The organism is Stenotrophomonas sp. GSD10 (genome assembly GCF_056172695.1).
Map to the genome: position 1 here is coordinate 2,970,568 of NZ_JAOCMC010000002.1, position 57,671 is coordinate 3,028,238.

44 protein-coding genes, 7 pseudogenes and 1 riboswitch (1 of these 52 running past the window's edge) are annotated in these 57,671 nt (G+C 67.2%); of the genes and pseudogenes, 19 read left to right on the forward strand and 32 right to left on the reverse strand.

Translation table 11 applies throughout. The annotated features are described in order from the left end of the window. From N4G47_RS14085 to rlmD, 5 genes are all read right to left on the reverse strand, one after another. On the reverse strand, positions 1–227 hold the start of the coding sequence (locus tag N4G47_RS14085) for a hypoxanthine-guanine phosphoribosyltransferase (protein WP_005410592.1). Its footprint begins 328 nt before the window's first position; only the first 227 of its 555 coding nucleotides appear in the window; the start codon lies at positions 225–227; the stop codon falls past the left edge of the window. Beyond that, complete coding sequence (gene nagZ / locus N4G47_RS14090) at positions 227–1,234, reverse strand: beta-N-acetylhexosaminidase (protein ID WP_475287898.1); 1,008 nt, start codon at positions 1,232–1,234, stop codon at positions 227–229. The genes N4G47_RS14085 and nagZ overlap by 1 nt, the downstream gene beginning before the upstream one ends. A gap of 161 nt (positions 1,235–1,395) precedes the next feature. Beyond that, entirely contained in the window at positions 1,396–2,091 is a 696-nt protein-coding gene (locus tag N4G47_RS14095) for a DsbA family oxidoreductase (RefSeq protein WP_475287900.1), read from the reverse strand. Between the two features lie 111 nt (positions 2,092–2,202). Next, a complete protein-coding gene (locus tag N4G47_RS14100) occupies positions 2,203–2,688 on the reverse strand; it encodes a CYTH domain-containing protein (protein ID WP_475289948.1) in 486 nt (161 codons plus the stop codon). Between the two features lie 33 nt (positions 2,689–2,721). Then, positions 2,722–4,056 (reverse strand): 23S rRNA (uracil(1939)-C(5))-methyltransferase RlmD, encoded by a 1,335-nt coding sequence (gene rlmD, locus N4G47_RS14105; protein WP_475287902.1) that lies wholly within the window; start codon positions 4,054–4,056, stop codon positions 2,722–2,724. Positions 4,057–4,183: 127 nt separating this feature from the next. On the opposite strand from rlmD, the gene N4G47_RS14110 reads away from it, so the two are divergent. Beyond that, positions 4,184–4,912 carry a response regulator gene (locus N4G47_RS14110; RefSeq protein WP_249843237.1) on the forward strand — a complete coding sequence of 243 codons (729 nt, stop codon included), beginning with the start codon at positions 4,184–4,186 and terminating at the stop codon, positions 4,910–4,912. Positions 4,913–5,371: 459 nt separating this feature from the next. Here the strand turns inward: N4G47_RS14110 and recO are convergent, their stop codons facing one another. From recO to rpoE, 9 genes are all read right to left on the reverse strand, one after another. Then, a complete protein-coding gene (gene recO, locus N4G47_RS14115; RefSeq protein ID WP_475287905.1) occupies positions 5,372–6,091 on the reverse strand; it encodes a DNA repair protein RecO in 720 nt (239 codons plus the stop codon). Between the two features lie 18 nt (positions 6,092–6,109). Continuing rightward, positions 6,110–7,006, reverse strand: a complete 897-nt coding sequence (gene era / locus N4G47_RS14120; protein WP_005410599.1) for a GTPase Era — start codon at positions 7,004–7,006, stop codon at positions 6,110–6,112. Beyond that, positions 7,003–7,683, reverse strand: coding sequence for a ribonuclease III (gene rnc / locus N4G47_RS14125; RefSeq protein ID WP_475287907.1), 681 nt, complete (start codon positions 7,681–7,683; stop codon positions 7,003–7,005). The genes era and rnc overlap by 4 nt, the downstream gene beginning before the upstream one ends. Next, positions 7,673–8,056 carry a DUF4845 domain-containing protein gene (locus tag N4G47_RS14130; RefSeq protein ID WP_107231174.1) on the reverse strand — a complete coding sequence of 128 codons (384 nt, stop codon included), beginning with the start codon at positions 8,054–8,056 and terminating at the stop codon, positions 7,673–7,675. Before N4G47_RS14130 ends, rnc begins: the two co-directional genes overlap by 11 nt. 52 nt (positions 8,057–8,108) lie before the next feature. Next, positions 8,109–8,903: a signal peptidase I gene (lepB, locus tag N4G47_RS14135; protein WP_057498572.1), complete on the reverse strand. Its 795-nt coding sequence runs from the start codon at positions 8,901–8,903 to the stop codon at positions 8,109–8,111. A 54-nt stretch (positions 8,904–8,957) separates the two neighbouring features. Further along, the gene (gene lepA / locus N4G47_RS14140) at positions 8,958–10,751 is read right to left on the reverse strand and encodes a translation elongation factor 4 (RefSeq protein ID WP_074899507.1); all 1,794 of its coding nucleotides are present in this window, start codon (positions 10,749–10,751) and stop codon (positions 8,958–8,960) included. A 179-nt stretch (positions 10,752–10,930) separates the two neighbouring features. Then, positions 10,931–12,463, reverse strand: coding sequence for a DegQ family serine endoprotease (locus N4G47_RS14145; protein WP_475287910.1), 1,533 nt, complete (start codon positions 12,461–12,463; stop codon positions 10,931–10,933). Positions 12,464–12,537: 74 nt separating this feature from the next. After that, complete coding sequence (locus N4G47_RS14150; protein ID WP_475287913.1) at positions 12,538–13,419, reverse strand: sigma-E factor negative regulatory protein; 882 nt, start codon at positions 13,417–13,419, stop codon at positions 12,538–12,540. After that, on the reverse strand, positions 13,416–14,036 hold the full coding sequence (gene rpoE, locus N4G47_RS14155; protein WP_005418256.1) for an RNA polymerase sigma factor RpoE: 621 nt from the start codon (positions 14,034–14,036) through the stop codon (positions 13,416–13,418). The genes N4G47_RS14150 and rpoE overlap by 4 nt, the downstream gene beginning before the upstream one ends. Positions 14,037–14,271: 235 nt before the next feature. On the opposite strand from rpoE, the gene N4G47_RS14160 reads away from it, so the two are divergent. From N4G47_RS14160 to N4G47_RS14175, 4 genes and pseudogenes are all read left to right on the forward strand, one after another. Continuing rightward, a complete protein-coding gene (locus tag N4G47_RS14160; RefSeq protein ID WP_475287918.1) occupies positions 14,272–16,335 on the forward strand; it encodes a 3-hydroxyacyl-CoA dehydrogenase NAD-binding domain-containing protein in 2,064 nt (687 codons plus the stop codon). Positions 16,336–16,811: 476 nt separating this feature from the next. Further along, the gene (locus N4G47_RS14165) at positions 16,812–17,675 is read left to right on the forward strand and encodes a pirin family protein (protein ID WP_249843231.1); all 864 of its coding nucleotides are present in this window, start codon (positions 16,812–16,814) and stop codon (positions 17,673–17,675) included. A 120-nt stretch (positions 17,676–17,795) separates the two neighbouring features. Then, positions 17,796–18,513, forward strand: a pseudogene (gene aqpZ, locus N4G47_RS14170) (aquaporin Z). Between the two features lie 198 nt (positions 18,514–18,711). Continuing rightward, entirely contained in the window at positions 18,712–19,170 is a 459-nt protein-coding gene (locus tag N4G47_RS14175) for a hypothetical protein (protein ID WP_309333333.1), read from the forward strand. Positions 19,171–19,289: 119 nt separating this feature from the next. Here the strand turns inward: N4G47_RS14175 and N4G47_RS14180 are convergent, their stop codons facing one another. Continuing rightward, positions 19,290–20,141, reverse strand: coding sequence for a pirin family protein (locus N4G47_RS14180; RefSeq protein WP_475287921.1), 852 nt, complete (start codon positions 20,139–20,141; stop codon positions 19,290–19,292). Between the two features lie 260 nt (positions 20,142–20,401). Between N4G47_RS14180 and N4G47_RS14185 the strand changes: the two genes are divergently transcribed. Both N4G47_RS14185 and N4G47_RS14190 read left to right on the forward strand, forming a co-directional pair. Beyond that, positions 20,402–22,483, forward strand: a complete 2,082-nt coding sequence (locus N4G47_RS14185) for a carbon starvation CstA family protein (RefSeq protein WP_107231184.1) — start codon at positions 20,402–20,404, stop codon at positions 22,481–22,483. Continuing rightward, positions 22,483–22,707, forward strand: coding sequence for a YbdD/YjiX family protein (locus N4G47_RS14190; RefSeq protein WP_049467479.1), 225 nt, complete (start codon positions 22,483–22,485; stop codon positions 22,705–22,707). The genes N4G47_RS14185 and N4G47_RS14190 overlap by 1 nt, the downstream gene beginning before the upstream one ends. A gap of 227 nt (positions 22,708–22,934) precedes the next feature. Here the strand turns inward: N4G47_RS14190 and N4G47_RS14195 are convergent. Together N4G47_RS14195 and N4G47_RS14200 are read right to left on the reverse strand one after the other, a co-directional pair. Continuing rightward, positions 22,935–24,079, reverse strand: a pseudogene (locus N4G47_RS14195) (DUF3103 family protein). A gap of 169 nt (positions 24,080–24,248) precedes the next feature. Then, positions 24,249–25,498 (reverse strand): annotated as a pseudogene (locus N4G47_RS14200) (DUF819 family protein). Between the two features lie 124 nt (positions 25,499–25,622). Between N4G47_RS14200 and N4G47_RS14205 the strand changes: the two are divergent. After that, positions 25,623–26,012, forward strand: coding sequence for a VOC family protein (locus tag N4G47_RS14205; protein WP_475287925.1), 390 nt, complete (start codon positions 25,623–25,625; stop codon positions 26,010–26,012). Between the two features lie 90 nt (positions 26,013–26,102). Here N4G47_RS14205 and N4G47_RS14210 read toward each other — a convergent pair whose 3' ends face one another. Both N4G47_RS14210 and N4G47_RS14215 read right to left on the reverse strand, forming a co-directional pair. Further along, positions 26,103–27,389 (reverse strand): sensor histidine kinase, encoded by a 1,287-nt coding sequence (locus N4G47_RS14210; protein WP_475289949.1) that lies wholly within the window; start codon positions 27,387–27,389, stop codon positions 26,103–26,105. 18 nt (positions 27,390–27,407) lie between these two features. Next, positions 27,408–28,088, reverse strand: a pseudogene (locus N4G47_RS14215) (response regulator transcription factor); the annotation flags it as partial. 131 nt (positions 28,089–28,219) lie between these two features. Here N4G47_RS14215 and N4G47_RS14220 point away from each other — a divergent pair. The 4 genes from N4G47_RS14220 (at position 28,220) to N4G47_RS14235 (ending at position 35,013) form a co-directional block, all read left to right on the forward strand. After that, positions 28,220–29,923 carry an ArnT family glycosyltransferase gene (locus N4G47_RS14220; protein ID WP_475287927.1) on the forward strand — a complete coding sequence of 568 codons (1,704 nt, stop codon included), beginning with the start codon at positions 28,220–28,222 and terminating at the stop codon, positions 29,921–29,923. A gap of 111 nt (positions 29,924–30,034) precedes the next feature. Further along, positions 30,035–30,802, forward strand: coding sequence for a phosphatase PAP2 family protein (locus tag N4G47_RS14225; protein WP_475287930.1), 768 nt, complete (start codon positions 30,035–30,037; stop codon positions 30,800–30,802). Continuing rightward, positions 30,799–32,448, forward strand: coding sequence for a phosphoethanolamine transferase (locus N4G47_RS14230; RefSeq protein WP_475287932.1), 1,650 nt, complete (start codon positions 30,799–30,801; stop codon positions 32,446–32,448). The genes N4G47_RS14225 and N4G47_RS14230 overlap by 4 nt, the downstream gene beginning before the upstream one ends. A gap of 600 nt (positions 32,449–33,048) precedes the next feature. Further along, entirely contained in the window at positions 33,049–35,013 is a 1,965-nt protein-coding gene (locus N4G47_RS14235) for a M2 family metallopeptidase (RefSeq protein ID WP_475287934.1), read from the forward strand. Between the two features lie 114 nt (positions 35,014–35,127). On the opposite strand, the gene N4G47_RS14240 is transcribed toward N4G47_RS14235, so the two are convergent. The 3 genes from N4G47_RS14240 to N4G47_RS14250 all read right to left on the reverse strand — a co-directional run bounded on the left by N4G47_RS14240 (position 35,128) and on the right by N4G47_RS14250 (position 37,853). Then, positions 35,128–35,520 carry a hypothetical protein gene (locus tag N4G47_RS14240; RefSeq protein ID WP_008265644.1) on the reverse strand — a complete coding sequence of 131 codons (393 nt, stop codon included), beginning with the start codon at positions 35,518–35,520 and terminating at the stop codon, positions 35,128–35,130. A gap of 68 nt (positions 35,521–35,588) precedes the next feature. Further along, the gene (locus N4G47_RS14245) at positions 35,589–36,485 is read right to left on the reverse strand and encodes a siderophore-interacting protein (RefSeq protein ID WP_475287936.1); all 897 of its coding nucleotides are present in this window, start codon (positions 36,483–36,485) and stop codon (positions 35,589–35,591) included. Positions 36,486–36,626: 141 nt separating this feature from the next. Then, positions 36,627–37,853: a multidrug effflux MFS transporter gene (locus N4G47_RS14250; protein WP_475287938.1), complete on the reverse strand. Its 1,227-nt coding sequence runs from the start codon at positions 37,851–37,853 to the stop codon at positions 36,627–36,629. A 300-nt stretch (positions 37,854–38,153) separates the two neighbouring features. After that, a riboswitch (glycine riboswitch) is annotated at positions 38,154–38,256 on the forward strand. A gap of 62 nt (positions 38,257–38,318) precedes the next feature. Here N4G47_RS14250 and gcvP point away from each other — a divergent pair. Then, positions 38,319–41,186, forward strand: a complete 2,868-nt coding sequence (gene gcvP, locus N4G47_RS14255; protein ID WP_475287941.1) for an aminomethyl-transferring glycine dehydrogenase — start codon at positions 38,319–38,321, stop codon at positions 41,184–41,186. Between the two features lie 92 nt (positions 41,187–41,278). Here gcvP and N4G47_RS14260 read toward each other — a convergent pair whose 3' ends face one another. The 3 genes from N4G47_RS14260 to N4G47_RS14270 form a co-directional block, all read right to left on the reverse strand. After that, on the reverse strand, positions 41,279–41,689 hold the full coding sequence (locus N4G47_RS14260) for a VOC family protein (RefSeq protein WP_107231196.1): 411 nt from the start codon (positions 41,687–41,689) through the stop codon (positions 41,279–41,281). 102 nt (positions 41,690–41,791) lie between these two features. After that, on the reverse strand, positions 41,792–43,159 hold the full coding sequence (locus N4G47_RS14265) for an amino acid permease (protein ID WP_475287945.1): 1,368 nt from the start codon (positions 43,157–43,159) through the stop codon (positions 41,792–41,794). An 81-nt stretch (positions 43,160–43,240) separates the two neighbouring features. Then, complete coding sequence (locus N4G47_RS14270) at positions 43,241–43,963, reverse strand: AraC family transcriptional regulator (protein WP_107231198.1); 723 nt, start codon at positions 43,961–43,963, stop codon at positions 43,241–43,243. Between the two features lie 115 nt (positions 43,964–44,078). Between N4G47_RS14270 and N4G47_RS14275 the strand changes: the two are divergent. Continuing rightward, positions 44,079–46,168: pseudogene (locus N4G47_RS14275) on the forward strand (catalase). A 23-nt stretch (positions 46,169–46,191) separates the two neighbouring features. Further along, a pseudogene (locus tag N4G47_RS14280) lies at positions 46,192–46,407 on the forward strand (hypothetical protein); the annotation flags it as partial. A gap of 58 nt (positions 46,408–46,465) precedes the next feature. Here the strand turns inward: N4G47_RS14280 and N4G47_RS14285 are convergent. After that, the gene (locus N4G47_RS14285) at positions 46,466–47,254 is read right to left on the reverse strand and encodes a hypothetical protein (RefSeq protein ID WP_475287947.1); all 789 of its coding nucleotides are present in this window, start codon (positions 47,252–47,254) and stop codon (positions 46,466–46,468) included. A gap of 124 nt (positions 47,255–47,378) precedes the next feature. Further along, entirely contained in the window at positions 47,379–49,505 is a 2,127-nt protein-coding gene (locus N4G47_RS14290; RefSeq protein ID WP_475287949.1) for a methyl-accepting chemotaxis protein, read from the reverse strand. A gap of 234 nt (positions 49,506–49,739) precedes the next feature. Here N4G47_RS14290 and N4G47_RS14295 point away from each other — a divergent pair, with 234 nt between their 5' ends. Then, entirely contained in the window at positions 49,740–50,699 is a 960-nt protein-coding gene (locus tag N4G47_RS14295) for a L,D-transpeptidase family protein (protein WP_475287951.1), read from the forward strand. Between the two features lie 4 nt (positions 50,700–50,703). Continuing rightward, positions 50,704–51,360, forward strand: coding sequence for a M23 family metallopeptidase (locus N4G47_RS14300; RefSeq protein WP_475287953.1), 657 nt, complete (start codon positions 50,704–50,706; stop codon positions 51,358–51,360). Here N4G47_RS14300 and N4G47_RS14305 read toward each other — a convergent pair. From N4G47_RS14305 to hflK, 5 genes are all read right to left on the reverse strand, one after another. Further along, the gene (locus N4G47_RS14305) at positions 51,296–51,958 is read right to left on the reverse strand and encodes a hypothetical protein (protein WP_475287956.1); all 663 of its coding nucleotides are present in this window, start codon (positions 51,956–51,958) and stop codon (positions 51,296–51,298) included. The genes N4G47_RS14300 and N4G47_RS14305 overlap by 65 nt on opposite strands. Positions 51,959–52,085: 127 nt before the next feature. Beyond that, positions 52,086–53,378: an adenylosuccinate synthase gene (locus N4G47_RS14310; protein ID WP_049421231.1), complete on the reverse strand. Its 1,293-nt coding sequence runs from the start codon at positions 53,376–53,378 to the stop codon at positions 52,086–52,088. A gap of 327 nt (positions 53,379–53,705) precedes the next feature. Further along, complete coding sequence (locus tag N4G47_RS14315) at positions 53,706–53,891, reverse strand: DUF2065 domain-containing protein (RefSeq protein WP_106468837.1); 186 nt, start codon at positions 53,889–53,891, stop codon at positions 53,706–53,708. 66 nt (positions 53,892–53,957) lie between these two features. Continuing rightward, a complete protein-coding gene (gene hflC, locus N4G47_RS14320; RefSeq protein WP_010482785.1) occupies positions 53,958–54,821 on the reverse strand; it encodes a protease modulator HflC in 864 nt (287 codons plus the stop codon). A 100-nt stretch (positions 54,822–54,921) separates the two neighbouring features. Further along, positions 54,922–55,950: an FtsH protease activity modulator HflK gene (gene hflK, locus N4G47_RS14325; protein WP_475287958.1), complete on the reverse strand. Its 1,029-nt coding sequence runs from the start codon at positions 55,948–55,950 to the stop codon at positions 54,922–54,924. Positions 55,951–56,103: 153 nt separating this feature from the next. Between hflK and N4G47_RS14330 the strand changes: the two are divergent. Next, positions 56,104–57,098: pseudogene (locus N4G47_RS14330) on the forward strand (YhdH/YhfP family quinone oxidoreductase). Positions 57,099–57,186: 88 nt separating this feature from the next. After that, positions 57,187–57,558 carry a twitching motility response regulator PilH gene (gene pilH / locus N4G47_RS14335; RefSeq protein WP_005410644.1) on the forward strand — a complete coding sequence of 124 codons (372 nt, stop codon included), beginning with the start codon at positions 57,187–57,189 and terminating at the stop codon, positions 57,556–57,558. Positions 57,559–57,671 lie beyond the last annotated feature (113 nt).

The following is a 57,671-nucleotide window of genomic DNA, read 5'->3' on the forward strand; positions in this document are numbered from 1 at the left end:
GCGTGCAGGTAATCGAACTGCACGTCCTGGCCGCGCGCGCCCAGTTCCAGCGCCAGCTGGCCGGCGAACGGCAGTGCGCCGTGCATGATCGACAGGAACAGCGGCACCTCGCCCTTGTAATCGCGCGCGATGGCGTCGGCGATACCGGCGATGGCCTTGTCGATGGTGGGGCGGTCGACCAGCAGGTCAGCCTGGGCCAGGGCCTGGGAAATGGTGAGGTTGGGCATCAGACGGTTCTTCCAAGGGTTTCAAGCAGACGGGATTGGGTGTCGCCATGGCGGGCATCGGCCAACAGGCCATCCCAGCCAAGCGCGCCGCGACCGATCAGGCCCAGCAGCGCAGCGGTATTGAGGGAGCGCCCCTGCACCGCGTGCAGGGCTTCATCGACCAGCTCGGGGTGGCAGACCAGCACCACGTCGCAACCGGCGTCCAGGTGCGCGTGCACGCGCGCGGGCACACCGCCGGCGCTGTGCGAGGCGGCCATGCCGATGTCGTCGGAGAACACCACGCCACGGAAGCCGAGCTCGCCACGCAGAATGTCCTGGATCCAGCGCGGCGAATAGCCGGCCGGCTCCGGCGCCACCTGCGGATAGATCACGTGCGCCATCATCACCGCGTCGGCACCGGCGGCGATGCCGGCCTGGAACGGCACCAGGTCCTGCGCACGCAGTTCGTCCAGCGCGCGCGGATCGATCGCGGTATCGACATGGGTATCTTCCAGCACGGTGCCGTGGCCGGGGAAATGCTTGAGCGTGGCGGCCATGCCGACCGCGTGCATGCCACGCACGTAGGCGGCGGTGAAGGCGGCCACCACCTGCGGGTCTTCACTGAAGGCACGGTTGCCGATGGCGCGATTGCCGCGGCCCAGATCGACCACCGGCGCGAAGCTGAGGTCCACGCCGCTGGCTCGCACCTCGCTGGCCATCAGCCAGGCGTGCTGCTCGGCCATGGCCAGCGCCTGCTGCGGATCGGTGGCGTACATCGCGCCGATCTCCTGCAGCGGCGGCAGCGCGCTGTAGCCCTCGCGGAAGCGCTGCACGCGGCCGCCTTCCTGGTCCACGCAGATCAGCTGCGGGCGCGGCGCAGCGGCGCGGATGGCCGCGCTCAGATCGGTCACCTGCTGGCGCGAAGCAAAGTTGCGCTTGAACAGCACCACCCCGGCCACGGCATCGTGCTGCAGCCAGTCGCGTTCCTGGGCGGTCAGTTCGGTGCCGGCAACGCCGATCAGCAGCATGGTCGATCTCCACAACGCGCGCCCTCATGGCGCAGTGCCGCATTGTCGCAGAACCGGCCGGCAGGCGCAGTGGTCAAGGTAAAGGGAAGCGTGGGGTCAGAGCCGCAGTGCGGATCTGACCCCGGGGTCGGATCCCCGCAGGGGCTCTGACCCCGATCTGCTCAGACCTTGCAGCCGTCCGCGCCGCAGGCCTCGTCGCCGTCAGCCGAAGCGGCCGGGGCGCCCTGCTCGGCGGCGATCTGGCGCAGAGCGTTGGCGAACGCCTCCGGCGGCTGCGCTCCGGAAATGGCCCATTTCCCATCGATGACGAAGGTCGGTACCGAGGAAATGCCCAGCGCATGGGCCTGCGCCAGCCTGGCCTCCACTTCGGCCAGTCCGCGGTCGGAGGCCAGCATCTGCGCGATCTCGCCCGCGTCCAGACCGCCGGCCACGCCAGCCTTGATCAGCACCGCCGGGTCAGCCAGGTTCTGGCCCTGCTCGAAGTGGGCGCGGAACAGCGCCTCGCCGACCACCTCCTGCACCCCATGCTCCCCGGCCAGCCACAGCACCCGGTGGGCCGGCAGCGTGGTCACCCGCACCTGGCCCTGGCTGAAGTCCATCGGCAGGCCTTCGGCACGCGCGGTGGTCTGGGTCTGGCTGAGGATCTGCTCGGTACGCTCTGCGCCACCGAACTTGCGCACATAGGCCTCACGCAGCGGAACCGGAGTGGCGTCCGCATCGGGATCCAGCTGGAACGGCTGCCAGTGGATGTCCAGATCAGGCGCGTCGGCGCCCAGCAACTGCACGCCCTGCTGGAAACGATGCTTGCCGATCCAGCACCAGGGGCAGACCACGTCGGAATAGATGTCGATTCTCATTCCCCCGACATGGGGCCCGCCTCCCTCGAAAAAGGGGACGGAGGGGATTAAGTCGCTTTTCGCACAGGTGGGGTAAAGACGACTTAATCCCCTCCGTCCCCCTTTTGGGGTTCACCACTGTGAATAGGGGTGACTGGCCAGCGCGACGTTGTAGTAGCGCGCATCGTCGGTCACTTCGGCGCCCACCCAGTCCGGCAGCTCGATGGCCTGGTCGGCGCTGTCCAGTTCAACCTCGGCCACCACCAGGCCGGCGTTGTCGCCCAGGAACTCGTCCACTTCCCAGGTCAGCCCGGCGTGCTCGACCAGATGCCGGCGCTTGTCGATCAGGCCGCCCACGCACAGCGCCAGCAGCGCGCGCGCGTCCTCGACCGGGATCGGGTAATCGAACTCCTGGCGGGTATGGCCGATGGTGCGCGACTTCAGGTTCAGCGCGGCGTGGTCACCCTCGATGCGCACCCGCACCGAGGCGTTCTGGGTGCCGCGATCCAGCGCGCCCATGTCGTTGATGTAGCCCTGCGCCATCGGGATCACCCGGTGCGCGGCGGCACGCCAGTCGTCACTGCTGACGAGGAATTTGCGTTCGATTTCGATGCCCATCGCGCCATTATGCGCGATGGGCATGACAGGCGATCAGCGCTTCTCGAACACCGCGATGCTTTCCACATGCGCGGTGTGCGGGAACATGTCCATCGCACCGGCACTGACCAGAGTGAAGCCCTGCTCGTTGACCAGATAACCGGCATCGCGTGCCAGCGAGCCCGGGTGGCAGCTGACGTAGACGATGCGCTTGAACTGCTTCAGCGGCAGCTGCTGCAGCACTTCGATCGCGCCCGAGCGCGGCGGGTCCAGCAGCAGCTTGTCAAAGCCCTGGCGCATCCACGCGGTGCTGCGCTGGTCCTGGGTCAGGTCGGCGCTGAAGAACTGCGCGTTTGCCAGGCCGTTGCGCTCGGCATTCTCTCTCGCGCGCGCCACCAGGCCGGCATCGCCTTCCACACCCACCACCTCACGCACGCGGCGGGCCAGCGGCAGGGTGAAGTTGCCCAGGCCGCAGAACAGGTCCAGCACGCGCTCGTCCTCACCCGGCTCCAGCAGCTCCAGGGCGTGGGCGATCATCTTCTCGTTGAGCTTGGCGTTGACCTGGATGAAGTCCAGCGGGCGGAACGCCAGTTCGACATCCCACGGCGCCAGCCGGAACGACAGCGGCACGCCCTGCCCGTCCAGCGGCTGCACGGTGTCCACGCCGCCGGACTGCAGGTAGATCACGAAACCATGCTGCTGGCCAAAGGCCGCCCAGGCGGCGCGGTCGGCCTCACTGAGCGGCTGCAGGTGGCGCACGGTCAGCACCACGGCCTGATCGCCGGCGATGAACTCGATCTGCGGAATGTCGCGCTTGCCATCGAGCGACTCGATGAACAGGGACAGCGCCTCGACCTTGGTGCCGATTTCCGGAATCACCGTCAGGCACTGGCTGAGGTCGGCCACGAAACGGGGATCCTGTTCACGGAAGCCGACCAGGGTCTTGTCCTTCTTTTCGACCCGGCGCACCGAGAAGCGGCCCTTGCGGCGGTAGCCCCAGCTCTCGCCGACCAGCGGCGGCAGCACGGCGCCCGGCTTCACGTGGCCGATGCGCTCCAGGTTGTCCATCAGCACCCGCTGCTTGGCGACGATCTGCTGGTCTTCGTCCAGATGCTGCAGCACGCAGCCGGCGCAGGTGCCGAAGTGCGGGCACTTCGGGGTCACGCGCTGCGGCGAGGCCTGCAGCACCTCGACGGTGCGGGCCTCGTCGAAATGGCGGCTGCGGGCCGTCTGTTCAGCCATCACCACCTCGCCGGGCAGGGCGCCGCTGACGAAGGTGACCTTGCCGCCCTCGCCTTCACGGCGGGCGACGCCACGACCATCATGGCTGAGGTCGAGGATCTCGGTCTGGAACGGGGTACGGTCGATGCGGGAGCGGGATCGGGCCACGTGGCAACAGGCTGCGGGCAAAAATGGGGGCGTATTGTCGCAGATCCTGACCGGCAGGGTCCGAAGCCGCTTGCGCCCGTGGCCGCCGTGCTTGATGATTGAGCCAGCTGACATGGAGGCAGCCCTGATGCAGATGACCCCGCGGGCCAGCCGGCCCCGCTTCCTGCTTGTCGAGGACGACATCATCAGCCGCGGTTTTTTCAAAGCGGCGTTGGAAACGTTACCGGCGGACGTGGATACCGCAGATTCGCTGGCCAGCGCGCTGGCCAGTGCCGAACCGGGCGCCCACGATCTGTGGCTGATCGACGTCAATCTGCCCGATGGCAATGGCGCCCAGCTGCTGCGCGAACTGCGCCGTTCACATCCGGACACCCCCGCGCTGGCGCATACCGCCGACGGCGATACTTCCATTCACGCGCGCCTGCGCGAGGCCGGCTTCAGTGACACGCTGGTCAAGCCACTCGGCCGCGACCAGCTGCTGAAGGCGGTGCGCCGTGCACTGGTCAACAGCCCGGCGGGCATCTTCGTGGCCCAGGCACCGGCGGCAGTCGAGCTGCAGGTGGAGGACTGGGATGAAACCGCGGCCCTGGCCGCGCTCAATGGCCAGCGCAACCACCTGATCGCGCTGCGCGAGCTGTTCCTGGCCGAACTGCCGGGCGTCCGCGATGCGGTTGAGCAGGCCGTGGACCAGCATGACGAACGCCAACTGCGCAGCCAGCTGCACCGGCTGCAGGCCAGTTGTGGCTTCGTCGGGGCCGCACGGCTGGGGCGTGCCGTGCGTCAACTGCATCACGCGCCGGAGTCGGGGCAGGCCCAGGACGGGTTCCGGGCGGCGGTGGCAGCCTTGCTGCACTGAGGGCTGCGCCTGCCCCGGCGGTCGTGCCGGCCGCTGGCCGGCAACAGCAACGCCAACAGCCAAAGCAGCTCCCGCACCACACGGGCGGTAGACGCCATGCTGGAAATTCAAACGGATCTGACCCCAAGCCATTCCGTTGCCGTTGCCGGCCAGCGGCCGGCACTACCGCTTGTTTGGCCTGGTGTCGGGGTGCCAGCTGTTCGAGCAGTTCCCAGGATTTCAGGCCACGCACCCCGAGGCGAACTGAGGGCTGCGCCCTGCCCCAGCGGTAGTGCCGGCCGCTGGCCGGCAACAGCAACACCAACAGCCAGAGCAGCTCCCGCACCACACCGCCGGTAGATCCACGCCATGCTGGAAGTTCAAACGGGGTCAGTTCCGTTTTCCGCAGGAAAACGGAACTGACCCCAAGCCATTCCGATGCTGTTGCCGGCCAGCGGCCGGCACTACCGCTTGTTTGGCCTAGCGTCTGGGTGCCAGCTGCTCGAGCAGTTCCCAGGATTTCAGGCCACGCGCCCCGAGGTGGTGGGCCAGCACCCGCCGCATCGGCAGGCGCAGGCTGGCCAGATCGGCCGCGCCGGGCTCTTCATCGGCGGCCAGCGCCAGCAGCGCCGAACCCGTAGCAGCCGCCCGGCGTTCACCGCCGCGCTCGCTCAGCAACCGTTGCGCGCCTTCCTGCGGGTCCAGTTCATAGCGCGCCGCCGGATCGATCGGTTGGCCGTCGCTGGCGCTGTCCAGCTCGAAGCCCAGGCCCAGCGCGGACAGCAGTTCGCGCTCGAAGCGACGCAGGGTCCAGGCCAGGCCGGCCCCCACCGCCAGGCGCGCGCGCGCCTCGCCATAGGCCAGGTACAACTCCGGCAGCGGGTCCTGGCGCGGTGCCAGGCGCAGGGTCAGTTCACTCAGATAGAAGCCGGCCAGCATGGCCTGGCCGACCAGCCGCGGCGCCGCATCCAGCGCCTCGGCACCGCGCAGCTGCGCCAGTTCACCGCGCTGCTGCGCACTGAAACGGATCCATTGCAGCGGCTGCAGGGCGGCACGCAGCACCTGCCCTTTTGCGGTGGAAACACCGCGCGCCAGCAAGCCGATGCGGCCATGCTGCGCGCTCAATACCTCCACCAGCAGGCTGGTCTCGCGGTAGGCCCGTGCGTGCAGCACGAACCCCGTGTCGTCCTCGATCAGCATCGAAGCGACTGCACCGGTTTACTCGTAACCGAAGGCCTTCAGTGCGGCCTCGTCGTCGGACCAGCCTTCACGCACGCGCACCCAGGTTTCCAGGAACACCTTGGCCCCGAACAGACGCTCCATCTGCAGGCGCGACTTGGCGCCGATCTCCTTCAGGCGGGCGCCGCCCTTGCCGATCACGATGGCCTTCTGGCCTTCGCGTTCGACCCAGATCACCGCACCGATGCGCAGCAGGTTGCCGTCCTCGGTGAAGCGCTCGATCTCCACGGTGGTGGCGTACGGCAGTTCTTCGCCGAGCTGGCGCATCAGCTGCTCGCGCACCAGCTCGCCGGCCAGGAAACGCTGGCTGCGGTCGGTGATCTCGTCTTCGCCGAACATCGGCGGCGCTTCCGGCAGCAGCTTCAGCACATCGCGCACCAGCGCCTCCAGACCATTGCGCTTCTGCGCCGAGATCGGATGCACGGCGGCGAAATCGCGGCCTTCGGTCACCTGCTGCAGGAACGGCAGCAGCGCGCCCTTTTCCTTCAGGCGGTCGATCTTGTTGACCACCAGCACCACCGGGATGCCGGCGTCGCGCAGCACGTTGAAGGCCAGGCTGTCCTCTTCGTCCCAGCGGCCGGCTTCGATCACCAGCAGGCCGGCGTCGACGCCTTCCAGCGAGCCCCGCGCGGCGCGGTTCATCACCCGGTTCATCGCCCGCTTCTGCACCTTGTGCAGGCCCGGGGTGTCGACCAGCACCAGCTGGCCTTCCGGGTAGGTGGCGATGCCCAGCAGGCGATGACGCGTGGTCTGCGGGCGGTTGGAAACGATGCTGACCTTGGCGCCGACCAGCGCATTGGTCAGGGTCGACTTGCCCACGTTCGGGCGGCCGATGACGGCCACGCTGCCGCAGTGATGGGGAGTTTGTTCGCTCACTTGGAATCCAGTTGTTCAAGGACGGCCGCAGCCGCCTGTTGTTCGGCAATCCGCCGCGAGGCGCCTTCGCCCTCGATGCTGGCGGCGGGGTCGGCTACGTTGCAGCGTACCCGGAAGTGCTTGGCGTGGTCGTCACCGGATTCTGACACCAGTTCATACTGCGGCAACGCCTTCTGTCGGGCCTGCAGCCATTCCTGCAGGCGGGTCTTGGGGTCCTTCTCCGGCCGGCCGGTGGCCGGCAGCGCGTCCATCGAGGCACTGAACCAGGGCAGCACCACTGCCCGGCAGGTGTCGAAGCCGGCGTCCAGATAGATCGCGGCCACCACCGCTTCCACCGCATCGGCCAGGATCGAATCACGGCGATGGCCGCCGGATTTCATCTCGCCCGCACCCAGGATCAGCCGATCACCCAGTTCCAGGGTGCGGGCGATCACCGCCAGCGCGCCTTCACGCACCAGCTCGGCGCGGGCGCGGGTCATCGCGCCTTCGTCGGCCTTCGGCCAGCGCTGGTACAGGGCCTGGGCCACCATCATGTTGACGATGCTGTCGCCCAGGAATTCCAGCCGCTCGTTGTGCGGCGCACCGGCACTGCGATGGGTCAACGCCTGCTTCAGCAGCGCCGGGTCGCGGAAGGGATGACCGATCAGGTCGCCACGTTGGAAAGGTTTATTCGGCACCGCTTCGGGTCAGGTCCTGGGTTGAATCGAATTTGCCAACCACATCGAGGTTGCCGACCAGCGGACGGCGCACTTCGTAGTTGACCTTGAGGGTCCAGCCATTGTCGCGCCGATCGAACTTCACGTTGGCCGGCTTCACATTGTCCGAGTAGTTGATGTACAGGCGTTTGAAGAACAGCTCCTGGATCCGCGCCGGCTCCATGCTGCCCACGCCCGGCTCATTGGCCAGGCTTTTCATCGCCGAGCGCACCGCGTAGTACTCCTGGTACATCGGGAACAGCTTCATGCCGATGTAGAGGAAGAAGCCGACCACGATCAGGACGATCAGGAACGAGGTCAGGGTCATGCCACGCTGCGTGTTCATCGTCTTCATTGCGTTCTCCCCAGATACGCGTTGGATGTGAAAATACTCGGTTGACGCCCGCTCAGTTGATGCTCGAGCCGATCCGCGACGGCTCGAAGCCATCCTTGCAGAACCAGCCCTGGCAGTTCAGCCAGATCAGGAACGCCTTGCCGCGCAGGTTCTCTTCCGGCAGCAGGCCCCAGAATCGGCCGTCGTCGCTGTTGTCGCGATTGTCGCCCATCACCAGGTACTTGCCGGCCGGTACGGTCCACTGGCCCTGGCCGCGCGGGTAATCGGTCTCCAGCACGGTGTGGGTGCGGCCCGGCAGGTGCTCGACCAGCAGGTTGGCGCCCTCGCCCTGGCCCTTGTGGCCGGCGTAGATGCCCTTGTTGTCGTACTTCAGCGGCTCGCCGTTGAGGACCACACCGTCGCCCTCGAAGACCACGGTATCACCGGGCACGCCGATGACGCGCTTGATGAAGTTCTCGCCCTTGGCCGGGTCGTTGTCGCCGTGGCCGGGGAAGTGGAACACCACCACGTCGCCCCGCGAGGGCTCGCCGAACGGCACGATCTTGGTGTTGCTGATCGGCAGGCGCAGGCCATAGGAGAACTTGTTGACCAGGATGAAATCGCCGATCAGCAGGTTCGGCATCATCGAGCTGGACGGGATCTTGTACGGCTCGGCGATGAAGCTGCGCACGATCAGCACGATCGCCAGCACCGGGAAGAAGGCGCGCGAGTAGTCCACCAGCACCGGCTCGGAATCAAGCAGGCCGGCGCGCTGGGCGCGGCGCTTGGCCAGGTACAGCTTGTCGGCAAGCAGGATCAGGCCCGAGGCCAGGGTCAGCACGACCAGGAGGATCTCAAACAGTTTCATTCAGGGTCCTTTGCAACGTCACCAGACGACCGGCCCCGCAGGGCCGGTGCGGGCTTACTTGTTGTCCATCTGCAGCACGGCCAGGAACGCTTCCTGCGGAATCTCCACGCGACCGACCTGCTTCATGCGCTTCTTGCCTTCCTTCTGCTTTTCCAGAAGCTTCTTCTTGCGCGAAACGTCGCCACCATAGCACTTGGCCAGCACGTTCTTGCGCATGGCCTTGACCGTGGTGCGGGCGATGATCTGCGAGCCGACGGCGGCCTGGATGGCCACGTCGAACATCTGGCGCGGGATCAGGTCCTTCATCTTCTCGCACAGTTCGCGGCCGCGGCGGTCGGCATGGCTGCGGTGCACGATCAGCGACAGCGCGTCGACCTTGTCACCGTTGATCAGCACATCCACGCGCACGAACGGGCCGGCGTCGAAGCGCACGAAGTGGTAGTCCAGCGAGGCATAGCCACGGCTGACCGACTTCAGCTTGTCAAAGAAGTCCAGCACCACTTCGGCCATCGGCAGCTCGTAGCTGATCTGCACCTGGCTGCCCAGGTAGTTGATGCCGATCTGGCTGCCGCGCTTTTCTTCGCACAGCTTGATGATGTTGCCGATGTACTCCTCGGGGGTGAGCACGTTGGCACGGATGATCGGCTCGCGGATCTCCTCGACCTGGTTCACCGCCGGCAGCTTGGCCGGGTTGTCCATGTTGATGATCGAGCCGTCGGTCTTCAGGACCTCGTACACCACCGTCGGCGCGGTGCTGATCAGGTCCAGGTTGTATTCGCGCTCCAGGCGCTCCTGCACGATTTCCATGTGCAGCATGCCCAGGAAGCCGCAGCGGAAGCCGAAGCCCATGGCTTCGGAGCTTTCCGGCTCGAAACGCAGCGCGGCATCGTTCAGGCGCAGCTTGTCCAGCGCTTCGCGCAGGTCCGGGTAGTCTTCGGCATCGACCGGGAACAGGCCGGCGAACACGCGCGGCTGCATTTCCTGGAAGCCCGGCAACGGCTTCGGTGCCGGGTCGCCGGCCAGGGTCAGGGTGTCGCCGACCGGGGCGCCGTGCACGTCCTTGATGCTGGCCGTCACCCAGCCCACTTCACCTGCCCGCAGTGCCGGCAGCACTTTGCGCTTCGGCGTGAACACGCCGACGTTGTCGACCTGGTGGTTGCGGCCGGTGGACATCACCTGCAGCTTGTCACCAGCCTTGATCTCGCCCTGCATCACGCGCACCAGAGAGACCACGCCCAGGTAGTTGTCGAACCAGGAGTCGATGATCAGCGCCTGCAGCTTGTCGGTGTCGCGCGGCTGCGGCGGCGGAATGCGGTGCACGATCGCTTCCAGCACGTCCTGCACGTTCAGGCCGGTCTTGGCACTGACCGGCACCGCGTCGGCGGCGTCGATGCCGATCACGGCCTCGATCTCGGCCTTGGCGCGCTCGATGTCGGCGGTGGGCAGGTCGATCTTGTTGATCACCGGCACCACTTCCAGGCCCTGTTCGACGGCGGTGTAGCAGTTGGCCACCGACTGCGCTTCCACGCCCTGGGCGGCATCGACCACCAGCAGCGCGCCTTCACAGGCGGCCAGCGAACGGCTGACCTCATAGGAGAAGTCGACGTGGCCGGGGGTGTCGATGAAGTTCAGATGGTAGGTCTGCCCATCCTTGGCCAGGTACGGCAACGACACCGACTGCGCCTTGATCGTGATGCCACGCTCGCGCTCGATCGGGTTGGAGTCGAGCACCTGCGCTTCCATCTCGCGGGCCTGCAGGCCACCACAAAGCTGGATGATGCGGTCGGCCAGCGTGGACTTGCCGTGGTCGACATGGGCGATGATGGAGAAGTTGCGGATGTTCCGCATCGAATCAGAAGACATAGGTGGCGGCGGCGCGCGGCGTCGTCAGGGTAACGGTCGATTATCGCATGCCCGGCGCCCCGCCGCGAAAACGGCCTCATCGGGCCGGGCCCGGAATGGCCGAAGCCCCGCCTGGGCGGGGCTTCGGGGGCACCACGGGACCGCCCGGGCGGCCCGTGCCGGCCTTACTGGCCGGCCTTCACCGCCACGAAGGCGCTGTTGCCGTTGCCGGTACGCACCAGCAGCATCACCACATCGTCCTTCCTGAAGCTGGACAGCGCGCGGTTGAGGGCGTCCACGCTGCCGACCGGGGTGCGGCCGACCTGCAGGATCACCATGCCCGGAGACAGGCCGGCGTCACGCGCGGCCTGGCCCTTGACCCCGGTGATGCGCACGCCTTCGTTGCCGTCCAGACCGAACTGCTTGCGCTGCGGCGCGGTCAGGTCGCTGACGTCCAGGCCCAGCAGGGCCACCGCACCGGTCTGCGGCGCGGCATCGGCATTGGCCGTCGCCGGACCACGGGCGTTGCCCGGTCCGTCTTCGCTCAGCGCGGTCAGGGTCGCCCCCAGTTCACGCGGCTTGCCGTCGCGGTAGACGACCAGGTTCACCTTGCTGCCCGGCGCCATCGCACCGATCAGCGGCGGCAGATCGGACCAGCTGTTGACCGCGCTGCCGTTGACCGAGCGGATGACATCGCCCACCTGCACGCCGGCCTTGGCCGCCGCACTGCCCGGCACGATCTGGTTGACCAGCGCACCACGGCTGTCCGGCAGGCCCAGGCCCTGCGCCTTCAGCGAATCGATCGGTTCGACCACCGCGCCGAGCTGGCCACGGGTAACCTTGCCGCTCTTCTTGATCTGCTCGACCGCGCTCATCGCCAGGTCGATCGGGATCGCAAAGCTGATGCCCATGTAGCCGCCGGACGCGGAGAAGATCTGCGAATTGATGCCGACCACTTCACCGCGGGTGTTCAGCAGCGGGCCACCGGAGTTGCCCTGGTTGATCGCCACGTCGGTCTGGATGAACGGCACATAGCGCTGGTCGGCACCCCCGGTGCTGCGGCCCAGCGCGCTGACGATACCGGCGGTGACCGAGTGGTCGAGGCCGAACGGCGAGCCGATCGCGACAACCCACTGACCCGGCTTGAGCGTGTTGGAATCGCCCACGCGCACGGTCGGCAGGTTCTTGCCGTCGATCTTCAGCAGGGCGACGTCGTACTGCTGGTCACTGCCCACCACCTTGGCGGTGAACTCGCGGCTGTCGCCCAGCTTGACCTTCACATCGCTGGCGTCGGCCACCACGTGGTAGTTGGTCAGCACGTAGCCATCGGGCGAAATGATGAAGCCCGAGCCCATGCCGCGGCCCTTGATGCTGGGGCCGCCATCCTGCCCGCCCGGGCCCTGCCCCGGCATCGGGAAGTCCGGCCCGAAGAAGCGGCGGAAGAACTCGGGCATGTCATCGTCGCCCATCGGGCCACGCGCGGCCTGGCGGTTGTTGCGGACGATGGTGGTGTCGACGTTGACCACGCCCGGCCCGACCTGTTCGACAAGGTTGGTGAAATCGGGCAGGCCACTGACCAGCGGCTGTGCCGGCGCCCTGGGCGCGGCGGCCGGCGCAGGCTGGGCCGGGGCGGCAGGCGCCGGGGCCTGTGCGCAGGCCATCAGGGGAAGGGTCAGGGCCAGCAGGCCGATCGCCTGCGTGCGGAGTCGGGGAGTCATCGGACGGCAACCTCCGGGTCGGATGGAAAGAGGAATACGGGCCCCGCCGGCGGCGGGGCGTGAAGACGCCCGGCTCAGTCGCGCGGGCGCGGCGGCACCGGCAGGTCATCCTGCAGGCGCGGCTCGAACGGGTAGAACGCAGCGCCTCCGGCGTGGGCCGGGAAGCTGGCGTTGAGCGCGCCGCCTGCGGCCGGGGCCAGGCTGGAGCGCGGCCACGGCCGGGCCTGCAGCCCACTGACCTCACCGAACGGCAGGTTGCGGTTGGCATTGGCGGGCACGGTCGGGGTCAACGGCGCCTGCGCGGCGGCGATGGCGCGTTGCGGGACGTCGTCGCGCTGGGCAGCACGGGCGGCCTGCTGGCTGCGGGTCGCACTGGCCCGACGGGTCTCCTGGCGGCGGCTGGCAGCGGCCATCGCCACGGCCGGCGCGGCCGCCACGGCCATCGCCGCGGTATCCACCGAGGCTTCGGTGACCGTGGCCGGATTGGCCGGGGCCGGCGCCAGTTCGGCCTGGCTGGCGATCACCTGCGGTGCCAGAGGCTCGCCGGGGGTAGCTTCGTTGAGCTTCTCGGCGCCCATGAACAGGGCCACCGCGGCCACCGATGCCGCCAACGCGGCACCGCCGCCCCAGGCCCGCCAGCCACTGCGGCGCACCTGCCGGCGCGGCTCGGCCTGCGGTGCGGGTTCGCTGGCAATGGCGGCGGCGACGGCAGCACTGAAGCCGGCGGGCGCCAGCACCGAGGCCTGCCCGCGCATCACATCGCCCAGCAGCTGCCAGCGTTCCTGGCAGCCGGCCAGCTCGGGGTCGTGCTCCATCCGGCGCAGCAGGAAGCGCGCCTCATCGGCGCCCAGCTCGCCATCGACCAGGGCCGACAGCTGCTCGCGGTGGCGCTGGTCCAGACGCTGCCCGGCCGGTGATTGATGGTTCTGCGATTCGTTGAACGGTTTGCTGGTCATACGCGGCTCTTCTCACGGGTGGCGCTGCCGATGTCCAACAGCGGCCGGAGTTCGGTGTCGATCGCCTCGCGCGCCCGGAAGATCCGTGAACGCACGGTGCCGATCGGGCACCCCATCTTCTGCGCGATATCCTCGTAGCTCAGGCCTTCCACCTCGCGCAGGGTGATCGCTGACCGGAGTTCTTCCGGCAGCGCGTTGACGGCTTTCATCACCGTCTGTTCCAGCTCCTGGCGCATCAACTCGCGTTCGGGCGTGTCGGTGTCGCGCAGGCGCGTACCGCTGTCGAACTGTTCGGCATCGCCGATGTCGATGTCATCGGTCGGCGGCCGTCGATTGTGTGAAGCCAGGTAGTTTTTGGCGGTATTCACGGCGATTCGATGCAACCAGGTTGAGAACTGGGCATCGCCACGGAAACTTCCGATCGCGCGGTAGGCGCGGATGAAAGTGTCCTGGGCGACGTCCTGACATTCACTCCAGTCGGCGATGTAGCGACCGACAAGGGCCACCACGCGATGCTGGTACTTGCGCACCAGAACATCGAACGCGGCGCTCTCGCCGTGCTGCACGCGCCGGACCAGCTCCAGGTCCAGCTCCTGTGGTGTATCAACCTCGGCCATGAGGGGCCGCACTCCTGTCAGCCCAACCGACGTCGGGCAATGAGACTGCCAATCCCGGGAAAAGTTCAGTCGCCGATCACCTGGCGCCGCACCAGCTTTTAACCACCGTTCCGTTAGCGTCCCGGTCCACGGCCATGGATCCGGGGGCGCCACTCCCCTGCTATTGGGATTTGACGCGGGGGAAACAACCTCTGGATCATAGCTGCTTCTCCATACACAACCGGATGGAACGTCCATGCTCTCAGGCTTCGATGGTCTCCGCTTCAGCCACTGGCACCCCGAGATCCGCGACGACGGCGTGGTGGTTCTCTCCCTGGATCGTCAGGACAGCAGCGTCAACGCGATGTCGCAGGATGTGCTGCTGGAGCTGGGGGACCTGCTGGAACGCATCGCGCTGGACCCGCCCAGGGGCGTGGTGATCCAGTCGCTGAAGAAGGCCGGCTTCATTGCCGGTGCCGACCTGAAGGAGTTCCAGGAGTTCGACCGCCGCGGCACCGTCAACGACGCGATCCGTCGCGGCCAGGCCACCTACCAGAAGTTGGCCGAGCTGCCCTGCCCCACCGTGGCGGCGATCCACGGCCACTGCCTGGGCGGCGGCACCGAGCTGGCACTGGCCTGCCGCTACCGCGTGGCCTCCAATGACAGCAGCACCCGCATCGGCCTGCCGGAAACCCAGCTGGGCATCTTCCCGGGCTGGGGCGGCAGCGCCCGCCTGCCGCAGCTGGTGGGTGCACCGGCGGCGATGGACATGATGCTGACCGGCCGCACCCTGTCAGCCTCGGCCGCGCGGGGCATCGGCCTGGTCGACAAAGTGGTGGCACCGGCGGTGGTGCTCGACACCGCCGTCGCACTGGCGCTGTCCGGCACCACCCGCCCGTTCAAGCAGCGCGCCACGGCATGGGCCACCAACACCTGGCTGGCACGCTCGCTGCTGGCCCCGCAGATGGTCAAGCAGGTCGCACGCAAGGCCAAGAAGGACCAGTACCCGGCACCGTACGCGCTGATCAGCACCTGGCAGCGCAGCGGCGGCAAACCGATCCAGGCACGACTGGATGCCGAACGCCGTGCGGTGGTGAAACTGGCCAGCACGCCGACCGCGCGCAACCTGATCCGCATCTTCTTCCTGACCGAGCGCTTGAAGGGCCTGGGTGGCGGCGACTCCGGCATCCGCCACGTGCACGTGGTCGGCGCCGGCGTGATGGGCGGCGACATCGCCGCGTGGGCCGCGTACAAGGGCTTCGACGTAACCCTGCAGGACCGCGAGCAGCGCTTCATCGACCCCGCCATGGAACGCGCGCAGGCGCTGTTCGCCAAGAAGGTTCGCGACGAGAGCAAGCGCCCGGCGGTGGCCGCGCGCCTGCGTGCCGACCTGGAAGGCAACGGCGTGGCCGAGGCCGACCTGGTGATCGAAGCGATCATCGAGAACCCGGAAGCCAAGCGTGCGCTGTACCAGACGCTGGAACCGAAGATGAAGGTGGACGCACTGCTGACCACCAACACCTCGTCGATTCCGCTGGTGGAATTGCGTGACCACATCCAGCGCCCGGCACAGTTCGCCGGCCTGCACTACTTCAACCCGGTGGCACAGATGCCGCTGGTGGAAATCATCCACCACGACGGCATGGCGCCGGAGACCGAGCGACGCCTGGCCGCGTTCTGCAAGGCGCTGGGCAAGTTCCCGGTGCCGGTGGCGGGCAGCCCGGGCTTCCTGGTCAACCGCGTGCTGTTCCCGTACATGCTGGAGGCGGCCACCGCCTATGCCGAAGGCATCCCGGGCCCGGTGATCGACAAGGCGGCGGTGAAGTTCGGCATGCCGATGGGGCCGATCGAGCTGATCGATACCGTGGGCCTGGACGTGGCCGCCGGCGTCGGCCGCGAGCTGGCGCCGTTCCTCGGCCTGCAGATTCCGGCTGCGCTGCAGACGGTGGAGCCGGACAAGCGCGGCAAGAAGGATGGCCAGGGCATCTACACCTGGGAGAACGGCAAGCCGAAGAAGCCGGACGTGGCCCGTGATTACCAGGCCCCGGCCGATCTGGAGGATCGCCTGATCCTGCCGCTGCTGAACGAAGCGGTGGCCTGCCTGCACGAAGGCGTGGTGGCCGATGCGGACCTGCTGGATGCCGGCGTGATCTTCGGCACCGGCTTTGCCCCGTTCCGTGGCGGCCCGATCCAGCACATCCGTGCGGTCGGTGCCGACGCCATCGTCGAACGACTGAAGGCACTGCAGCAGCGCCACGGCGACCGCTTCGCCCCACGCCCGGGCTGGGACAACCCGGCCCTGCGCGAACCGGTGGTGTGAGTTTGTCGGCCGGGCCTGCGGCCCGGCACCGCGGTAGTGCCGGCCGCTGGCCGGCAACCTCAAAAGCCAGAGCCACAGCGGGTCTGGCTTTTCTGTTTGGTGGGCGGGGCGGTGTCGCCCCTGGTCGACACGCTTGATCCACGCCATGCGTGGATGCGAGCGAAGCGACCGGCGTTTGATTTTGATTTTCTTTTTCTTCTACGTGGCTGACGCGCACGGAAACTGTCATAGGCCGGGCGGGTGGATTGCGCAGGACCGTTGGCGCCATGGATGGCGCCATCGAGCCCCCATGGATGGGTTTACGGCGTGTCCTGCGCAATCCACCCGCCCGGCCCAACCCGCAATCCCGCAGTCCCGCAGTCCCGCAGTCGAGCAAGCTCGACTCTACGGAACAGGCTGTTACCCATACGGGGCATGTCCCCGTCACAGCTGCATGCGATGCTGACCCTCTGATCCCTGCCAGCGAGAACGCCCGCATGACCACCATCATCGCCCCGCGCGTGCACGACATCGGCGGCCTGGAAGTCCGTCGCGCCGTCCCTACCCTGCAGGCCCGCAGCATCGGCTCGTTCGTGTTCGTCGACCAGATGGGCCCGGCGCTGATGCACCCCGGCACCGCCATCGACGTGCGCCCGCATCCGCATATCGGCCTGGCCACCGTCACCTACCTGTGGTCCGGTGCGATCGGCCACCGCGATACGCTCGGCTCGGACCAGGTGATCCGCCCCGGCGATGTGAACTGGATGACCGCCGGCCGTGGCATCGCCCATTCCGAGCGCACCCCGCAGCCGGACCGCGACCATGACAACCCGATCCACGGCATGCAGACCTGGGTGGCGCTGCCGAAATCGCACGAGGAAATCGAACCGGCGTTCTACCACCACGCCGCCGCCACCCTGCCCGAGCAGCGCCGCAATGGCGCGTGGCTGCGGGTAATCGCCGGCCGTGCCTATGGCGAGGAATCGCCGGTGAAGGTGTTCGCCGACACCCTCAACGTGGCGATCGATCTCGACCCGGATGCGGAGATCGACATCGACAACGGTCATCGCGAGCGTGCGCTGTACATCCTCGAAGGCCAGGCGCAGCTGGATGGCGTGGATGTGCCCGCCCAGCATCTGATCATTCCCGAAGCCGGCGCGGTCGGCCGTCTGCGCGCGAAGACGCCGGTGAAGGCGATGCTGTTCGGCGGCGAGCCACTGGATGGTCCGCGTCACCTCTGGTGGAACTTCGTGTCCAGCTCGAAAGAGCGCATCGAGCAGGCCAAGCACGACTGGGAAGCCGGCCGTTTCGGCACCATCCCCGGCGACGACAAGGAGTTCATCCCGCTGCCGCAGTACTGAACATCGCGTGTTGCACACATCCGAAGGTGTATCCCTGCACCCGGCGTTGACGCTACAGTCACCCGCTGATCACTGAAATGTGACATAAATCACACTTTCACCGTCAAAGGAGTGCAACACATGAGCATGGGTAAACGCTTGTCCGCCGAGTTCCTCGGCACGTTCTGGCTGGTTCTGGGGGTGTGGCAGCGCGGTGCTGGCCGCCAAGTTCGGCGGTGACAGCAATCCCCTGGGTATTGGTTTTCTCGGCGTGGCGCTGGCCTTCGGTCTGACCGTGGTCACCGGCGCCTACGCGTTCGGCCATATCTCCGGCGCCCACTTCAACCCGGCGGTCAGCGTCGGCCTGTGGGCCGGCGGCCGCTTCCCGACCAAGGACCTGGTGCCGTACATCATTGCCCAGGTCGCCGGCGGCCTGCTGGCCGGTTTCATCCTGCTGCAGATCGCGTCGGGGGCCAGTGGTTTTGCCATCGACGGCAGCCAGGCCGGCGCATTTGCCAGCAACGGCTATGGCGCCCTGTCGCCCGGTGGCTACAGCGTGGCCGCGGCCTTCCTGTGCGAAGTGGTGCTGACCGCGGTATTCCTGATCGTGATCATGGGGTCTACCCACGGCAAGGCGCCGGCCGGCTTCGCACCACTGGCCATCGGCCTGTCGCTCACCCTGATCCACCTGATCAGCATCCCGGTGACCAACACCTCGGTGAACCCGGCGCGCTCGACCGCCGTGGCCTTCTTCGCCGGCAGCGGCGCGGTCAGCCAGCTGTGGCTGTTCTGGGTCGCCCCGCTGCTGGGCGGCGCGATCGGCGGCATCATCTACAAGTGGATCGGCAACGACCGCTGATCTGCAACCGGACCGTTGCGGCCGACCCTCGGCCGCAATGGTTACGTCTGTAACCGCGAATTGTGCGATCGCTCACGTTCCGTTAAGGTTGAGTTGACCGCCCGTGCACATGCCGGGCGGGGCGGCATCCGGGGATGGGATGCCATGGCCGCCGGTCACAGGGGGCCGAGCCAACCTACTCGTCACCTTGGGGGATGCATGAAGTTCGTGCCTGTCGTGTTGTCGAGCCTGCTGTTCGCTGCGGCCCAGGCCGCCGCCCAGGCGCCCACCGAATGCCCTTCGCTGCCGGCCAGCAGCGGCCTGCAATGGCAGCAGCAGGCGCAGGCCGACTTCCTGGTCTGCCGCGCCGCCACCGCCGAGGGCCGTGAAGTGCTGAGCCTGATGCTCAGCGCACGTGACCCGGCCATTCCACTGAACCGTTCGCTGCGCCAGGAAAAAGGCAGCTTCGGCGGTGAATCGCTGTACTGGTATCAGCCCGATCTGGGTGGCCAGCAGCCGCCCGGCTACGCCGAGCGCCGCATCAGCGTGGTCAAGCTCGACAAAGGGCGTTACGCGCAGATTTCGCTGTATCCGGACAGCGCGCAGGAACTGGGCTCGCTGCAGCAGCTGGCGCAGGGCATGAGCCTGACCCCGTCGGCCGTGGCCGCCGGACGCTGAAGGTGACGGGGATGACTGCCTGGCAGCATCCCCGCAGGATCCGACGCGCGGGACGTCCGCCGGGCATTACCCGGCGGCGTTACTGGCTTCTTTCGCCGGGCATGGCCCGGTGCAATTCCTCAGAACTTGCCTTCCTGGAAATCGACGAAGGCCTGCATCAGTTCCTGCCGCGTGTTCATCACGAACGGACCGTGCCGCATCACCGGCTCGCGCAACGGACGACCGGCCACCAGGATCAGCCTCGCGCCTTCGCTGCCGGCCGACAGATGCAGCTGCTCGCCGCCGCCGAGCACCGCCAGTTCCTGGCGGGCGACATCGCGCGCGGCATCCTGCTCGCCCACCGTCAGTGCCCCTTCGAACACATAGGCAAACGCGTTGTGGCCCTCCGGCAACGGGTACGTCCAGGCGCGATCGGGCGCCAGGGTGATGTCCAGGTACAACGGGTCGGTGGCCGGCTGCACGATCGGCCCACGGGTACCGTCGACCGTGCCGGCGATCACCTTCACTTCCACGCCGGTTTCCGGCCGTACCACCGGAATGCGCTCGGGCGCGAATTCCTGGTACTTCGGATCGGTCATCTTTTCCTTCGCAGGCAGGTTCACCCACAGCTGGAAACCGCGCATCTGCCCGCTTTCCTGCTCGGGCATCTCCGAATGCACCAGGCCACGGCCGGCGGTCATCCACTGCACGCTGCCCGGGGTCAACAGCCCTTCGTTGCCGTGGTTGTCGCGATGGCGCATGCGCCCGTCGAGCATGTAGGTGACGGTCTCAAAGCCCCGGTGCGGATGTTCCGGGAAGCCGGCGATGTAGTCCTCGGCGCGGTCGGTGCCGAATTCGTCGAGCAGCAGGAACGGGTCCAGGTCGGGCAGCGTCGGGCCGCCGATGACTCGGGTCAGGCGCACGCCGGCACCGTCGGAGGTGGGCATGCCACGGATGGTGCGCAGCACGCGCGCCGGTTCGGGAAGGCTCATGGCGACTCCTGTTGGATGGATGCCAATGAAGATGGACGCCATACCGCATCTGGCCAATGGACGGCGCCGCAACCGATTGTTCCATCGCCGGTGTTTGCCGCGCGTCATGCCCGGCGCGCGCGGGGCGCACGCCCGCACCCACGCACACATCCACGCAACCTGCGTACGACCAAAGTACTACCGCAGAATGGTCCCGTGCACATTGACCCTGCCAGGGGCACGCGGGACTCTTTGCCTGTCTTTCCGGGAGAGAGCACCTCATGAAAGGGTTTTCCAAAATAGGCTGGGCCGCACTCGCGCTGCTCGGCGCGTTCTGTCTGGGCACCGTGGCCCTGCGCCGTGGCGAACACATCAATGCGCTGTGGATCGTCGTCGCCGCAGTGTCGTTGTATCTGGTGGCCTACCGCTTCTACAGCCTGTTCATCGCCAACAAGGTGATGCAGCTCGATCCGACCCGGGCCACCCCGGCGGTGATCAACAACGATGGCCTGGACTACGTGCCCACCAACAAGCACGTGCTGTTCGGCCACCACTTCGCCGCCATCGCCGGCGCTGGCCCGCTGGTCGGGCCGGTGCTGGCCGCGCAGATGGGCTACCTGCCCGGCCTGCTGTGGCTGGTGGTGGGCGTGGTGCTGGCCGGTGCGGTGCAGGACTTCGTGGTCCTGTTCCTGTCCAGCCGCCGCAATGGCCGCTCGCTGGGTGACCTGGTGCGCGAGGAGATGGGCCAGGTGCCCGGCACCATCGCGTTGTTCGGCGCATTCCTGATCATGATCATCATCCTGGCGGTGCTGGCGATGGTGGTGGTCAAGGCGCTGGCCGAAAGCCCGTGGGGCATGTTCACGGTGATCGCGACGATGCCCATCGCGATCCTGATGGGCGTGTACATGCGCTACATCCGCCCCGGCAAGATCGGCGAAATCTCGGTGGTCGGCCTGATCCTGCTGCTGGCCGCGATCTGGTACGGCGGCAAGGTCGCCGCCGATCCGGTGTGGGGCCCGGCGTTCACCTTCACCGGCACCCAGATCACCTGGATGCTGATCGGCTACGGCTTCGTCGCCTCGGTGCTGCCGGTGTGGCTGCTGCTGGCCCCGCGCGACTACCTGTCGACCTTCCTGAAGATCGGCACCATCATCGCCCTGGCGATCGGCATCCTGGTGGTGATGCCGGAACTGAAGATGCCGGCGCTGACCCAGTTCGCCGCCAGCGGCGATGGCCCGGTGTGGAAGGGCGGCATGTTCCCGTTCCTGTTCATCACCATCGCCTGCGGTGCGGTGTCCGGCTTCCACGCACTGATTTCCTCGGGCACCACGCCCAAGTTGCTGGCCAATGAAGCGCACATGCGCTACATCGGCTACGGCGGCATGCTGATGGAATCGTTCGTGGCGGTGATGGCACTGGTGGCAGCCTCGATCATCGATCCGGGCATCTACTTCGCGATGAACAGCCCGGCGGCAGTGATCGGTGCCGATGCCGCATCGGCCGCGCACTACATCACCAACACCTGGGGCTTCACCATCACCCCCGAGCAGTTGACTGCAACGGCAGCGGCGATCGGTGAACCGACCATCCTGCATCGTGCCGGTGGCGCGCCCACGCTGGCGGTCGGCATCGCGCAGATCCTGCATGAAGCGATTCCCAGTGGCAGCGACGCGATGATGGCGTTCTGGTACCACTTCGCGATCCTGTTCGAAGCGCTGTTCATCCTGACTGCGGTGGACGCCGGTACCCGTGCCGGCCGCTTCATGCTGCAGGACCTGCTGGGCAACTTCGTGCCGGCACTGAAGAAGACCGAATCGTGGACCGCCAACATCATCGGTACCGCCGGCTGCGTGGCCTTGTGGGGCTACCTGCTGTACACCGGCGTGGTCGATCCGTTCGGCGGCATCCAGACGTTGTGGCCGCTGTTTGGCATCTCCAACCAGATGCTGGCGGGTATCGCGCTGATGCTGGGCACGGTGGTGCTGTTCAAGATGAAGCGTGACCGCTATGCGTGGGTGACGGCCGTGCCGGCCATCTGGCTGCTGATCTGCACCACCTACGCCGGCTTCATCAAGATCTTCGACAGCAACCCGGCGCAGGGCTTCCTGGCACAGGCGCACAAGTTCCAGGCCGCCATCGCCAGCGACACCATCACCGCGCCGGCCAAGTCGGTGGCACAGATGCAGCAGATCGTGGTCAACGCCTATGTCAACACCGGCCTGACCGCGCTGTTCCTGCTGGTGGTGGCCTCGGTGCTGGTGTATGCGATCAAGACCATCCTGGCGGCTCGCCGCAACCCGCAGCGCAGCGACCGCGAGACCCCGTACGTGGCGCTGAAGCCGCATGAAATGGTGGATCTGTGATGAGCACGCAACTGGTTCCCGTTGGGCAGTACCAGGCGCACCGCCGCATCTGGCGGCGCCTGGTGCAGACCGCACGGCTGTGCTGTGGCATTCCCGATTACGACAACTATGTCCGGCACATGCTGGAGAAGCATCCGGATCAGGAGCCGATGGACTACAAGACGTTCTTCCGCGAGCGCCAGGAAGCGCGCTACGGCGGACGCAACGGCGGCCGCTGCTGTTGAAGTGTGAGATGGATGCCGGGCATGCCGCCCGGCATCTGTCAGGGGTGTCGACCTTGGTCGACACATCTGTCACACCCGGGGTTGGATCCGAGCATGGCTCGACGCTACAAGAGGCGTCCACGCATGGCGTGGATCCAGCGTATCGACCACGGTCGACACCTACCCGCGGCAGCGACCCGCTGTTGCCGGCCAGCGGCCGGCACTACCACGGGTGCCGCCCGGGCGGACTACTCCTCCAGCGTGATCGGCATCAGCGTGACCCTGGCGTTGTTCGCCGCGCCCATGCGATCGGTGTACGCCTGGCCGCGCTGCACCAGATAGAAGCTGTCCACGTAATCAATGTCGTTGGAGAACCACGATGTCGGCATCGCCTTCAGAATCGCACCGGCGATATCGGCGATGACCGCGTACTCCGGTGCGAACGCGCCCAGTGCCGCCTTCACACCATTGCTCAGCGCCACCAGCAGGTCCTGGTAGTTGGTGTCACCGTCATCCTCGAACAGCTGAACATTGGCAGCGTTGAAGCGGTAGTTGCCCCACAGGATCAGCGCCTGCTGCGGGTGTAGTCGGTCTTGTCGTAGTCCAGGTAGGGCATGTCGACGGTGGCCATCTCCGGTTCGGCCTTGCCGATCTGTAGTCCGGACACCACCGCGAACACCTCGGCCGCACCCAATGCCCACGGCTCCTGGTCATCGGCCAGTCGAATGCGGTCCAGACGGGTGATATCCAGCGACGCACGCGCGCCATCGGCCGAAAGCTGGATCCGCTCGGGCGACTGCAGGCCGCGTGCACGCAACCCGGCGTTGACCAACGCCATGCCCTCGCGCACCGAACGACGGGTATCGACATCGACGATCAGCACCGGGAATGAGGGCGCATGCTTCGCATCCAGCACATGCGCGCGGCCCTGGGCGTCGTAGGCCGTCAACGTGGTCCAGTGGCGGTCATCACCGCGCGGCAGGCTGGCCACCCACAACTGGCGCGGAGCGGGATCGGCCAATGATTGGCCTTCAGGTACGTAGGCACGCAGCTGCAGCAGGCCCTCGCCCTGCTCCGGCAGGCCCTTGGCCTGGCGCAGCCGTTGATCGTTGCTGGCCAGGGCAGCACTGGACCGGGTACGCGCCCCCGGGTCGAAGCGCTCGATCACCGCCTCCAGCGCCACCCCGTGCCGGGGCGATGCTGTCAGCGTGCGTTGCACGGCTTCGGCGAAGCCCGGCTGCGCGATCAGCGCCGCCACCTCGCGCGCACTGGCCTCGGTCACGGCCTGCACCTGGTCAGCCCGCGCGGCGACACCGTCCTGTGCAGCCGAAGCCGCGCTGACCAGCAGCAGTGCCAGCAGTGCGGCCCCTCGAATCAACGGTTGTTGCCTCATTCCAGCCCCCAGGCCAACGTCGCTGCGGATGAGCGACAGGAGCTGCCTACGCTACGACGCGGAAACCATACGATCCGGTATGTACCGCACAGTTCCACCTGCGGCCGGCAAAAAGAGCCGAGCGTGGGCTCGGCTCTACACGGACTGCGATTCCGCGAAGGCGACGGCCTCAGGCGCCGGCCATCCACTTCAGGATCAGGCCGGTGACATAGGCCAGCCCGGTGCCGGTGGCATAGCCCACTGTGCCGAGCAGTACGCCCACCGGCGCCAGCGTCGGGTGGAACGCCGCCGCCACCACCGGTGCCGACGCCGCCGCACCGATGTTGCCCTGCGAACCGATCGCGAAGAAGAACAGCGGCGCGCGCAGCAGCTTGGCGACGATCCACAGCACCAGTACGTGGGTGGCCATCCAGATCGCACCGAGCAGGAACAGCCACGGCCGATCCAGCAGCGACAACAGATTCATCTGCATGCCGATGCAGGCGATCAGGAAGTACAGGAACACCGTGCCCAGCCGCGAGGCACCGGCCGCTTCCAGCCGGCGCGCGCGGGTAAAGCTCAGGCCCAGGCCCATCGCGGTGGACAGCAGGATCACCCACACGAACTGGCTGTCCAGGCTGAACTGGCTGGCCCAGCTGATGTTGGCCTTGAACCAGCCCGACAACGGCGCAGCAATGGCGTGGGCCAGGCCGACACCGCCCAGCGCCACGCCGACGATCACCATCAGGTCGGTCATGCTGGGGATGCGTGCGTTCTGCGCCTCGTAGGCACTGATGCGCGCCTTCATCTCGTCGATGGCACGGGTATCGGCCCCGTTGCGGGTATCGATCTGCTGCGCACGGTTGGCCAGGAACAGCAGGATCGCCATCCACAGGCTGGCGCAGGCCACGTCGACCACAGCGAACTGGCCGAACGTGGTCGCATCGGTACCGAACACTTCGCGCATCGCGACCATGTTGGCGCCGCCACCGATCCAGCTGCCGGCCAGCGCGGCCATGCCTGCCCAGGTATCACCTGCCACGGTTTCCGGATGGATCAGCTTCATCAGCTGGAACGAGACGATGGCGCCGAGCATGATGCCGGCGGTACCGGCGCAGAACACGAGCAGCAGCTTCGGGCCGAGCTTGATGACCCCTTTGAGGTCGATCGACAGGGTCAGCAGGACCAGCGCGGCCGGCAGCAGCACGTCGCGTGCAACCGGGTTGTAGAGCGAGGTGTTGTGGCCATCGATGACACCGGCGGTGTTGTAGATAGCGGGGATGAAGTAGCACAGCAGCAGCGCCGGCACCCAGGCGAAGATCTTCTTCAGCAGGGGGTCGGGCCGCTGGCAGCCCAGAAGATCAGGGCCAGGGTGGCGGCAATCAGGCCCAGTCCAACGATGTCGTTGCTGATCAGGGCGGTAGCGGGTTCGGTCGGCATGGGATCCTCTGTCGATCGAAAGAGCGGGAAAAAAGCGCCGCATAAAGCGGCGCATCCCGAGATTAACATTGTCTTCACGCCGGGTCATGCTGCAGTGCCTACTGTCCCTCCCGGAGCCCGTCCCATGCAGCTTGGTGCCTTTTCGGTCAGTCTCTCGGTCAAGGACCTGCAGGCCTCCCGCGACTTCTACGAAGCCCTCGGGTTTTCGGTGACCGGTGGCGAGCCGGCGCAGAACTGGCTGGTGATGCGCAACAACGGCATCGTCATCGGCCTGTTCCAGGGCATGTTTGAAGGCAACCTGCTGACCTTCAACCCGGGCTGGGACCAGCACAAGCAGGAACTGCGCCAGTTCCAGGACGTGCGTGAGCTGCAGGCCGAACTCGATGCCCGGGGCATCGAGCTGGCGGTGCGCACCGACCCTGACGGCCAGGGCACCGGGTATGTGCAGCTGGCCGATCCGGATGGCAATGTGATCCTGATCGACCAGCATGTGGCGCGACCCAACGGGCAGTGACGCGTACGGCATGCCAACCAAGGTTGGCATCTACCGGTAGGCGTCGACCTTGGTCGACGGGCAGCGTTCCAGGCAGGGGTGGCGGCCAGATCAGGCCGGTCGTGATGCACCGAAGTCGAGGGTAGCGCGTGTGCCGCGCGGCTCGCAGGGATCCAGCTGCAGGGTCCAGCCCAGGTGTTCGCACAGCCGCGCGATCAGGTCCAGGCCGATGCCGCCGCCACGGTCGGCGCGCTCACCACGGGCCATCCGCGCGTGGATCGCGGCGATCTCCTCCGGGCTCATGCCATGCCCAGGATCCTGCAGGGTCAGCACCGCCGACGCGCTCAGCCGCAGCTCGATATGGCCACGCCCGCTGTTCTCGATGGCATTGCGCAGCAGGTTGCCGATGGCCGCCTGCACCACCGCCAGCGGCGCGACGATATCCACCGGCGCGGCGTGGATGCCGATGCTCAGGTCCTTGTCGCCAAGCAGGTGGCGATGGTCGTCGACGATCTCCGGCAGCAGCTGGTCCAGCGCGATGCGCTCGGCGCGCGCGGCCAGCCGCGCCGGATCACGTGCCAGCACCAGCAGCAGCTCGATCAGCTGCTCCACGCTCTGCGCGGTACGCAGCACCCGCTGCACCTGCTGGCGCGCGCGCTCGGGCAGGCCCGGCTGTTCCAGTGCCAGCTCGGCCGCACCGGTCATCACCGCGATCGGCGTACGCAGTTCGTGGCTGGCGGTGCTGATGAACACCCGCTCACGCTCGACAAACTGCTCGTTGCGATCCAGATAGTCGTTCAGCGCATCGGCAATGGTATGCAGCTCGGAACTGCCACGCGGATCGACCTCGATGCGCTGCCCCTGCACGCCCGGGCGCAGTGCACCAATGCGCTGCGCCAGCAGGCTCAACGGGCGCACCATGCGCTCCATGCCGAAGGACGCCATCAGCACGGTGACGAAGATCATGATCACCCCGGCCAGCATCACCCAGCGCGTGGCGAACTGCTCCAGATCATGGAAGTCGGAGATGTCCAGCGCCAGCGCGACGCGGCCCATGGACCGGGTCTCGCGCACCATCACCGCCGTCTCCCGCCCCTTGATCATCACCCCGTCGTGCAGCCCCGGATGCAGCGTGCGCAGGCTGTCAGGCAGGTTGACCGCATCGAAGCGGTACAGGCTGAGCGTGTCCGAATCCTGCCAGCGGTAGTGCGGCTCGTGCTCGACGTGCTCGACGATGCTGTCCAGCTCGGAATTGAGCAGCGCGCGCCAGGCCGCGTGCTCGGCGTGCTCGTGCACATAGTTGCCGACACTGAACACGGCCAGCGAAATCAGCGCCAGGTAGCCCAGCAACCACCACACCACGCGCCGATACAGCGGCCCCGGCTTACGCGCCTTCATCATCGTCCTTGCCGGCCGCGCCGGGGTGGCCTCGGCCAGGCGATAGCCGACCCGCGGCAGGGTATGGATCAGCTTCTCGCCAAACGGACCGTCGACACTGCGGCGCAGCTCGTAGACATGCGAACGCAGCAGATCGCCGTCCGGCGGCTCGTCTCCCCACAGCGCGAATTCCAGCTGCTGGCGGGTGACCGCGCCGGGGCTGGCGCGCATCAGCACTTCCAGCAACTTGCGGCAGGCCGGGTACAGGTGCAGCACCTGGCCGCCCCGCTGGGCTTCCAGGGTCGCCAGGTCCAGCACCAGGTCGCCCACCTGCAGGCGCTTGCGCGGGTTGCGGCCCTGCGCGCGCAGCAGCAGCGCCTCCAGCCGCACTTCCAGTTCCGGCAGCGCGAACGGCTTGGTCAGATAGTCATCGGCGCCGGCGCGGAAACCGGCGATCTTGTCCGGCAGTTCGTCGCGCGCGGTGAGCATGATCACCGGCACCTCCGAGGCATGCTCGGCGCGCAGCCGGCGCAGCACCTCCGGGCCCTCCATGCGCGGCAGCATCCAGTCCAGGATCACCGCATCGTAGGGATGACTGCCGGCCAGGTGCAGGCCGGTGATGCCATCCGGGGCCACGTCCAGCACGTGCCCGCGCGACTCGAAATAGTCGAACAGGTTGGCCACCAGCTGGCGGTTGTCCTCGATCACCAACAGACGCATGCACGAAACATCCACGGAAGTTCGTACCATGGTAGCGCTGCGCATGTCGGAATGCGGTCGCCCTGCGCCGGTTCCGACGCCTTTCCTACCCCTGCCACGTCAGAGTGGCCGTTTTGCTCCCGGAGCCTGCCGTGCCCGTAGCCCTGCCCCACCGCTGGCGCCTGCCCCTGTTGTGGCTGCTGATCATCGCTGCATTGGCAGCCGGTATCGGCCTGCGCCAACCGCAGCCGCCGGACGAGCCGCGCTTCGTGCTGGCCGCCCGCACCATGGTCGAAAGCGGGCAATGGCTGCTGCCGCACCGGGGCATCGAGCTGTATGCGGAAAAGCCGCCGGTGTTCATGTGGCTGCAGGCCGCCGCCTACGAGGTGGTGGGCAGCTGGCAATGGTCGTTCCTGCTGCCCTCGCTGCTGGGCGCCCTGCTCAGCCTGTGGCTGGTATCGGACCTGGCACGCCGGCTGTGGTCGCCACGACACGCGGTCTATGCCCTGGCCGCACTGTTCTGCACCCTGCAGTTCGGACTGATGGCCAAGCGTGCGCAGATCGACATGGTGCTGGTGGGCATGACCACCGTGGCCCTGTGGGGCCTGTTGCGACACCTGTGCGAGCGTCGCAATCTGCCCGCGCTGTGGCTGGCCGGCTTCGCCGCCGGCCTCGGCACGGTCACCAAGGGCGTGGGCTTCCTGCCGCTGCTGATGGTGCTGCCCTGGTTCGGCTGGTGGCTGTACCAGCGCCGTCGCGGCTACACCGTGGAGGGCCCGCATCCGGCCACCCTGTTGTGGCTGATCCCGGCCTTCCTGCTGGGCGTAGGTGTGTGGCTGGCGCCGCTGGGCTGGGCCCTGCTGCACTCGCCCAGCGCCGAACTGCAGGCCTACGCGCATGAACTGTTGTTCAAGCAGACCGGCACCCGTTATGCCAACGCCTGGCATCACCGGCAACCGGTCTGGTACTACCTGCAGGTGATCCTCACGCTGTGGCTGCCGGGCAGCCTGCTGCTGCCGATGCTGTTCAAGCCCTGGTGGCGCCGCCTGCGTCGTGGCGACCGGCGCCAGTGGTTGCTGCTGGGCTGGGCGCTGCTGGTGCTGGTGTTCTTCAGCGCCAGCCCGGGCAAGCGTGAGGTGTACCTGCTGCCGATGCTGCCAGCGATGGCACTGGCCGTGGCGCCGCTGCTGCCCGGACTGCTGCGCCGGCTGTGCGTACGCCGCTACCTGTTCGGCTACAGCGTGATGCTGATGCTGGCCACCGGCACGCTGGGCGTAATGCTGATGACCGAGCACCCCTGGGCGCTGGCGCAGCTGGAGCGGCGGGCGATGCCTGACACGCTGCTGCCGGTGCTGGGCGATGGGCTGCTGACCTTCGCCATCGCCCTGGCCACCCTGATCGTCTGGCTGCGGGTGCGTCGTGCGGCGACGCTGGTGCTGCTGACCCACGGCCTGCTGTGGATGCTCTACGGCCTGGTGCTGATCCCGGCGCTGGACCCCTATGCCTCGGCCTCGGCGTTGATGCGCCGGGTCGGTGCGCGGATCGGCCCGGACGCCGAGTTGGCGCTGGTCGCCTGGCGCGAGCAGAACCTGCTGCAGGCCGACCGCCCGGCACGCGAGTTCGGTTTCAAGCGGCCCTGGGCCGAGCAATGGCACGATGCCGGCCCGTGGCTGGCCGAGGCACCTGACAAGCGCTGGCTGCTGGTGCTGGACGATGCGATGAGCCCCTGCGTTGACCCGGCCAAGGTGATCGATATCGGTATCGCCAACAGGAATCGTTGGCAACTGCTTCCCGGTACGGCCTGGGACGCGCAGTGCCACGCCGAACGGGCCGGTGCGAACGCCGAAGAAGACTGAACGTTGGCACGCGCCGGGCAAACCTTAACCCGGCGCGAACACGTGTCCGACCCTTCTCCGACATGCCGGTGACGAGCATGGGCGCGGATTCCCGAACCGCTCCTGCCCAGCATGCCCGTCCGTCCCCTTGATTCGGTAGCGCCGCTTGCAACATCGCCACTGGCGTCAAAATTTGCCGTAACTCACCTCTGGCTGCCTGTCGCGATCGCCCTGCCGGTGTTCACCCTGCTGATGGGTTTCGGCGGCGACCAATGGGTGGCCGATCACCTGTTCCGCCTCGAAGGGGGCCGCTGGGCGCTGCAGGATGCGTGGCTCACCCGCACGGTCGTGCACAAGGCCGGCAAATGGCTCAGTACCGCCGCCGCGCTGGTGGCGATCCTGCTGTGCTTCCACCACTGGCGCAAAGGACGTGATCGCACCCTGCGATGGGCGCTGCTTTATGTCGTGATTGCCATGGCCTTGGGCACCGGCGTGATCTCCCTGATGAAGTCGCTGGTGCCGATGGAATGCCCCTGGGACCTGCTGCGCTACGGCGGGCACCAGCCTTTCATCGGTCTGTTCACCGCACGTCCTGCCGGCATGGCGGCGCAGGCCTGCTTCCCGGCCGGACATGCCAGTGCCGGTTACGCCTGGCTCTGCCTGTACTTCTTCGCGCTGCTGTGGCGGCCGTCCTGGCGCTGGGTTGGGCTGTGGATCGGCCTGGGCACCGGCCTGGTGTTCGGCATCAGCCAGCAGCTGCGGGGCGCCCATTTCCTTTCGCATGACGTTGCCACCGCGTTGATATGTTGGCTGCTGTCGCTGGGCCTGTACCTGATCGTCAAACGCGTCCTGATCCACCGTCAGCCGGACCGTCCTCACCGCCAGGAGGCAAACGCATGAGTGCATCGGTGCAACGTCCCGCGCGTTTTCCTGCGCTGGCCAACCTCCGCCACTGGCGGCCGCAGTTGTCCACCGAAGCGCTGATCGCGCTGACCAGCCTGTTCTTCGCGGTCGCCGGCAACGGCCTGTTCTGGCACAGCGCCATGGCCAGCCATCCGGGCAGCCTTCGCTACGCGCTGTCGCTGCTGCTGTTGCTGCTGGGCGCGCACGGCGTGCTGCTCGGCATCCTGGTCTGGCGCTGGAATGCCAAGGTGGTGATCAGCCTGTTGCTGCTGGTGACCGCATTCGCTGCGCACTACATGAGCCGCTACCACATCTACCTGGATGCGGACATGCTGCGCAATGTGCTGGCGACCGACCCCAAGGAAAGCCGCGAGCTGATGACCGTGTCGCTGGTATGGCCGGTGCTGCTTCTGGCAGTGCTGCCGATGGCGGTGCTGTGGCGGGTGCAGCTGCGCCGCCGCAGCTGGGGCCGTAGTCTGCTGTGGCGCCTCGGCTTCCTGGTGGTGGCAGCGGTGACCGCCGTTGGCGGCGCGCTGATCTCGTTCCAGGACGTCTCGGCGCTGATGCGCAACCAGCGCGAAGTGCGTTACCTGGCTACACCGGCCAACGTTCTGCTGGGCATGCCGCGCGCACTGCGTGGCGACAACCCGGTGCAGCGCGCGCCGAAGCTGCCGATCGGCACCGATGCCAAGGCCACCCCGCGAGCGCCGGCCAGCAAGCCGCGCCTGCTGGTGATCGTGATGGGCGAGACCGTGCGCGCGCAGAACTGGGGCCTCAATGGCGGCCGCAACACCACGCCGGAGCTGGCCCAGGCCAGCGTGATCAATTTCCCGGACATGCATTCGTGCGGCACCAGCACCGAGGTCTCGCTGCCGTGCCTGTTCTCACCCTGGGGCCGCCACGACTACGACGAGAAGAAGATCCGTGCGCATCAGTCGCTGCTGCACGTGCTGAACCGCGCCGGCATTGCGCCGCTGTGGCGTGACAACCAGTCCGGCTGCAAGGGCGTGTGTGAGAACCTGGATTTCCAGTCGCTGTCCGATGCGACCACGCCGGGCCTGTGCGCCGATGGCCGTTGCATGGACGAGATCCTGCTGCAGGATCTGGCCACCCAGGTACGCGCCCGGCCCGGTGACCGCGTGGTGGTGCTGCACCAGCTGGGCAACCACGGCCCGGCCTATTTCGAGCGCTATCCGGCGGCCTTTGCCCGCTTCAAGCCAACCTGCGACACCCGTGACATCGGCCGCTGCTCGCGCGAAGAGATCACCAACAGCTACGACAATGCCGTGCTGTACACCGATCACTTCCTGACCAAGACCATCGGCACGCTGCAGGGCATGCAGGACTACGACACGGCAATGATCTACCTGTCCGACCACGGCGAATCGCTGGGCGAGAAGGGCCTGTTCCTGCATGGCGTGCCCTACGCCATTGCCCCGGCCGAGCAGACCCGGGTGCCGATGACGATGTGGTTCTCGCCGGGCTTTGCCAGTAGCCGCGGGCTGGATCTGCAGTGCGTGCGCAAGCGCTCGGCGGCGTATACCGACCACGACAACCTGTTCCCGTCGGTGCTTGGCCTGATGCAGGTGAAGACGGCGCTGTACGAACGCGACCGCGACGTGTTCGCCAACTGCGAGCGTTGAGGGTTGTTCGGCAGGGCTTGCAGCCCTGCACCTGCAGAGGCAACGGCCGAAGCAACGGCAACAGCAACAGCGTGCATTCCGTGGGATGGCGGGGTGGGTCCGGTGGCGGGGGACGCCGTGAATACGTCCATGTAGGCTCGGTCGCCGCATCCATGCGGCTCACGCCCCCGCCACCGGACCCACCCCGCCTTCGACAGTTTTCCGCGACCTGTTGGACATGCCGATGGGGTCGGATCCGTTTTCCGGAGGAAAACGGATCCGACCCCAATTTTGATTGTCGATACCTGACAGATGTGTCGACCATGGTCGACACCCACCAACGGCCGCCGCCATCTTTCAGAGGTGGGGCGGTGTGGGCTTGCAGGACCGTTGGCGCCATGGATGGCGCCATCGAGCCCCCATGGATGCGTTTACGGCGTGTCCTGCAAGCCCACATCCCCCGCCAAACCACGGATAGCCCGCTGTTGCCGTTGCTTCGGCCTTTGCCCTTGCTTGAACGCCTCTGCGGGTGCCGGGCGCCGCCCGGCCGACTTCCGCCACTTGCGGTGGCAGCGGCTGCCCACTAGCCTTCGGCCGTCGTTCACCACCCAAGGACCGCCCGTGAAACACCGTCATCTCCTGCTGGCCTCGGCTATCGCCGCCGCCACGCTGGCCCTGGCCGCCTGCAAGAAGGAACCCACCCCAGGCACCGATACCGCCAGCAGCAGCGCACCGGCCGGTGAAACCGCCGACCAGTTCGTGGCCCGCATCAATGCCGAATTCAAGGCCGCCTACCCGGAGATGACCTCGGCGCAGTGGCTGTCCTCCACCTACATCAACAGTGATTCGGAACGCATCGCGGCCAAGGCCAACGAGCGCTCGCTGACCCAGCTCAACAGCTGGATCGAACAGGCCGCCAGGTTCGATGGCAAGCCGATGAGCGAGGACAGCAAGCGTGCGATCCACCTGCTGAAGCTGATGTCCTCGATGCCGGCGCCGCGCGACCCGGCCAAGCTGGCCCAGCTGACCCAGATCGCCACCCGCATGGAAGGCAGCTACGGTGCCGGCAAGTACTGCACCGACGCCAACGATCCGAACTCCTGCCGCCAGCTGGGCGAACTGGAGCAGGTGCTGGCGCGCAGCCGCGACTACGACAAGCAGCTCGATGCCTGGCAGGGCTGGCACAGCACCACCAAGAGCATGCGCGGCGACTACCAGACCTTCGTCGGCCTGGTGAACGAAGGCGCCAAGGGCATGGGCTTCACCGATGCCGGCCAGATGTGGCGCAGCGGCTATGACATGCCGCCGGAACAGATCGGCCCGGAAACCGATCGCCTGTGGGAACAGGTCAAGCCGATGTACGAGCAGCTGCACTGCTACGCACGCGGCAAGCTGGACAAGACCTACGGCAAGGACAAGGCCGAAGTGGGCAACGGCCTGATCGCCGCGCACCTGCTCGGCAACATGTGGCAGCAGGACTGGTCGAACCTGTGGGACCAGCTGGAACCGTACCCGGGCGCCGGCAGCCTGGACATCACCGCCGCGCTTGAGAAGCAGTACCAGACCAACCTGAGCGCCGCGCTGGCCAAGGCCGGCAAGGACGCCAACGTCGCCGCGCAGTACAAGGCGCAGCGCGAGGCCGAACTGCGTACCGCCAAGCAGATGACCGAGCGCGCGCAGGACTTCTATGTGTCACTGGGCATGCCGTCGCTGCCGCAGTCGTACTGGGACAAGACCCAGTTCATCAAGCCCGACGACCGCGACGTGGTCTGCCATGCCAGCGCCTGGGACATGAACATGGAAGGCGACGTGCGCACCAAGATGTGCATCAAGCCGAACGAAGAAAACTTCACCACCATCTACCACGAGCTGGGCCACATCTATTACGACCTGGCCTACAACCCGCTGCCGCCCCTGTTCCAGGGCGGTGCCAACGATGGCTTCCACGAAGCGATCGGCGACACCATCGTGCTGGCGATGACGCCCAAGTACCTCAGCTCGATCGGTCTGGTCGACGCACCGACCGAAAGCCGTGAGGCGGTGATCAACAACCAGATGCGCATGGCGCTGTCGGGCGTGTCGTTCCTGCCGTTCGGGCTGATGATCGATCGCTGGCGCTGGGGCGTGTTCGACGGTTCGATCACCGCCGACAACTACAACAAGGCCTGGTGGGACCTGAAGGCCAAGTACCAGGGCGTGGCCCCGGCCAGCACCCGTGGCGAAGAATTCTTCGACCCGGGCGCGAAGTACCACGTGCCGGGCAACACCCCGTACACCCGCTACTTCCTGGCGCGCATCCTCCAGTTCCAGTTCTACAAGGGCCTGTGCGACGCGTCCGGCTACAAGGGCCCGCTGCATGAGTGCACCTTCTACGGCAACAAGGAAGCCGGGCAGAAGTACTGGGCGATGCTGAGCAAGGGTGCCAGCCAGCCGTGGCAGGCCACGCTGAAGGAACTGACCGGCACCGACAAGCTCGATGCCGGCCCGATGATCGAGTACTTCACCCCGGTCAACGAGTGGCTGAAGCAGCAGAACGAAGGCCAGATGTGCGGCTGGCAGGCCAACGCGGCGCCGGCGGCGAAATGAGAAAAGGGGCGGGTCCGCGAGGATCCGCCCCTTTCCGGTAGTGCCGGCCGCTGGCCGGCAAGCGGTTGCCGGCAAGCGGTTGCCGGCCAGCGGCCGGCACTACCGCGAGGCGGATCAGCTGTTCTTCTTCGCCGCCATCGCTGCGGCCAGCTCGGCCTTGAATTCCTCGAAGGTCTGGCCCTTCTCCTTCGCCTCGGCCTGTGCGGCATCGCGCAACGCGTCCGAATACATCAGGCGCACCGGCGTGCCATTGCGTTCGTGCAGCTCACCGGCCTGCATGATCAGCGCCAGTACCTGCGCTGCGCTCTCGCTGTGGCCGGCAATGCGGCCATCCATGCCCAGCACCCATTCGCCGTCGCGGCGCACGACTCCGGCCAGCAGGGTGCGCTGTGCATCGCGCAGTTCCGCATGCGGCTCCACCGGCGAGGCCTGGGCAGCGGCCTTGTTGGCGGCCTGCTTTTCCTGGCGACGGCGCTGGTCGCGGCGGGTCTTGGAGCTGGTGGACATGGTGCGGTACCGCTGCGAAGGGGGCGCAAGGATAGCGCACCCCGCCCGCCACGCCGCTTCACACCCGCTCAGTCCAGCACTTTGCCGTGCCGCCAGTAGCCCATGAAGGTGATCGCGCGACGGTCCAGCCCGCAGTCGCGGACCAGATGGCGACGGATCGCCATCACCGCCCCGGCCTCGCCTGCCACCCAGGCATACAGCGGCCCGGCCGCACGGGTATCGGCCTGCTCCCAGAGGATCTGCGTATCGACGTCGATCTCCTCCAGTTCATCATCGGCGGACACCGCCGAGGCCGCCGCCAGCCGCGCCTGGACCGCCTGCAGCAACGGCTGGCCGTGGGCCGCCTGACCACGCGGCAACCAGACCAGCTCGGCCGTGGCCGGCGCCTTCAGCGGCACCGCATCGCCGGCCTGCGCCACTTCCAGCAGCGCCAGCGTGCGCGGCGGATCGGCCAGCGCGGCCAGTTCCTCGAGGATGCCGGCCACCGCCGGCAGCGCGGTTTCATCGGCCACCAGCAGCACCTGGCCGACACCGGCCGGCGGCTTCCATTCCCAGCCTTCGCTGCTGTCGGCGCAGTCGGCATCGGGGGCCAGCAGTACCACGCGGTCGCCTGGCCGCGCGTGGATGGCCCAGCGCGAAGCCGGCCCGGTCTCGCCATGGATGACGAAATCGACGTCGACCTCGCCCTGCTCGGCGCGCAGCTGGCGGATGGTGTAGGTGCGCATCGGCGGGCGCTGGTCGTCCGGCAGGGCCCGATAGCGCGGGTACCAGTCTTCGCCGTTGGGCACCTGCGGCACGTCCTGGCCGGGCAAGGGGAAGAACACCTTGATGCGCTGGTCCGGGCCTTCGGTCTTCATCCGCGCCACGTCGGCACCGGTGAACACCATGCGGTCCAGGGAAGGGGAAAGAACGCGGCGCTCCTTCAGCGCCACCTCGAACAGGCGGTAGGTCTGCTGCGCAGCCATGGGGGAACCTCATGCGACGACATCGGATCGGCTGGCGGTCGTGCATCCACGCACTGGCTGGCTGGAGCCTCCAGCCTAGTCCGGTCGCCGGTCGTCGCAAGCGTTGCGGGCATCACGGCCTGCCCTACCCCTGCACGCTGCTCAATGGCCCGTGCAGGCCGCCTGTGCCGCGCGCTCGCGGTGATGTTCCCAGTACCAGAACACGAAGCCGGCAGCGAAGAACGCGGCCTGGCCCAGCGCCAGGTGCAGCGGGCTGGCACTGAGCAGCGGCGACACCACGCCGGCCACCACGGTGCTGATCATCAGCTGCACGAACGCCTGCAGCGACGAGGCCAGGCCACGCTGGTGCGGGTACATGTCCAGCACCGCCAGTGCCAGGATCGGGAAGATCAGCGACATGCCCATGCCGCCCAGGAAGATCGGCAGCACTGCCCACGGCAGCACGAACTGCGGCGACAGCGCCACGTAGCCGACATTCAGCAGCGCCGACAGCGCGCACAGGCTGAAACCGATGGCGACCTGGCGGGTGGGCGTGGTGTGCCCGGCCATGCGCCCGGACAGGAACGAGCCGGTAGTCATGCCGCCGATGGTGGGGATGAACAGCCAGGCGAACCCACCTTCACCGAGGTGCAGATGCTGCATCACGAACACCGGCGCCGAGGAGATGTACAGGAAGATGCCGCCGAAACCGATGCTGCCGGCCAGCGCCAGGCGCAGGAAGCGCGGGTTGAAGCCGATGCGCACGTAGTCGCGCATCAGCACCCGTGGCGACAACGGTACGCGTGCCTCGACCGGATGGGTTTCCGGCAGGTAGCGCGCGGTAGCCGCCAGCAGCACCAGCGCGAACACCACCAGGAACCAGAAGATCAGCGGCCATCCAGCGCCACTGAGCAGGATCCAGCCACCGATGATCGGCGCGATGGCCGGCGCGATGCCGAACAGCATCGACACCTGGCTCATCAGCCGCTGCGCGTCGTGGCCATGGTACAGGTCACGGATCACCGCGCGGCCGACGATCATGCCCACGCCCGCCGACAGCCCCTGCAGCGCGCGGAAGGCCAGCAGCGTGGTCAGGTCGGTGGACAGCGCGCAACCGACCGAGGCGCCGACGAACACCACCAGGCCACCGAGGATCACCCGCTTGCGCCCCCAGGCGTCGGACAGCGGGCCGTGCGCCAGGCTCATCAGGCCGTAGAACAGCAGGTACACGCTGATGGTCTGCTGCACCGCCACCTCGTCCACCGCCAGGCGCTGGGCCAGCTGCGGGAAGGCCGGGAAGATGGTGTCGATCGAGAACGGACCGAACATGGCCAGGCCGGCGAGCAGCAGGGCCATGCGGCGGGTGGAAGGAGCAACAGCGGCGGTCATGGAAAGGGTGTCCGGCAGGGCCATGCGCGGCACGCACGGCCGGCGCCGGTCCCCTTGCGGCAGGGACGGCGCCAGATGAATACGAGAATCCGGCCATCATAGGTGGGGATTGCACGCGATGCCATGCAGCGCTGCACAAAACGCACGACCGGGCCATCGGCCATTCAGGCCCGGCCGCACCGACCGGCGGCCGCCGGCGGGCCCGCAACGGGCTATAATCGGCGGGCAACACGGTGGGAGAAGCGGAACACCGCTGCCGAAGGCGCAACGCCCGTAATCGCTCAGGCCCGATACCACCCGTAACACAACTCTGGAGAGACCGGTTCGATCCGGCGCCGAAGGGGCACGAAGCTGCGGTTGCCCGCGCTTTTAAACTCTCAGGCAAAAGGACAGAGGGGCGCCCCGCAGACCGCCGACCGGCGGCTTGTGCCCGTGCGTGTGCCCTTTCCTGACGGATCCTTCGCCATGTCCCAGAACACCCCTTCCCTGCGTGAGCTCGAGCATCATTCCGCGTTCGTCGAGCGCCACATCGGCCCCAACGATGCCGAGATCGCGCAGATGCTCGACGTCGTCGGCCACGCGTCGCTGGATGCGATGACCGATGCCATCGTGCCGGCCAAGATCAAGTCGCCGGCGCCGCTGGCGCTGCCGGAATCGATGACCGAAGTGCAGGCACTGGCCAAGATCCGTGCGATCGCCGACAAGAACACCGTGCTGCGCAGCTTCATCGGCCAGGGCTACTACGGTACCCACACGCCGAACGTGATCCTGCGCAACATCCTGGAAAACCCGGCCTGGTACACCGCCTACACCCCGTACCAGGCGGAAATCTCGCAGGGCCGCATGGAAGCACTGATCAACTTCCAGACCCTGTGCGCCGACCTCACCGGCATGGAAATCGCCAACGCCTCGCTGCTGGACGAAGCCACCGCCGCTGCTGAAGCGATGACCCTGGCCAAGCGTTCGGCCAAGTCGAAGTCGGACACCTTCTTCGTGCACGACGCCGTGCACCCGCAGACGCTGGAACTGCTGCGCACCCGCGCCGAGCCCATGGGCATCGTGCTGCGCGTCGGCACCCCGGCCGAAGCACTGGAAGCGGAAGCCTTCGGTCTGCTGCTGCAGTATCCGGATACCTTCGGCCAGGTCGGCGACTACAAGGCGCTGGTCGATGCCGTGCACGCACGTGGCGGCCTGGTGGCCGTGGCCACCGACCTGCTGGCACTGACCCTGCTGGCCGCCCCGGGCGAATGGGGCGCGGACATCGTGGTCGGCAACAGCCAGCGTTTCGGCGTGCCGTTCGGCTTCGGTGGCCCGCACGCTGCCTTCATGGCCTGCCGTGACGCCTACAAGCGCTCGATGCCGGGCCGCCTGATCGGCGTCTCGATCGATGCCCAGGGCAACCCGGCCTACCGCCTGACCCTGCAGACCCGCGAGCAGCACATCCGCCGCGAGAAGGCCACTTCCAACATCTGTACCGCGCAGGTGCTGCTGGCGGTGATGGCCTCGATGTATGCCGTCTACCACGGCCCTGAAGGCCTGACCCGCATCGCCCGCCGCACCCACCGCCTGGCCTCGATCCTGGCCGCAGCGCTGCGCAATGCCGGCGTGCAGGTCGGTGGCGACTTCTTCGACACCCTGCACATCACCGGCGTGCACGCCGATGAGATCCACGCCAAGGCACGCGCCGCCGGCTACAACCTGCGCGCGATCGACAGCGACTCGGTCGGCATCAGCCTGGACGAAACCACCACCCGCGCCGACGTGGTTGCGCTGGCTGCGGTGTTCGGTGCCCAGGCCGACGTCGACGCGCTGGACGCCAGCACCGCCGACGCGCTGCCGGCCGGCCTGCTGCGCCAGTCCGCGTTCCTGACCCACCCGGTGTTCAACACCCACCACAGCGAGCACGAACTGCTGCGCTACCTGCGTTCGCTGGCCGACAAGGACCTGGCGATGGACCGCACGATGATCCCGCTGGGCTCGTGCACCATGAAGCTCAACGCCACCGCCGAGATGATCCCGGTGACCTGGCCGGAGTTCTCGCAGATCCATCCGCTGGTGCCGGCCGACCAGGCGCTGGGCTACAAGGAACTGATCGATACGCTGGAAGCGATGCTGGTCGAATGCACCGGCTACGACGCGGTGAGCCTGCAGCCGAACTCCGGCGCGCAGGGCGAGTACGCCGGCCTGCTGGCGATCCGTGCCTACCACCGCTCGCGCGGTGAAGGCCACCGTGACATCTGTCTGATCCCGGATTCGGCGCACGGCACCAACCCGGCTTCGGCACAGATGTGCGGCATGAAGGTGGTGGTGACCAAGACCGATGCCAACGGCAACGTCGACGTCGAAGACATCCGCGTCAATGCCGAGAAGTACAGCGACCGTCTGGCCGCGATCATGATGACCTACCCGTCCACGCACGGCGTGTTCGAGGAAGAGGTGGTCGAGATCTGCGAGATCATCCACCAGCACGGCGGCCAGGTGTATACCGACGGCGCCAACATGAACGCCCTGGTCGGCGTGGCCAAGCCGGGCAAGTGGGGTTCGGACGTTTCGCACCTGAACCTGCACAAGACCTTCTGCATTCCGCATGGCGGTGGTGGCCCGGGCGTTGGCCCGTGCGCGGTCAAGGAGCACCTGGCGCCGTTCCTGCCGGGCAAGCTGGGTGACAACGGCCCGGTCGGCATGGTCAGTGCGGCCAGCTTCGGCAGCGCCTCGATCCTGCCGATCAGCTGGATGTACATCGCCATGATGGGCAGCGAAGGCCTGCGCAAGGCCACCCAGGTCGCGCAGCTCAACGCCAACTACATCGCCAAGCGCCTGGCCCCGCACTTCAAGACCCTGTACACCGGCCGCAACGGTCTGGTCGCGCATGAGTGCATCCTGGACGTGCGCCCGCTGGAGAAGACCAGCGGCATCGGCGCCGAAGACGTGGCCAAGCGCCTGATCGACTTCGGCTTCCACGCCCCGACCCTGAGCTTCCCGGTGGCCGGCACGCTGATGGTCGAGCCGACCGAGAGCGAATCGCTGCACGAGCTGGACCGTTTCATCGACGCGATGATCCAGATCCGCGAGGAAATCAGCGCGATCGAAGACGGCCGCCTGGACCGCGAGGACAACCCGCTGAAGAACGCGCCGCACACTGCCACCGCAGTGACCGCCAGCGAGTGGACCCACGCCTACCCGCGCGAACTGGCCGCCTTCCCGCTGGCCAGCCTGAAGCAGAGCAAGTACTGGCCGCCGGTGGCACGCGTGGACAACGTGTACGGCGACAAGAACGTGATGTGCGCCTGCATCCCGGTCGATGCCTACAAGGATGATGAAGTCGAGGCGTAATCCTTCGACCCATCGGAAATGAAAACGGCCCGCGCGAGCGGGCCGTTCTCTTAAAAGAGTGTGGACCAAGATCCACACCCACAAAAAATCGATCACGGGTCCGGCATCTGCCCCAGGCTCAACTGCCACGACACACCGTAGCGGTCCTGCACCCAGCCATAGCGGTTGCTGAAATCGTAGTCGCCTACCGGCATCAGCCAGTGCCCGCCCTCGCCCAGCACGCGCGCGGCGCGTTCGAACTGTTCGGCGCCGGAGCACTCGACGAACAACGAGATCGACGGGCTGAAAGTGAAGTCGTGCACATCCAGGCTGTCGAAGCACAGGTAGTGGGTGCCACCGAGCAGGAAGATGGCCTGGCGCACCTGCCCGGGTACGCCGGCACCGGGGCCCTCCGGGTGGCGTTGCAGGGCCAGCAGGCGGAAATCGGCAAAGGCCTCGGCGTACAGGGCCAGAGCGGCCTCGGCCTGGCCGGTGAACATCAGGAACGGACGGCTGCGCAGCATGCGGTACTCCCGGTCGACGGGCCGATGACGGCCTACGCGATCAGCATTGCACGGCCGATGTGCAGCCCCCGTGGTAGTGCCGGCCGCTGGCCGGCAGCTTCGTCACGCCTCGCGCATGCGCCGGGCGATGGCGCTGCCAGCGGCGATCGTGGCGGTCAGCGCCACCATCGACAGGAACTGCAGGCGGGTATGCGACTCGCTCAGCAGCAGGCCGAAGATCAGCGCCAGGATGCCCAGCGCGCACACCGTCAGCCATGGGAAACCGGCCATGCGGAACGGCAGGCGGGTGCCCAGGCGGTCGGCACGCCGGCGCAGCACCAGCTGCGAGACCAGCGACAGCGTCCACACCAGCAGGCAGGTGGAACCGACGATGTTGAGCAGAACCGGCAGCACCCGGTCCGGGAACAGCAGTTCCATCACGGTGGCAGCGAAACCGAACAGCACGCTGGCCAGTACGGCAATCACCGGCACCTGGCGCGGATCGGTCCAACCCAGCACCGCCGGCGCCTCGCGGCGCTGCGCCAGCGAGTACATCATGCGCGAGGCGCCGTAGAGATTGGCGTTGAGCGCCGACAGCAGCGCGATCACCGCAATCAGCGTGATGGCAGTACCGGCGCCCGGGATGCGGGCGATATCCAGCACGGCGGCAAACGGCGACTTCAGTGCCTCGCTGGTCCACGGCACCACCGCGATGATCACGCTCAGCGAGCCGATGTAGAACACCAGGATGCGCCAGGCCACAGTGCGGATGGCACGGGCGATGCTGCGTTCGGGGTCTTCGGTTTCGGCTGCCGCCACCGCCACGATCTCGGTGCCGCCGAAGGCGAACACCACCACCAGCAGCGCCGCGCCGATACCGGCCAGGCCCTTCGGCGCGAAACCGCCGTGTTCGGTGAAGTTGCTCAGGCCCGGTGAGGTGACCTGCGGCAGCCAGCCCATCAGCAGCGCCACGCCGATGGCAATGAAGGCCAGGATCGCCGCCACCTTGAGGATGGCGAACCAGAATTCGAACTCGCCGAAGTTCTTCACCCCGAGCAGATTGATGGCGGTGAAGAACAGCATGAAGGCCAGCGCCGCCATCGGCACCGGTATGGCCGGCCAGACGGTAGCCAGCAGCCCGGCCGCCCCCACCGCCTCGGCGGCGATCACGATCACCAGCTGCACCCACCACAACCAGCCGACGGTGGCGCCCGCAGTGGCGCCCATGGCATCGGCGGCATACACCGAGAACGCGCCGCTGGTGGGTTTGGCCGCCGCCATCTCGCCCAGGGCGTTCATCACGATGATCACCAGCGCGCCGGCGACCAGGTAGGAGACCAATACCGCCGGACCGGCCGCCTGCACACCCACGCCCGAGCCGAGGAACAGGCCGGCGCCGATGGCGCTGCCCAGCCCCATCATGATCAGCTGGCGCGGCTTGAGCGAATGCCCGAGGCGGGACGGTGAAGCGGACGGAGTCGAATTGGGCATCGGCGGGGCTGGCGGCGGCTACAGGGGCGACACCTTACCCTGTCCCGCGCCTGCACGGATAGGCGCAGCGCAGCAGGTGGCTCAGGCCAGCGCAGGCTCGCCGACGTTGCCACCGATACGGGCCCGATAGGCACGGGGCGAGAAACCGGTTTCAGCCTTGAACTTGCGGGTGAAGGCGCTCTGGTCACTGAAACCGCAGGCCTGGCCGATGCAGGCGATGCTGTCGTCGCCATGCAGCAGGTGCATGGCCATCTGGATCCGCAGCCGGGTCAGCACCTGCTGCGGGGTCATCTGGAACACCTTGCGGAAGCTGCGCTCGAGCTTGGACAGCGAGAAGCCGGTGATGTCCAGCAGGGTCTGCATGCGCACGTTCTCGGCGTAGTGCGCGTTGAGATGGGCCAGGGCCAGCCGCAGCTGCTCGTACTGGCTGCCCAGGCTGTCCTTCTGGCCGAGGTCGCGGGAAATGCCGATCAGGCCCTCGATGGCCCCATCGACCACCAGCGGGCGCTTGCAGGTCAGGCACCAGCCCGGTTCGCGGTTGGCGAACAGATGCAGTTCCATCAGGTTCTCGATGACCTCGCCGGACAGCACGCGGGCGTCCTGATCCACGTAGTCCGCGCTCAACCCGGTCGGGTAGATCTCCGCCGCGGTACGCCCGATCACGTCCTTGCGCGCGCGCAGGCCCAGCCGCCGCAGCATGGTCTGGTTGACGTGGGTGTAACGCCCCTGGCGGTCCTTCATGAAGAACAGCACGTCCGGGATGGCGTCGAACAGGGCTTCGATGTCGGTGGGCTCGACTCGCATGCGGCAAGCATACCCGAGCCTGCTTTTGCCCGTACGTTCACCCGTGGCGGACCCTGGGTTAACGGCCATGGGGCGACTGTCAGTCCTTCTTTGTCCTTCAATCCCGGAGCCCCCGATGGCCGCCAGCAAGCCGACCGGCAAGCGCGCACCCACCCCGTCCCCCAGCCAGCGCCGCGGCGAAGGCGACGAACTGCACCTGCACGCCGGCGGCACGCACCCGCCCATGACCACCGCCCAGGGCATCCCGGTGGCCGACAACCAGAACTCGCTGCGCCAGGGGCCACGCGGCCCCACCCTGCTGGAAGATTTCATCCTGCGCGAGAAGATCACCCACTTCGACCATGAGCGCATTCCCGAGCGCATCGTGCACGCGCGCGGCAGCGCCGCCCATGGCTACTTCCAGTTGACCCGGTCGCTGGGCAGGTACACCCGCGCCCGCGTGCTCACCGAGGTGGGCACGAAGACGCCGGTGTTCACCCGCTTTTCCACCGTGGCCGGCGGCGCCGGCTCGGTTGACACCCCGCGCGACGTGCGCGGCTTCGCGGTGAAGTTCTACACGCCGGAGGGCAACTGGGACCTGGTGGGCAACAACATCCCGGTGTTCTTCATCCAGGATGCGATGAAATTCCCGGACCTGGTACATGCGGTGAAGATGGAACCGGACCGTGCATTCCCGCAGGCGGCCAGCGCCCATGACACGTTCTGGGACTTCATCTCGCTGATGCCCGAGTCGATGCACATGATCATGTGGGCAATGAGCGACCGCGCCATTCCCCGCTCGCTGCGCATGATCGAAGGCTTCGGCGTGCACAGCTTCCGCCTGTTGAACGAAGCCGGCGATTCCACGTTCGTCAAATTCCACTGGCGCCCGAAACTGGGTATCCAGTCCACGGTCTGGGACGAAGCGCTGAAGCTGCAGGCCGCCGACAATGACTTCCATCGACGCGACCTGTTCGAGGCGATCCAGCGCGGCGACTTCCCCGAATGGGAACTGGCGGTGCAGCTGTTCACCGAAGCCGAGGCTGATGCCTTCCCCTTCGACCATCTGGACCCGACCAAGATCATTCCCGAATCACTGGTGCCCCTGCAGGTGATCGGGAAGATGGTGCTGGACCGCTGGCCGGACAACTTCTTCGCCGAAACCGAACAGGTGGCGTTCTGCCCGGCCAATGTGCCGCCGGGCATCGACTTCAGCAACGACCCGCTGTTGCAGGGGCGGCTGTTCTCCTACCTGGACACGCAGCTGATCCGCCTTGGCGGACCGAACTTCCACCAGATTCCGGTCAATGCCCCCGCTGTCCCTTCGCCAACCACCAGCGCGACGGGCACATGCAGATGCAGGTGCCCAAGGGGCGCGTGGCCTACGACCCCAGTTCGCTGGAAGACGACAGCCCACGCGAGACACCGGCGGGGTTCCGCAGCCACCCAAGCGCCGACGATGGTCGCAAGGGGCGCACGCGTGCGGAGAGCTTTGCCGACCACTACAGCCAGGCGCGCGCGTTCTTCCGCAGCCTGGAAAAGCCCGAACAGGCGCACCTGGCCTCGGCGCTGGTGTTCGAGTTGTCGAAAGTGGAAACGCTGAAGGTGCGCGTGCGCACCGTCAGTCATCTGCGCAACATCGACGAGGCGCTCGCCCAGCGCGTGGCCGACGGCCTGGCCCTGGCCGCGTTGCCCGAGCCTGCGCCGACCGCGGTGCCGGCGCGCGACCTGCCGGCCGTGCCCGAAGTGCGGGTGATCGGCCGCAGCAAGGACACGCTGCAGGGCCGTTGCATCGGCATCCTGTTCGACGAGGGTTCGGATGCAGGTGTGCTTGCCGCCCTGCAGAAGGCCGCGCGCAAGGCCGGCGCCGAAGTGAAGCTGGTCGCGCCCAAGGTCGGTGGCGCCACGCTCAGCAACGGCAAGGCGCAGGCCGCCGATGGCCAATTGGCAGGCACGCCGTCGGTGGTGTTCGATGCGGTGGCCGTGGTGCTCGGTGCAGACGCTGCCAAGGCACTGGCCAAGGACGCGGCGGCGGTCGAGTTCGTCAGCCATGCCTGGGCGCATCTGAAAGCCATTGCCAGCGATGTGGGCGGCCAGTCGCTGTTGAAGGCCGCACGCGTGGGCAATGATGCCGGCATCGTGGAGGCCGAGGACACCAGGGCGTTCCTCACCGCCGCCGCGACCCGCCAGTGGGCGCGCGAACCCAAACTGCGCCTGCTGGCCTGAATCTTCCTTCCCGGAGAAACGACATGTCCCAGGGCGACAAATCCGCGTACACCGACAAGCAGAAGCGCCAGGCCGAGCACATCGAAGAAAGCGAACGCGAGCGCGGCGCCAGCAAGCGCACGGCCGAGCGTATTGCCTGGGCCACCGTGAACAAGCAGGACGGCGGTGGCAAGCGCAGTGGCAGCGGGCGCAAGGCGGTGAAGAAGAAGGCAGCGCAGAAGGCGACACGAACCCGCACGCGCGCAGGATGATCACTGAGTGGTGGTGTCCGTGCTGTGCAACGGCGCAACGGCACCATCAACGGCCTGCACCGCTCTTTGCCACCACTGGCTGCACGCTTGCCGCCTGCAGCGTGCGCACCGCTGCGATTGGAATGGCTTCGGCACGCCGCTGCTGCGGCCACCAGACGAACAGGAAAGCACTGCTGGAACCCAGAAGGCGGGCACTGCCCGGCAGCGGCGCCGGGTCGCCGTTGAGTTGCAGGCGGATCACCTCGCCCTTGCCATGACTTCGGATCTGCTGCCCGCGCACCTGCACGTAGTTGGCCGCGCCGATGGCCATGAAAGCGGCCACGGCCAGGGTCATCGCCGTCAGGGGCCGCAGCCCGATGCCCTCCCAGCTGGTCAGGAACGAACGCCGGAGCAGCACCCGCCAGATCCAGCTGCGTCCACGCAGCTGCTCCAGCTTGGCGGCATTGCGCATGCGCAGCGTTTCCGGCCAGCTCGCCACCAGCACCACCAGCAGCCCCAGCGCCAGCAGCAGCACATAGGCGGGGTCGCGGATACCGGCAACCAGGAAATCACTGGGCTGCATGTAGTCCAGGATCGACAGCTCGAACCCGCGGTAGAACCAGAAGCTGCACCACAGGCCCAGTGCTGACACCAGCAGATAGGCCACGCTGAACAGCAGCGCCGGTTCGCGGCGCATGCGGCGCACCATCTGCATCACCGCCGAATCATCATCGCCGCCGGTCAGCGGCAGCATCGACCAGTCGGTCGGTCCTTCCGGTGGCGCGACGGCGGCCACCTCCATGTCCTGCACTCTCGGCACGTCGCCATAGGTGCCTTCCGGTTCCCTACTGTCCATATCGCCCCCTTTTCCGCCGAGCATCGCCGAAAAAGGGGCGTGCGGTAGAGTCGAGCTCGCTCGACTGCTCTCGATCTCCGTACACAGGCAGTCGAGCAAGCTCGACGCTACCGTTGCCTACCGGTCAGGCCGCGCGCGCTGCCGCGGCGCGGGCAGCTGCGCCCTGCTCCAGCTGAAACACCGACACCGAGGTGGTCAGCGCATGCGCCTGCTCTTCCAGCGCGCGGCTGGCGGCGGTGGCTTCTTCCACCAGCGCAGCGTTCTGCTGGGTCACCTGATCCATCTGCACCACCACCTGGTTGACCTGCTCGATGCCGGCCGCCTGTTCCTTGCTGGCCGCGGCGATATCGCTCATCAGCTGGGTAGTGCGCGAACTGGCCTGGGCCACGCGGGCGATCGCCGCTTCGGATTCAACGGTCACCGCCAGGCCACTCTTCACCTTGGCAGCGGCGTCTTCGATCAGCTCCTTGATCTCCTTGGCGGCGACACCGGCACGTTGTGCGAGCGTGCGCACTTCGCTGGCAACCACGGCAAAACCACGGCCCTGCTCGCCCGCACGTGCGGCTTCCACTGCGGCGTTCAGCGCCAGGATGTTGGTCTGGAACGCGATGCCGTCGATCACCGTGGAGATTTCCGAGATGCGTGCCGAGGACTGGTCGATCTCGCCCATCACCGAGGCCATCTGCGCCATCGCCTGCTCGGTCTCGCGCACCGCGGCACCGGCCGCATGCGCTTCGCTGTCGGCCTGCCGGGCCAGCTCGGCATTCTGGCGCACGGTGGAGGTCAGTTCTTCCATCGATGCCGCCGCTTCTTCCAGATTGGCGGCCTGCTGCTCGGTGCGGCGCGACAGATCATTGTTGCCGGCGGCCAGCTCCTGCGCGGCGTTGTTGATGCTGTCAGCAGCCACCTGGATGCCGCGCACAATGCCGGTCAGCTGCGCGGTGGTGGTGTTGGCGTCGTCGCGCATGCGCGCGAACACGCCCTCGTAGTCGCCGTCCATGTGTGCGGTCAGGTCGCCATGCGAAATCGCGCGCAGCACGTCGGAGACATCGGCGATGCTGGCCTGCGAACTGGCCATCATGCCGTTGAGGTGCTCGACCATCGCCTTGAACTGGAACTGGAACGCAGCGGCATCGCCACGCATGCTGAAATCACCCGCGCGGGCGGCGCGGGCCAGTTCATCGATCTGCGCGTTGATCGCCATCAAGCTCTGCTTCACCGCGGCCAGGGTGCGGGTCAGCGCGCCCTTCTCGCCCGGATAATCCGGCAGGTCACGGCTGAGGTCACCGATGGCGTAGCGCTGCATCACCTCGGCCATCAGCAGCTCCACCTGCACGTGCGATTCGACCAGGCTGTTGGTGGCCTGCACCATGCGCCCGAAGTCACCGGGGAAGGCGCTGGCATCCATGCGGTAGCGGATCGCGCCGGCCTCGTGCTGTTCGGCCATCTGCAGCTGCGCGCCGATCGCCGCCTGCACGCTCTGTCGCACGCTGGCCATCGCCTCGCCCAGCTGGGTCAGCTCGTCACGCCCACCCAGGCGGAATTCCTGGTCCAGCTGGCCCTTGGACAGGCGCTCGGCCAGGTTCACCGCGCGTGCCAGCGGGCCAGTCAGGCTGCGCCCGATCATCACCGAGGCACCGATGCCGACCAGCAATGCCACGCCGCCCAGCACCAGCAGCTGCAGCAGGCTGCGCTCGCCGAGGCGGATCGCTTCGGCCGCGGCGGTGCGGCTTTCCTTCTCTTCGAAGTCCACACCATCGGACAGCGCCTTGTTCCAGCCATTGGCCGCTTCCTGCACCGGGCCCAGGGTCAGCGCCACGGCGCCGGGGTAGTCGCCCTGCTCCATCAGGTCGCTGGTCTGCTTGTTGAGCGGGCGTGCGATGGCACGCTTGGCGGCAATGGTTTCGGCGAAGGCCTTGCCTTCGGCATCGCTGGGCAACGCCTGGTAGGCACTCCAGCTGGCTTCGTAGCGCTTGACCAGGTCGGCGATGCGCTGCTCGTCGTGGCCACGGTCATCGCCCTGGCGGATCAGCATTTCGCGGCGTACCACCATCATCTGGTTGTTGGCATCGAGCATCTGCGACAGCAGCCGCACCTTGGCCACGCTGACATCGACCACCTGCTGCATCGCGCGCTTCTGCACCACGCTGGCGGTGGCGCCGGTGGCCACCACAGCGGCAACCAGCAGCAGCAACAGGCCAAAGCCCAGCCCAAGACGCCAGGCAACCCTGACATTCCTCAAGAAATTCATCGGTACATCCAAAACGGGGGATGCGCCCGTATCGGCCGGCCCACCGGCATTCTTGATCGGCCACCCGCACACGCGTCGGCAGCCGTTCACCTTGGTGAGGCCGCGCGCCGCGCTTCTGCGACAAGGGCCTGCCCCGCGCAGGGGCGGTCCTGCTCATGCCGGCGTCAGGTGGCTTTCACGGGGGCTGCGCAGCCGCTGCGGGCAGGGTGGAGCGGCCATCTGCCGGAGACTTTCATGCGCGTACACCGCCCCGCCCTGCTCGCCTTGTCCCTGCTGGTGTCGCCCGCCTTCGCGCAGGTGCCACCGTCGACTCCGTTGCCGGAGCCCATTGCCGAGAAGGCCGGACCCGATACCGCGGCGCGCTCACCGTTGCACGCCCAGGTACTGCTGGATCGCGCCAATTTCTCCCCGGGCGAGATCGACGGTGAAGTCGGCAGCAACCAGCGCCGCGCCGTGGCCGGCTTCCAGGCCGCCCACGGCCTGACGGTGAGCGGAGAGCTTGACGACAGCACCTGGAAGGCCCTGCAGGCCGATGCGGTCGTGCCACTGGCCAGCTACACGCTGACCGCCGAGGATGTGGCCGGGCCGTTCGTCGCCGTTCCGAAGACGCCGGCCGCGCAGGCAAAGCTGAAGGCGCTGGGCTACAGCAGCGTGGAGGAATCACTGGGCGAGCGTTTCCATGCCTCGCCTGCGCTGCTGAAGGCGCTCAACCCCGGCGTCGATCTGGCCAAGGCCGGCAATCGCATCCAGGTACCCAACATCGTACCGGCTGCATTGCCGAAGGCGGCGAAGATCGTGGTCGACAAGTCCGATTCCACGCTGCAATTGCTGGATGCGCAGGGCAAGGTGATCGCGCAGGTGCCTGTCTCTTCCGGCAGCCAGCACGATCCGCTGCCGATCGGTGAATGGAAGATTCTCGGCGTGTATCGCGACCCGCCGTTCCACTACAACCCCAAGCTGTTCTGGGATGCGCGCAAGGGCGACAGGAAGGCCACACTGCCGCCCGGTCCGAACAATCCGGTCGGCCGGGTCTGGATCGATCTGTCCAAACCCCATTACGGCCTGCACGGAACGCCGGTGCCCGGCCATGTCGGCAAGACCGAATCGCATGGCTGCGTGCGCATGACCAACTGGGACGCGCTGCGCGTGGCCGATGCGGTGGATACCTCCGTTCCCGTGCTGATGCAGGAGTGAGCCGATGCGTCTTTCGCAGCTGATCGTGCTAGGCGTGCTGCTGGGTGTGGGGATGGGCTGGTGGCTGCGCCGCGATGCCGCTGAACCCACGGCGGCGCCCACGCCTGCAACGCCGTCCACCGAGATGACAGCGCAGGCTCTGGAAGCGGCCACCGCGCGAGCGCCGGTGCCGACGCCGACCAGCGGCGACGCGGCAGCCGACAGGCTGTTGTTGCCGGTGCAGGGCGTACTGCCCTCGCAGTTGCGCGACACCTTCACCGATGCCCGCAGCGAAGGACGCGTGCATGATGCGATCGACATCATGGCCGATGCCGGAACACCCGTGCTGGCCGCGGCCGACGGCACGGTGGAGAAACTGTTCGACAGCAAGCGCGGTGGGCTGACGATCTACCAGTTCGAGCCCAGCGGACGCTGGTGCTACTACTACGCGCACCTGCAGCGCTATGCCGATGGCCTTTCTGAAAAGCAGGTGATCAAACGCGGAGACGTGATCGGTTACGTGGGCAGCACCGGCAATGCCAGCGCCGAGGCGCCGCACCTGCATTTCGAGGTGCACGTGCTGGGCCCTGAAAAACAGTGGTGGAAGGGCGAATCGATCAATCCGTATCCGCTGCTGAAGCCGGCTGCTTCGACGGCAGGCGCCGCCAGCGCCACAAGGTAAGAGTGAACACTGCCAACGCAGCCCCTGGAATCAGCAGGAACAGCGCCGCCACTTTCCAGAAGAAGAACGGCCACAGCCAGATGTAATCCAGGTTGGTCAGCTTCAGCAGATCCAGCGGTGGCTGCAGCTCGATGTCTGCCGCGCGCCCCGCGAGCGCTGGGTCCACCTCCAGCACGGTTACCCGCAGCCATGAACGGCCGCGCGGCAATGCATCGCCGCGGCCATAGCCGAAGTAGGACGCCGTGAGGCCGCTGGATTCAACCGATGCCAGCCTGCGGTCGATGCCCTGCCCGGCCACTCCCGAACGCTCTCCCGCGCGGAAGTCTCCATGATCGGTGGGAGTATCGATGCGCAGCAGCACCTCGGGGTCAGTCTCTGTACCGTCCGCGGCATAGCGCAGGCGCAGGCGCAGTTGGTCATCGATGAGGCGGTAGATGGTGATCTGGGCGGTTGCGCCAGGACTCAGCACCAGTGGCACCGTCTGCGTGCGCGAAGCCAGGGTATTGGCAGCCGCGCCCAGCACCAGTACCAGGCAGGCGATGCCCCACAGGCTCCAGAGCACCCAGAGGGTGACCCTCACCACCGTTTCGCCTTTCACGCTGACATCCTGGTCATCGCTTCGCTTCCTCGCCGGCCTTGGCGACACAGTAACGAAAAAGCCCCGCTTGCGCGGGGCTTCTTCTTTCAGCCACGCCGGGCATGGCCCAGCGCTACCGGTCTCTCACTCAGGCGAACGGATCCTGCAGGACCATGGTGTGGTCGCGGTCCGGGCCGGTGGAGACGATGCTGATCGGGCAGCCGGCCAGCTCTTCCAGCGAACGCAGGTAGGCACGTGCGGCCGGCGGCAGCTCGTCCCACTGGGTGATGCCGTGGGTGTTCTCGCTCCAGCCCGGGAACTCCAGGTACACCGGGGTGCAGTCTTCCCAGCCCTGCGCGTCCAGCGGCGCGTACTCGGTGCGCTTGCCGTTGTATTCGTAGGCGATGCAGACCTTCAGCTTTTCCATGCCATCCAGCACGTCCAGCTTGGTGATGCACAGGCCGCTGATGCCGTTGATGGCCACGGCGCGCTTCAACGCGACGATGTCCATCCAGCCGCAACGACGCGGACGGCCGGTCGAAGCACCGTACTCGGCGCCGCGGTCACGGATGCCCTGGCCGACTTCGTCGTCCAGCTCGGTCGGGAACGGGCCACCACCGACGCGGGTGGCGTAGGCCTTGGCGATGCCCAGCACGTAGTCGATCGAGTCGGCGCCGACGCCCGAACCGGCCAGCGCGCCACCGACGGTGGTGTTGGAGCTGGTGACGTACGGGTAGGTGCCGTGGTCGATGTCCAGCAGCGCGCCCTGCGCGCCTTCGAACAGCACGCGCTTACCCTGCTTGCGCAGGTCGTGCAGGATGCCGGCCACGTCGGACTTCATCGGCTGCACGTACTCACCGAAGGCCAGCGCTTCGTCGAAGGTCTTCTGGAAGTCGACCGCGTCGGTGTTGAGGTACTTGGTCAGCACGAAGTTGTGGTAATCCAGCGCGGTGCGCAGCAGTTCTTCCAGCTGCTTCGGGTAGTGCAGGTCGGCGATGCGGATGCCGCGGCGCGCCACCTTGTCTTCGTAGGCCGGGCCGATGCCACGGCCGGTGGTGCCGATCGCCTTGCCGCCGGCAGCGCGCTCGCGCGCCTGGTCCAGGGCGATGTGGTACGGCATGATCAGCGGCGCGGCCGGGGAGATCTTCAGGCGCGAACGCACTTCCACGCCGGAGGCTTCCAGCTCGGCGATTTCCTTCTGCAGCGCGGCCGGCGAGATCACCACGCCGTTGCCGATCAGGCACAGCGCATCGTCACGCAGGATGCCCGACGGAATCAGGTGAAGAACGGTCTTCTTGCCGTTGATGACCAGCGTGTGGCCGGCATTGTGGCCGCCCTGGAAGCGCACGACGGCGCCGATTTCCTCAGTGAGCAGATCGACGATCTTGCCCTTGCCTTCATCGCCCCACTGGGCACCCAACACTACGACAGACTGACCCATGACGGGCTCCTCGATTTGTTGCGGCCATCGGGGCCGCGGACGGGTAAACCGTGGCGGGGCTGGCCAGCACCTGCAAGGCGGCTCCAAACGGGGAGCGGCCGGCGATGGATGGCCCAGACACGGAAAAAGCCGAACGGGGAGGCCCGTCCGGCTTTTGTGCATTATCCGGGTTTCCGGGGTCGGGTGCCACCTTTCCGACGGGCGGCTTCACCGGCCGGTCAGGCGCCTCATCCGGTAGTGCCGGCCGCTGGCCGGCAATGCCAACCAAGGTTGGCATCTACCAGAGCCGGGCCACGCATGTGAACGCAGGCGGCCGCCCCGGGTCGTCTAATGGCGGGCCCACCACAGCAGGCTCAGGCCAGCCAGCAGCACCAGCCCGCCGAAGCTGCGCAGGGCCGGGCTGGGCAGATCCAGCAGACGCTCTGCCATGCGTTTCCAGGCGATCGGCGCAACGAACAGGAACAGGCCTTCCAGCACCGCCACCAGGCAGACGGCAGCGAACAGATCTTTCATGGGGGACTCCGGAAAAACACGGGGCCCGGCATCTGGCCGGGCCCCGTGGGGTAATGCCCTGCGACCTCAGCGGTCGTTCTTCAGGTACTGCAGGAACGGGTCGTTCTTGTCCAGCACGATCACCCCGTTGCCGTCGGTCATGGAGCCACGGTAGGCCTCCAGGCTACGGTAGAACGCATAGAACGACGGGTCGGCCGAGCCGGCCTTGCCGTAGATGCGGGCGGCATCGGCATCGCCTTCACCGCGCAGGCGCTGCGCATCACGCTCGGCTTCGGCGATCAGCACGGTGCTGTCACGGTCGGCCTGGGCGCGGATGGTCAGCGACTGCTCCTCGCCCTCCGCACGCAGCTTGGCGGCTTCCTGCTTGCGCTGGGCGCGCATGCGCTCGTACACGTCGTTGATCACCTGGCTGTCGGTCGGCAGGTCCACCTGCTTGATGCGCAGGTCGATCATCTGCATGCCCAGACCGGCCACGGCTTCGTTGATTCCCTTCAGCTGCTCGGCGATCAGCTCGCTGCGGTCGCCGGACACCAGCTGCTGCAGGGTGCGCGAGTTGATCTGGTTGCGCAGCGAGTCGGTGATGATCGGTGCCAGACGGGCATTGGCGATACGCGGATCGCCGCCGGTGGCGCGGAAATAGTCACCCACGTTGGAGATGTAACCGATGGCGAAGAAGTCGACGCTGACGTCCTTCTGCTCGGCGGTGAAGTAGCGCGCCGGGGCGGTATCGAGCACCTGGAAGCGGCGGTCGAAGACCTTCACCGTTTCCACCACCGGTACCTTGAAGTGCAGGCCCGGCTTGATGTCCGAACGCACCACCTTGCCCAGGTTCAGCACCATGGCGGTCTGGTCCTCACGGACCACGTACACCGAGCCGAGCAGGCCCAGCACCACCGCCACGATCACGGCGATCCAGATTGGACTCTTCATCGGCTGCCCTCCTCACGGCCGCTCGGTCGCCCGGTCGGGCGGCCCACCGGCCGGCCCGGATCACGGGACTGTTCCACCGCTGCGCCCGGCAGCGACGGCATCACCACCTCCGGGTTGGTGACCCCGGCGGCGCCGAGGTGGTGGGACGGGTATCGCCGGTCATCGGCACGTAGATCAGCTGGCGGCCATCGCCGCCGATCACCTTGCGGTTCTCGCTCAGCACCTGCTGCACGGTCTCCAGCCACAGGCGCTTGCGGGTCACTTCCGGGGCGTCCTTGTACTGGGCCTGCAACAGGCTGAAGCGCTGCGCGTCACCCTCGGCCTTGGACACCACGGCCTGCTTGTAGCCTTCGGCGGTGGTACGGGCGCGCGAGGCCTGGCCTCGGGCTTCCGGCACGACCTTGGCGGCGTAGGCCTGGGCTTCGTTGATCAGGCGTTCCTTGACCTGCTGGGCGCCGTTGACCTCGTCGAAGGCCGGCTTCACTTCTTCCGGCGGGCGGGCGTCCTGCAGGGTCAGGCCGGTCACGGTCAGGCCGGTCTTGAACGCCTTCAGCAGCGCCTGCAGGCGCTCTTCGGCGGCCACGGCCAGCGGGCCACGGTTGTTCAGTACGGCATTGAGGTCGGCGCGACCGACTTCCTCACGCACCGCGCTCTGCGCCGACTGCTCCAGCACCTGATTGGCATCCACGGTGCCGAACAGATACTGCTGCGGATCATCGATGCGGTACTGGACGTTCAGCGAGACGTTGACGATGTTCTCGTCGCGGGTCAGCACCGGCACCTGGATCGAGAAGGTCTTGATCTCGGTGGCGTTGACCTTGGTGACCGATTCGATCGGCCACGGCAGCTTGAAGTTCGGTCCGGGCTGCAGGATGCGCGAGAACTGGCCAAAGCGCAGCACGACGCCACGCTGCTGTTCGCCGATCAGCTGGAAGCTGGAGAACAGCACCAGCAGCACCACGGCCGCCACCACCCAACGCACGATGCCGCCGTCGAACAGATCCTTCAGCGGCCCGGGCAGACCGCCCCAGCCACCACCATTGCCACCGCCGCGGGAGCCGAACGGCCCGCGTCGATTGTCCTCGGGGCCTTGTCCGCCCTTGTTGCCGCCGGGTGTATTCCAGGCCATGCACGCTCCATCAAGATTTGGGCTGCGGCGCGGGCCCTTCCCGCACCACCAGCCGTGAAACCATTACCGATCATACAAGATGGGGCGGATCGGCAGGATCGAAAGGGCCCCGACGGGGTAAGGTGGCGTTTTCCTCGAAGTCAGGCAGCGCCGATGGCCCCCACCACCCCGTTCACCGCCTTCCGCATCGAAAACGACGACGCCGGCTACCGCAGCGGGCTGGCCCAGCTCAATGTCGACGATCTCAACCCCGGACAGGTGCTGATCCGCGCGCAGTGGTCTTCGGTCAATTACAAGGACGCACTGGCCGGCACCGGCAAGGGCCGGATCCTGCGCCGCTTCCCGCTGGTGGGGGCATCGACGTGGCCGGTACCGTGGTTGCCAGCACCGACCCGGCCTGGCGTGAAGGCGACGCGGTGCTGGCCACCGGCTGCGGCCTCAGCGAGACCCGCGACGGCGGCTACAGCCAGTACGTGCGGCTGGAATCGAGCGCGGTGATCGCGCAGCCGGCCGGGCTGAGCCCGCGCGAGGCGATGGTGCTGGGTACCGCCGGCTTCACTGCGGCGCTGGCCCTGCTGCGCATGCAGGACAACCGGCAGGCCCCGGAACTGGGCCCGCTGGCGGTCACCGGCGCCAGCGGCGGCGTCGGTGCGCTGGCCCTGTCGATCTTCAGCCGTGCCGGCTACACGGTGCATGCGGTCAGCGGCAAGCCCGACCAGGCCGACTTCCTGCGCGCCATCGGTGCCGCCGAGGTGCTGCCGCGCGAAGCACTGGCCGATACCGGCCCGCTGCAGTCGGCGCGTTTCGGCGGTGGCCTGGACAATGCCGGCGGCGACATGCTGGCCAGCCTGCTGGCGCAGACCGTGCCCTACGGCAGCGTGGTCAGCGCCGGCCTGGCCGCCAGCCCGAAGCTGGACATGACGGTGATGCCGTTCATCCTGCGCGGCGTGTCGCTGCTGGGTGTGTCCTCGGCCAATGCGCCGCGCAGACTGCGCGAAGAAGTCTGGGCGCGGTTGGGCAACGAATGGAAGCCGCAGCACCTGCAGCGCATCTGCACCGCCGAGGTCGGCCTGGATGGCCTGCCGGCCATCTTCGAGCGGATGCTGGCCGGCGGTTCGCTGGGCCGTACCGTGGTGCGGATCGACTGAACGTCGCAGGCAGGCGACGGACGGCACACGCGCCCCTCCCGCCGGTAATGTGCCCGCACTACACTGCGGGCATTACCTGGGGAACAACATGGCACGCATTCTGATCGTCGACGACTCACCGTCGCAGCTGTTGGGGATACAGCGCATCGTCGAGAAGCTCGGGCACCAGATCCTGACCGCCACCGATGGCGCCGCCGGGGTCGAGACCGCCAAGGCCGAGCTGCCCGACCTGGTCCTGATGGACGTGGTGATGCCCAACCTCAACGGTTTCCAGGCCACCCGCACGCTGGCCCGCGACGAGGCGACCCGGCACATTCCGGTGATCCTGGTGACCACCAAGGACCAGGATACCGACCGCATGTGGGGCATGCGCCAGGGCGCCAAGGCCTACATCACCAAGCCGTTCTCGGAAGACGAACTGTCCGAGGTGCTGGAGCGGGTGTTCGCCGGCCAGGGCTGAGGCTGCTCCGGTAGGTGCCAACCTTGGTTGGCACGCTCTTGTTCTGCCGGCCAGCGGCCGGCACTACCGGAAGGCGTGCGGACCCAGGTCCGCACCCACCAGAATCGGTCTCA

Bases quoted from the DNA above. Each gene is read 5' to 3' on its own strand.
- nagZ (WP_475287898.1), bottom strand. From the start codon at position 1,234: ATGCTGCTGATCGGCGTTGCCGGCACCGAACTGACCGCCCAGGAACGC.
- N4G47_RS14095 (WP_475287900.1), bottom strand. From the start codon at position 2,091: ATGAGAATCGACATCTATTCCGACGTGGTCTGCCCCTGGTGCTGGATC.
- N4G47_RS14100 (WP_475289948.1), bottom strand. From the start codon at position 2,688: ATGGGCATCGAAATCGAACGCAAATTCCTCGTCAGCAGTGACGACTGG.
- N4G47_RS14110 (WP_249843237.1), top strand. From the start codon at position 4,184: ATGCAGATGACCCCGCGGGCCAGCCGGCCCCGCTTCCTGCTTGTCGAG.
- recO (WP_475287905.1), bottom strand. From the start codon at position 6,091: ATGCTGATCGAGGACGACACGGGGTTCGTGCTGCACGCACGGGCCTAC.
- N4G47_RS14130 (WP_107231174.1), bottom strand. From the start codon at position 8,056: ATGAAGACGATGAACACGCAGCGTGGCATGACCCTGACCTCGTTCCTG.
- lepB (WP_057498572.1), bottom strand. From the start codon at position 8,903: ATGAAACTGTTTGAGATCCTCCTGGTCGTGCTGACCCTGGCCTCGGGC.
- lepA (WP_074899507.1), bottom strand. From the start codon at position 10,751: ATGCGGAACATCCGCAACTTCTCCATCATCGCCCATGTCGACCACGGC.
- N4G47_RS14145 (WP_475287910.1), bottom strand. From the start codon at position 12,463: ATGACTCCCCGACTCCGCACGCAGGCGATCGGCCTGCTGGCCCTGACC.
- N4G47_RS14150 (WP_475287913.1), bottom strand. From the start codon at position 13,419: ATGACCAGCAAACCGTTCAACGAATCGCAGAACCATCAATCACCGGCC.
- rpoE (WP_005418256.1), bottom strand. From the start codon at position 14,036: ATGGCCGAGGTTGATACACCACAGGAGCTGGACCTGGAGCTGGTCCGG.
- N4G47_RS14160 (WP_475287918.1), top strand. From the start codon at position 14,272: ATGCTCTCAGGCTTCGATGGTCTCCGCTTCAGCCACTGGCACCCCGAG.
- N4G47_RS14165 (WP_249843231.1), top strand. From the start codon at position 16,812: ATGACCACCATCATCGCCCCGCGCGTGCACGACATCGGCGGCCTGGAA.
- N4G47_RS14175 (WP_309333333.1), top strand. From the start codon at position 18,712: ATGAAGTTCGTGCCTGTCGTGTTGTCGAGCCTGCTGTTCGCTGCGGCC.
- N4G47_RS14180 (WP_475287921.1), bottom strand. From the start codon at position 20,141: ATGAGCCTTCCCGAACCGGCGCGCGTGCTGCGCACCATCCGTGGCATG.
- N4G47_RS14185 (WP_107231184.1), top strand. From the start codon at position 20,402: ATGAAAGGGTTTTCCAAAATAGGCTGGGCCGCACTCGCGCTGCTCGGC.
- N4G47_RS14190 (WP_049467479.1), top strand. From the start codon at position 22,483: ATGAGCACGCAACTGGTTCCCGTTGGGCAGTACCAGGCGCACCGCCGC.
- N4G47_RS14205 (WP_475287925.1), top strand. From the start codon at position 25,623: ATGCAGCTTGGTGCCTTTTCGGTCAGTCTCTCGGTCAAGGACCTGCAG.
- N4G47_RS14210 (WP_475289949.1), bottom strand. From the start codon at position 27,389: ATGAAGGCGCGTAAGCCGGGGCCGCTGTATCGGCGCGTGGTGTGGTGG.
- N4G47_RS14225 (WP_475287930.1), top strand. From the start codon at position 30,035: ATGCCCGTCCGTCCCCTTGATTCGGTAGCGCCGCTTGCAACATCGCCA.
- N4G47_RS14230 (WP_475287932.1), top strand. From the start codon at position 30,799: ATGAGTGCATCGGTGCAACGTCCCGCGCGTTTTCCTGCGCTGGCCAAC.
- N4G47_RS14240 (WP_008265644.1), bottom strand. From the start codon at position 35,520: ATGTCCACCAGCTCCAAGACCCGCCGCGACCAGCGCCGTCGCCAGGAA.
- N4G47_RS14245 (WP_475287936.1), bottom strand. From the start codon at position 36,485: ATGGCTGCGCAGCAGACCTACCGCCTGTTCGAGGTGGCGCTGAAGGAG.
- N4G47_RS14250 (WP_475287938.1), bottom strand. From the start codon at position 37,853: ATGACCGCCGCTGTTGCTCCTTCCACCCGCCGCATGGCCCTGCTGCTC.
- gcvP (WP_475287941.1), top strand. From the start codon at position 38,319: ATGTCCCAGAACACCCCTTCCCTGCGTGAGCTCGAGCATCATTCCGCG.
- N4G47_RS14260 (WP_107231196.1), bottom strand. From the start codon at position 41,689: ATGCTGCGCAGCCGTCCGTTCCTGATGTTCACCGGCCAGGCCGAGGCC.
- N4G47_RS14265 (WP_475287945.1), bottom strand. From the start codon at position 43,159: ATGCCCAATTCGACTCCGTCCGCTTCACCGTCCCGCCTCGGGCATTCG.
- N4G47_RS14270 (WP_107231198.1), bottom strand. From the start codon at position 43,963: ATGCGAGTCGAGCCCACCGACATCGAAGCCCTGTTCGACGCCATCCCG.
- N4G47_RS14285 (WP_475287947.1), bottom strand. From the start codon at position 47,254: ATGGACAGTAGGGAACCGGAAGGCACCTATGGCGACGTGCCGAGAGTG.
- N4G47_RS14290 (WP_475287949.1), bottom strand. From the start codon at position 49,505: ATGAATTTCTTGAGGAATGTCAGGGTTGCCTGGCGTCTTGGGCTGGGC.
- N4G47_RS14295 (WP_475287951.1), top strand. From the start codon at position 49,740: ATGCGCGTACACCGCCCCGCCCTGCTCGCCTTGTCCCTGCTGGTGTCG.
- N4G47_RS14300 (WP_475287953.1), top strand. From the start codon at position 50,704: ATGCGTCTTTCGCAGCTGATCGTGCTAGGCGTGCTGCTGGGTGTGGGG.
- N4G47_RS14310 (WP_049421231.1), bottom strand. From the start codon at position 53,378: ATGGGTCAGTCTGTCGTAGTGTTGGGTGCCCAGTGGGGCGATGAAGGC.
- N4G47_RS14315 (WP_106468837.1), bottom strand. From the start codon at position 53,891: ATGAAAGATCTGTTCGCTGCCGTCTGCCTGGTGGCGGTGCTGGAAGGC.
- hflC (WP_010482785.1), bottom strand. From the start codon at position 54,821: ATGAAGAGTCCAATCTGGATCGCCGTGATCGTGGCGGTGGTGCTGGGC.
- hflK (WP_475287958.1), bottom strand. From the start codon at position 55,950: ATGGCCTGGAATACACCCGGCGGCAACAAGGGCGGACAAGGCCCCGAG.
- pilH (WP_005410644.1), top strand. From the start codon at position 57,187: ATGGCACGCATTCTGATCGTCGACGACTCACCGTCGCAGCTGTTGGGG.